Here is a 49,365-nt window from a genome sequence, read left to right as displayed (position 1 = left end):
TGGAACTCGATGAACAGGAAGTATTCGCCGGAGATGCGTGGGCGGGCGTTGCGGATGCTCGCGGAGACGCGGCCGTCGCACCCGACGATGATGAGCGCGGTCCGTCACGTGGCCGGTCTGCTCGGGATGAGCCCGGAGACGCTGCGGCTCTGGCAGCGTCGCTACGAGGTCGACGCGGGCGTGAAGCCCGGGTTGACGACGGATGCGGCGGCGGAGATCGAGCGGCTGCAGAAGGAGGTCTCGGAGTTGCGGAAGGCGAACGAGATCCTCAGGGCTGCGAGCATCTTTTTCGCGAAGGAGCCAGGCCACCCCTCGACGAGATGATCCGGTTCGTCAACGAACACCGGGATCGTTTCGGGGTCGAGCTCATCTGCCAGGTCCTGCGACCGGCAGTGAGAGGATTCTTCACCTCACGCGGCTATCGCGCCGCGGTGGGCCGCGCGCCGTCCGCGCGGCAGCTGCAGGATGATCTGCTCGTGCCCGAGATCGCCCGGCTGCATGCGGAGAACTACGGCGTCTACGGGCGACGGAAGATGCACGCCCTCATGCGACGGCAAGGCTGGGACATCGGCCGGGACCAGACCGAACGCCTCATGAGCCTTGCCGGGGTTCGCGGAGTCCGCAAGTCGAAGCGCGTGTTCACCACCCGCGCCGACACGACCACAGTGCTGCCGAGCGATCTCGTGAACCGCCGCTTCACCGCACCAGCGCCGCGACGGCTCTGGGTCTGCGACGTCACCTACGTCGCCACCTGGTCCGGGTTCGCCTACGTCGCGTTCGTCACCGATGTCTACTCGCGTCGCATCGTGGGCTGGAACGTCGCATCGACCCTGAAGGCCGACATCTTGCCGTTGCGGGCACTCGATATGGCCGCGTGGGCCGCGGGCGGTCGCCTCGACGGGTTGATCCATCATGCCGATCACGGGTCGAACTACCTCGCCGTGGTCTTCACGGATCGGATCGAGGAACTCGGAGCGAGCCCCTCTACCGGAACCGTCGGCGACTCGTTCGACTGTCAGTCTGTTTCTGCCCGATCTCGCGAGGATGGGGTAGTCCTGGCCGGAGCGCTCTGACCCTTGCGTTTGATTGGCCCGTAGGGTGCCTTGGCGTTGATCTGTCGAGCCTCCGGCCGGGCGCGCAGTAACCGCTGCCGCCGGATCGGGCGTGACCTGATAGGAGCCTGGAGCAGTCTCGACAACGCGTCCCCATGACAGTCCTGTCCACCCGCCGGCGACAGCGTGATGACCACGCTAACCGGTGAAGGAGACAGCACACATGACCGAACTCGAGACCGTCCGTTCCGGACACGTCGTGATCGGCGTCGATACGCACAAACACATCCACGTCGCCGCGGTGACGGACTCGGTCGGCGGGATCCTCGCGACCTTGACGATCACGACCGATACGGCCGGGTTCAAGCAATTGCTGGGATGGGCTGCGAGCTTCGGGAACGTCATCGCGTTCGGCATCGAGGGAACCGGCTCCTACGGGGCCGCGCTGACCTCGTTCGTCCGCCGCCACGGACACAAAGTCATCGAGGTCGCCCGCCCCGATCGGCGGCTGCGCCGACTCAACGGGAAGTCCGACACCCTTGACGCGGAAAACGCCGCCCGGGCCGTGCTCGCCGGATTCGCGACCGCGATCCCGAAGACCGCGGACGGGGTCGTGGAGATGATTCGACAGCTGAAAGTCGCGCATGACACCGCGGTGAAAGACCGCACCGGAGCGATGATCACCCTCAAAGCGATGCTCGTCCACGCCACCGAAGACCTCCGACGCGAGACCGCCAAGAAGACGCAGAAGATGGTCGCGCGGCACTGCGCCGCGCTCCGACCCCGCGGACTGGAGACCCCGGAGGACGCGAACCGTCACGCTCTCCGCTCGATCGCGAAACGATGGATCGCGCTCAACGATGAGATCAAGGATCTCGAAGAGCAGCTCGTGCTCCAACGCGCCCCGCACCTGCTCGACGAGTTCGGCATCGGCGTCGACACCGCCGCGGAGATCCTCATCGTCGCCGGCGACAACCCCGAACGCATACACAGCGAGGCCGCATTCGCAAAACTCGCCGGCATCAGCCCCATCCCGACCGGATCAGGGATGACCAGCGGCAAGCATCGCATCAACCACGGCGGACACCGTCAACTCAACGCCGCCATCTACCGGACTGTGATCGTCAGGATGAGATTCCACGAGCCCACGATCGCTTACGTTGCCCGACGCACCGCCGAGGGCAAGAGCAAGCGCGACATCATCCGATGCCTGAAACGCTACGTGATCCGCGAGGTCTACCACCTCGTCAAGACCGACCCGAGAACCGGCGAAATCAGGAGTTGACAACTATAGGAGCATCAACGCCCTCGCCGAGGCGGTCAACGGCCTCTACAAGACCGAACTGATCCGTCAGCGCGGGCCCTGGCGCACAGTCGAGCAAGTCGAACTGGCGACGCTCGAGTGGGTGTGGTGGTGGAACAACTCCCGCCTCCACGGCGAGCTCGACATGCGAACACCCGCCGAGGTCGAACAGGCGTATTACGCTGACCAGGAATCAGCCAATCCGGCACCTGTCGGACAAGGCTCCCGATAGGAACGAAAGTCAGGCCGATTCACCTTAGGGCACCACGATGATCTTTCCAGCAGCGTGTCCGGTCTCCACGGCGGCAATCGCCTGACCTGCCTGATCAAGGGCGAACTGGGCGTCCACGTGGGGATCGACCAGCCCGTATTGGATCACCTCGGTGATCTTGGCCATGGCCTCATCCGTGCGTGCCAGGGCCTGGCCGCCGAGCTCGGCGGCGGTGTCTGGGTCCGCTGCGGAGATGATCCGGGTTCGGTCGGGCACCAGGTCCGCAACAGCACGTAGCGCATCGCCACCGACGAGATCAACGATCAAGTCTGGGCCGTCCGCGCTCACCTGTCGCACCCGGTCGGCCGCCCCTGGACCGGATTCGATGAAGGTGGCGCCGGTTGACTCGACGAGTTCCCGCTTGGTTGCGCTGGCGACGCCGATGACCGTGAGCTCGTGCACGCGACCAATCTGTGCCGCGATCAGTCCCACTCCGCCGCCGGCGCCGAGCAGTAGCAGGGTCTGGCCCGGTTCGAGTTCGATCTGGTGGGTGGCGTCGTAGGCTGTGGCGGCGGCCACCGGGATGGTGGCCGCGTCGGCGAAGGAGATCTCCTCGGGCTTGGCCACAGTCGTGGCGGCGCGCAGTAGCGTGTGCTCGGCCATTCCACCCTGCCCGGGCGCCACAAGGCCGAGCACCTCGTCGCCCACGGCGAAGTCCTCGACCCCGTCACCGACCTCAGTGACCACGCCGGCGGCTTCACGGCCCATCGGCGCCGGCAGGCTCCAGTGACGGCCCAGCTGGCCTTCCCGGATCTTCCAGTCCGCCGGATTTACACCAGCGGCTCGGACTTCGATGGCCAGTTCCCCGGGCCCGGGCGTTGGAACAGGCCGCTCGATCAGTTGCTGGGCCTCGGGTCCGCCGTAGCCGGTGAAGACATAAACCTTGGACATGGATGGAATCTCCTTCTGATCTGGACTGGGTGGTGCGTCGTCGACGTCCCGGATGGGTCTGTCGTGGCGGTGGCGGTCAGGGCCGGGGTGGTTCGTCCTCACCGGCGGCTTCGGCGGCGTCAGCCTCTTCCCGGGTGGCGAATGCGGCGCCGGCGGCGTGCTCGGGTGGGCTGTAGATGGTGTACAGCACCAGTGGCTGGTCCCCGGTGTTGCGGAAGTTGTGCTGGGCACCGGCGGGTACTGCGCACTGGTCACCGGCATCGATGGGGTGTGTGTGGCCGTTGAGGTCGGCTTCGCCGGTTCCGGAGACGAAGGTCAGGATCTGATCGGTGTGTTCGTGGACCTCGTCTCCGATCTCGCCACCGGGCGGAATGGTCATCACCACGATCTGGGTGTGTTCTCCGGTCCACAGCACCTTCCGGAAGTCGGGATTGTCCCTGGCCACGTCCGCGATGGTGAAATGCTCGACGTTGTCGCCCAGGGTGAAGTTCTTTTCGCTCATGGTCGGTCTCCTCTGTTTCGTGTGTTGATTTCGGTGTTTGCGTCGTTGTTTTGAGTCTTCGAGGTGCTCGGTGCCGCGGGGCGGGTCCACTGCCCCGGGGGCGTCAGGCGGTCACATGCTCCGCCGAGGTCCCCGTAGCAGTGCGTTCGCTCTTTGGCGTCGTCGTGGAGTCTCGGGTGTTTTGCAGGAGCCGCATCGCGTTGGCGATGACCACGAGCACGGAGGCTTCGTGAACGAGCATGCCGATCGACATGGTCACTCCGCCGGCGAAGACTCCGGCCAGTAGTAGCACCACGGTGATCAGGGCGATTGCGATGTTCTGTTTCATCACGTTCACGGTTCGCTTGGCCAGGCCGATGGCCTCGGGCAGCTTGAGCAGGTTGTCGCCCATCAGGGCGATGTCCGCGGTCTCCACGGCCACGGCTGAGCCTGCCGCACCCATCGCCACGCCGATGTTCGCGGTGGCGAGAGCCGGGGCGTCGTTGACGCCGTCACCGACCATCGCGATCGTGTGGCCCTGGCGCTGTAGCTCGGTGACAGCGTCCAGCTTGTCCTCAGGGAGCAGGGAGGCGTGGATCTCGTCGATCCCGGTGGCTTTGCCGACGGCCTCGGCCACCAGTCGGGTGTCACCAGTGAGCATGACGACCTTCTCGACGCCGGCCCGGTGCAGTCGCGCGACCATCTCGGGTGCGTCCTGGCGGATCTGGTCGGCGACGGCGACGACGCCGACCACTGTCTCGTCAACAGCGACGATCATAGGAGTTTTTCCGGCGGCGGCCAGCTCCTGGGCGGCCTGCGCTGCCTCGGCGATGCCTGAGGCAACGCCGTACTGCTCCAGTAGCGGTGGGTTGCCGATCAGCACCTGGCGGCCATTGACGTTCGCCACGATGCCCTTGCCGGGGACCGGGGTGACGGCGCCGGGGATGCCCTGCGGGGCGACGCCCTCCTCGCGGGCGGTCTCCAGGATGGGGCGGGCCAGTGGGTGTTCGGAGCCGGCCTCGGCTGCCGCGGCCCAGCGCAGCACCTCCGCACGGTCGAGCGTGGAATCCAAAATGATGACGTCGGTCAGCTGGGGACGTCCCTCGGTGAGCGTGCCGGTCTTGTCCACGGCGACCGCGGAGATCTTCGCGGAAGTCTCCAGGAACTCGCCGCCCTTGATGAGGATGCCGTTGCGCGCAGCGCGGCCGATGCCCGCCACGATGGCGACCGGGATGGAGATCACCAGGGCACCGGGGCAACCGATGACCAGCAGGGTCAGGGCCAGCACCACGTCTCCGCTGATGAGTCCGGCCACCAGGGCCAGGACCATGACAGCGGGGGTGTACCACGTGGAGAACCGGTCGATGAAGGCCTGGGTCTTGGCCTTGGCGTCCTGAGCCTCTTCCACTCGGTGGATGATGCGGGCCAAGGTGGTGTCTGCGCCGATGCCAGTGGCCAGGACCTGTAGGAATCCGCCGCGGGAAACGGTGCCGGCGAAGACCTGCCCGCCCTTAGTTTTCTCCACTGGGATGGACTCGCCGGTGATGGAGGCCTCGTCGATGGCGCCGGTGCCGGAGACGACCTGGCCGTCCACGGGGACCTTCGCGCCGTTCTTGACCAGGACGATCTCGCCCATTCTCACCTGTCCGGCGGGGATTTCCTGTTGCTCGCCATCGCGCACGACGATCGCGGAATCGGGCGCGACGGCGACCAGTTCGGCCAGTGCCGAGCGGGTCTTGTTGAGGGTCGCAGCTTCCAGCGCGTGGCCGATCGCGAACAGGAACGTGACCGCCGCGGCCTCCCAGAAGTTGCCGATGATGACCGCGCCGATCGCCGCAACCGACACGAGTAGGTCGATGCCGATGACCTTGGCGATCAGCGCGCGCACCGCCTTCACCACGATCCCGTAGCCGGCCACCACGGCCGCGGCGATCATGAAGACATCTCCGAGGGTGAAAGCCTCGCTGGCGTGAGTGGCGTGGGCGCCGGCGTCTAGCCACCACTGGGGGCTGACGGTGAGGTTGGCGGCACCCCCGGCCAGCCACTGGATGGCGAAGGAGGTGATGATGAGCACGCCGGACACGACGGGAACTGACCAGTTCCCATAGACCCATTTTTGGAGCCTGTTCACTTTCGGGTACGACCTTTCTGGGTCTCGTGCCGGCGGAGCGGCAGAGTGGAATGTGGGGAGGATGTCCGCAGGTGGCGCGCGGGGGCCGTTGGTCTCAGAAGGCGGACGGTGCGGCCTTGTAGCCGGCTTTGGCGATAGCGGCGACGAGGTCATCCACGGAGATGCGCTCGTTGTCGTGGTCCACCTCGATGCGGGCGGAGGCGAAGTGGACCTTCACGTTCTCGACACCCTTGAGTCGCCCGACCTGCTTCTCGATCTTCGCCACGCACGAGGGGCAGGAGAATCCCTCCGCTCTAAGGACGGTGTGAGTGGTGGTGGGGGTGGAGGTGGCCATGGTGGACCCCTTTCGTGATGTGTTCCTTATTGGTACCTTCACGATAGGTTTGCGGCGTCCGGAACTCCTTGACATAGATCATGTTCGGCGCCCGCCTGCTACCGAGGCGTAGCTGACGCTGTCCGGTCCCGCGGCGCCGATGCCGACTCCGGTAGACTTGCCACATGCCCGTGGACGATCTGTGCGTCAGCCGCGTGCCGATCTTCCAAGGACTCACCCGCGAGGAGCAGTTGCGGGTCGCGGAGTTCGTCCGCCCGGTGCATGTTGCCAAGGGGGAGACGGTCTATTCGCCAGGACAGTCGGTCTCGCGTCTGTTGGTGATGCACAGCGGACAGCTCAAGGTCAGTCATGCGGCGGCCAACGGCCAGGAACAAATCCTGCGCACGGTGACCGACGGTGATGTCGTGGGCGAACGGGCCTTCCTGACCGGCCACCTGCCCAATGACCTCGTCGTCGCGCTGGAAGACAGCCGGATGTGCGTCTTCGACCACACAGACCTCTCGGCGCTGCTGCGCGACTACCCTGATGTCGGTCTGCGGATGCTGCGGACTCTGTCCGACAGGCTCGCCTCCGCCGAGCGGTTGCTGGCCGCCATCACCTCCAGCGATGTCAGCGCCCGCATCGCGGCCTACCTGCTGGATCTGCCCGGCGGCATCCGAGACGGCGTGCCCACAGTGTGGCTACCGTTGGCGAAGTACGAAATCGCCTCCTATCTGGGCACCACGCCAGAAACCCTGAGCCGACGCCTTGCCGCTCTCGCCGCCTCCGGTGTCATCGAACTCCACGGGCGTCGTGAAGTCACGATTCTCGACATTGATGGGCTCGAACGCGTAGCCACACCTCGATAGACAGGGTATCGCCATGGCTTGGCTAAAGGTGGCGTGCGGCCGGGCCCGAATGCGGCTTGCCTCGTCCTCGGGTGCGTAAGCGTGGTCACATCGCGGCGTCACCTACGATGGCGCCCACATCCCGCTGGTCGACCCGGACACCTGGCTGCAGGTCCAGACGCAGCTCGATGCGAAGAACGCTGTCGGTGAGCGGCCTCAGAAGTACGACCACTACCTCAAGGGGAGCTTGTGCTGCTCGTGTGGCGCCAAGCTCATGATCGAACGACCCCGTGACAAGCAAGGCGATCGCTACGAGTACTTCACCTGTTCAGGGCGGCGCAAAAAAGAAGAGGGGTGGCGATACCACCTGGCACGATTGAAGCGGACGAGCGAGGGTGAAGACGTCGACGTCGATGTTCAGTGAACGCTGCTGGTGAGCCAGTGGAGTGTCGCGGCGAGGCAGAGACCGGCGTGGTAGTTGCGTGCGGTCTTGTCTGAGCGCATCGCGATCCCGCGCCACTGCTTGAGCTTGTTGAAGCATCGCTCGACGACGTTGCGGCCACGGTAGCGGACCCGCTGCTCCTGACCGAAGTCGATCGGTCGCCCGCGGCGCTTGCGGCGGTGAGCGATCTGATCGTCACGTTCAGGGATCGTCGCGGCAATCCCGCGCTCGCGCAGCCAGGCGCGATTCGCCTTCGACGGGTAGCCCTTGTCCGCGAGCAGCCGATCCGGCCTCGACCGCGGCCTGCCTCTCGCGCCCGGGACGCGGATCTCGCTCAGCGTTGCGGTCAGCATGCTCGTGTCCGCCGCTTGTCCGGGCGTGAGGATGAACGCGAGAGCTCGTCCCTTGCCGTCGCAGACCAGGTGATTCTTCGTCGTCAACCCACCGCGGGAACGGCCGATCGCGTGATCGGGTGGCTCGTCACCGAATTTCTTGTAGTTCGCCAGAGCCCCCTGTGGCGCGGGGAAGGGTGGCGCCGTGCTGATGCACGCGCACGATCGTGGAGTCGATCGACGCGACCCAGTCCAGATCCCCGGACTGCTGCGCGAGAGCCTGCGTCTTCTCCAGCACCCGCGCCCACACGCCCAGCTCGGACCACCGGTTGAAGTTCTTATAGATCGTGTTCCAGTTCCCGAACCGCTCCGGCACGTCCCGCCACGGCGCACCAGTCCGGAACCGCCACGCCGTCGCCTCGACCACCGCGCGCCGATCCACCGGCGGCCGACCCGTCGACTTCGCAGTCGGGAACAGCGGACCGATCACAGCCCACGCTTCATCCGAGATCACGTCACGAAACACGCATCAAGACTCACCCACGAGGCAACCGCAGATGTTTAGCAACACGCCCTAGGCCGTGTTGATCAAGAGGGTTCACTCTCCGCTGGGCGAGTCTTGAACGGTGACGCGGCAGGAGATCTCGGACGAGGTGTGGGCCGTGCTGGAGCCGTTGATGCCGACGGTGACCGGGAGGTCGAGGCCGTGGACGGATCATCGCCTCGCGGTCGAGGGTATGACGTGGAAGTACCGCACCGGGGCGCCGTGGCGGGACGTGCCGGAGCGGTTCGGTAAGTGGAACTCGATCTACAAGCGGTTCAACCGGTGGGCCGAGGACGGCACCTGGGAGAAGCTGCTGGCCGAGGTGCAGAAGCAGGCCGACGCCGCCGGGAAGATCGACTGGGTCGTCTCGATCGACTCCACGATTGCACGTGTGCATCAGCACGGCGCGACACTGAAGCGTGACACAGGGGGCTCTGCCGAATCACAAGAATCCGTGGTTCGAGCCGTCTGATCACGGGATTGGACGTTCCCGGGGCGGACTGACGACCAAGCTGCACCTGGTCTGCGACGGCCGCGGAAGGCCGCTAGGCATGGTCATCACCGGTGGGAATGTCAACGACACCACGATGATGCCCGCCGTGCTTGAGGACATCCGCGTGCCCCGCGATGGGGAGGGCCGGCCGCGCACCCGCCCCGACCGGGTGCTCGCCGACAAAGGCTACCCGTCGAAGGCAAACCGTGCATGGCTGCGCGCGAGAGGGATCGCGGCCACGATCCCCGAGCGGGACGATCAGATCGCGCACCGCCGCAAGAGGCCAGGCCGACCGATCGACTTCGGCGATCAGCAGCAGGAACGCTACAAGGGCCGCAACGTCGTCGAACGCTGCTTCAACAAGCTCAAGCAGTGGCGCGGCATCGCGATGCGTTCGGACAAGCTCGCTCGCAACTATCGTGCCGCGATCAGCCTCGCTGCGACGCTGATCTGGATCAAGACGGACCTGTCCCGTCCCGGCCTGGCCATAGGCCGGCCGGCGCCGCGCCGATGCGGCAGGATGACGGGATGAGTTCCTACGTTCGCCCTCTGATCGAAGCGCCGGTGTTCCGCGACGCTGACGGCGCGGTGATCAACTACGGGAGCCGGTGGCACGAGTCACCTCCGGAAGACACCTACTCGGTCGACACGCATCCCGAGCGGTTCGCACCGCTGCACGTTGTCGCTGACGCCCTTATCGCCCACCTCCGAGAGACGTATGACGTCGAGGTCGATGAGGGCGTTGAGGTGACAGCGGATCTGCTGCGTCCCGCGTTTCATGATGTGGTGCGCGCGGTGCGGATACGTCCTAATGATCCGAAGTGCGCGTCCTTGACGTTGGTCTTCACCGCTTATCCGGGGATCTACATGCACGCGGGACTATTGCACGACTTCCACTACCCAGTCTGCGGTTGCGACGCTTGCGACTCGAACTGGGAGGCCGAAGCCGATGAACTCGAGCAGCAAGTATTCGCGACCGTCAGCGGCAACTACCGAGAGACGATCGAAAGCGGACTTCGCCCCTGGGTCGATTACGCCTTCACCTATCCCGACGGCGCGAGCTCCGGGAAATCCCGCTCCCAAGATCTTCCTGCCCAGCGCCTCAAAGACGCCAAGCCCGTCCTCCGCGACCTTCCCGACGGATGGAATCACTGGCCGCGCCCGGCCCCGCCTCTCGATCAACACGGCCTAGCTCGACGGTAGGCCGAGCCTGTCGAAGAACGCCCTGTTCTGCTCCGTGGCCGCGTTGACGAGGCCGTCGAAACTGATGACCTCGACATACGCCTTGTACGGCTCGACGTAGCCGAAGTACCCGAGCCCGTCATGCGTCTTGATCAAGTTCGACAGCTTGCACATGCGCTCCATCGTTGGCGTCAGGTCGGCGATGACGTAGCAGAAGGCCGGCGGCTCCTGCGCGCTCGACGGAATCAGCCGCCCGGTTGCCGTCGTTACTTTGCCCTCGCGAACCCGCGCGACGTAGTCAAGGCACTGCGCGATGGGGTTCTTGTCCTCCGTCGTCGCGTCGTTGCGCATGGGGCGCTTGAGCTCGACGACGATCGACTGCAGCGGCAACTTCTGCCCCGCGGTCGCGAGCACGGGCGAGTCCGCCTCGAGCACGCGTGTCGCCAGTATGTCCGGTCGGTTCGTCGAGGCGTCGTCCGTGACGGGCATGCTCTTGAGAGTCTTGTCGGACGCGAGGTAGTGTGGAAGACGAGCCGCTCGTCCAGATTCCACAGGTTCGACGCATCGACCCAGACATCGTTCGAGTCCTTGCGCATGGGGAAAAGCAGCTCGTGGACGCGGTCTTCGCGAGCATACTTGCCATCTCCGTCCGACTCGATGAGTTTTGCGAGGATGTCGAGGGTCGTGCGGCGCCGAGCAACGTGCCTTCGGGCGACCTTATCTCGGAGCGCGACAGCGCTTCATCGAACCATGAAGGAGTAGTCGGAATGTCCACTGCCAAGGTCGCTCTCGTCTCGGGCGCAGGTCAGGGAATCGGTCGCGGAATCGCGCTCCAGCTCGCGAAGGACGGCTTCGACGTCGCCGTCGCAGACCTCACGTTCCAGGAGGAGAAGGCGCGCGGCGTCGTCGCGGAGATCGAGGCGCTGGGCCGCCGTGCGATCTTCGTGGCTGCCGACGTGTCGAAGAAGGAAGACGTCGTCGCCGCTGTGGACGCAGCCGCCACGCAGCTCGGTGGGTTCGACGTCATCGTGAACAACGCGGGCATCGCGCAGGTCAAGCCGATCCTCGACGTGACGGCGGAAGAGCTCGACAAGATCTTCTCCATCAACGTGAACAGCGTGGTCTTCGGCATCCAGGCCGCTGCCGACAAGTTCATCGAGCTCGGTGTGAAGGGCAAGATCATCTCCGCCGCCTCGATCGCGTCGATCAAGGGCTTCCCGATCCTCGGCGCGTACTCGGCGTCGAAGTTCGCCGTGCGCGGCCTCACGCAGGTCGCGGCGCAGGAGCTCGCCCCGAAGGGCATCACCGTCAACGCGTACGCTCCCGGCATCGTCGGCACGGGCATGTGGGACCTCATCGACGAGAAGCTGTCGGAGATCAACGGCAAGCCGCGGGGCCAGAACCTCAAGGAGAACGTCGAGAGCATCGCCCTCGGCCGCATCGAGACGCCCGAAGACGTCGCGAACGTCGTGTCGTTCCTCGCAAGCGAGAAAGCCGACTACGTGACCGGCCAGGTGCTGCTCGTGGACGGCGGAATGCTCTACAACTGATGCATCCGAAGGGGGCGCGGGGAGGACATGTCCTTCCCGCGCCCCCTTTTTTGCGAAGTCTTCGCGAGGACGCCGCGCCCGGCCGGTTCCTCATCAGGCCGCCGGCAGGTGCCGGCGCCAGCTGAGCGCGACGATCCCGACGCTGACCGCCGCCAGGACCGCGCCGGCGAGGAACATCGTCGTGTACGGGATCCACGCGCCGAGCGCGGCGAGGATCGCCGGGATGAAGAACCCGAGATACGTCAGTGAGTAGTACACCGCGGTGAGTCCGGCAAGATCGCGCGGACCGGCGATCCGCTGAATCTCGCGCAGTCCCCCGACGAGCAGCATGCCGTAGGCCGCGCCGAGTGCCGCGGCGGCCACGAACGCCCAGGCTAGCGAGTTGAGGCTCACCGCGACGGCGGCCAGGATCATGGCGGGAACGGTGACCGTCAGCGCGATCCCGATGCCGCGGGCCGACAGCGGGGTGTCGACCTTCGCGGCGAACCGCTGCACCGCGACACCGCAGCCGAGCGCGACGACGCACAGCAGACCCGACACACCGATCTGCAGTCCCGGCGCCTGCGACATCATGAGGCCCGGCAGGATCGCGTACGCGCTTGCGGCGGTGCCGAAGACCCACGGCGCCATCGGGACGACGACGAGGAGGAACCGGCGGTGCATCGCGGTGGGGATGCGCAGGTCGGCGAGGAGCGGCCCAGAGGTGTCTGGGCGCGGCCGGCTCTCCGGCGCCGCCCACAGCAGCACGAGCGCGACGAGGGTGAGAGCGATGTGCAGGAGGTAGGGCGACGCGGTGGGGATCGGGCCGAACTGCCCGAGCGCCGCAGCGAATCCGGCGCCCAGCGCGAACCCGGACGTCAGTGCGAGTGCAGCGCGTGAGGCGCCACGGCCGTCGACGGCGCGGGTCGTGAACGGAGGCTCGGAGAGCTCTTTCACCCAGCTCGTGCCGACTGCCATCACGAGCCCCAGCGCGATACCCGACAGCACCCGCCCGGCGAACAGGAGCGGCATCGAGGAAGCCCCGACGGCGAGGAGCGTGCTGCCCGCAATCGCGATGATCGGGGCGGGGACGAACAGCGGTCGGCGGCCGTACCGGTCGGACAGCGGGCCGCCGAGAAGGAGCGCGGGCACGATGCCCAGGACATATGCCCCGAGCAGTACATTCACGCTGAAGGCGCTCATCTGGTCGATCTGGCGGTACATCACGAGCAGCGGTGTGAACTCGTTTCCACCCCACGCGACAGCGAACAGGGCAGCGCTCACGCGCATCCAGGGGACGATCGCGATCCGCTCTCCGGCGGCGGCTCCCTCGGAGGACATCTCACTCATGACAGCAGCTCCCGGTGGGTCTTCTTGATGTGACGGCCGAGTGCCACCTCGAACGCCGCGGTCTCGCCATCGCCGATGAGGCGGACGAGCAATCCGTGATCGTCGAGCACCTGCTCGGCTCGGTCGTCGCGTCGCCAGAGCGACCACGCGAGCATCCGCCTCTGCCGATCGCGCAGCGTCGCGAAGAACTCTGCGAGCAGGGCGTTCCCGCCGGCCGCGACGATCCGGGCGTGGAAGGCCGTGTCTGCCTCGGCGAGCCGCGCGAGGTCGGATGCCTCGTACGCGCGGCGTTGCTCGTCGAGGATGTCGGAGAGCTCGTCGACGACGTCCTGCACCCGTTCGGAGTCACGGACGAGCCGCCGCACGGCATCGGTCTCGATGAGGATGCGCGCCTCGACGACGTCGTCGAGCTCTCCCGGCGTCACATCGCGGATCAGCGCACCGCGCTTGGGGTACAGCCGCATCCACCCCTCGACCTGCAAGCGCAGGAACGCCTCGCGGACGGGGGTGCGGCTCATCCCGAGTTCGTCGGCGATCGTTCCCTCGCTGACCATCGTCCCGCCGGCGAGATCGCCGTCGAGGATCCGCTCCTTGACCTTCGCGTACGCGGCATCCGCGGCGGATGCCTCCGTCTCCTGATGCTCCATGACCCCGTCCCCGTGCTGATGAACAAGATAGATACTAGTTGCATCTCAGCCCGGTGCAAAGTGGCTCTTCGGACATTCGGTGGGGGTCATGGAGTGAGGCCGCCGGCGGCGAGGAGCATGCGGAGGCGGTAGTTGTGCCGGTTGCGATAGCCGCGGGCGAGGCGCCGGTGCAGCTCGATGATTCCGTTGATCGCCTCGGTGCCGCCGTTGTTCGCGCGCCCGGTCGCGAAATACGCGAGGAACGCTGACCGCCACCGGCGCAGGGTGCGACCGAGGCGGGCGATCTCCGGGATCGGGCAGGTGTGGAATGTCTCGGCGACTCGCTCCGCGATTCGGCGGCCCTCGGCGAGATCCTTCGCGTGGTAGGCGGATCGCAGTTGCTGCGCGGCATGACGCCATCCTCTCAACTCGAAAAGATGCGGCACCAAACCTGGGACGGTTCAAGCGGCGCTAGGCGAGTCTGATTGCTGCGTCGATCTATGGGGTGAGGGCAGTGGCCGACATCGCGGTCCGAACTATCGCGGTCCGAACTATCGCGGTCCGAACCTACCGGAGTCCGAAAGTACCGCGGTCCGAAACTATCTGATGCGCATCTTCTACAATGAGGATGCGCGTATGCACATGCATACGCACACGCGCACTCCTTGGACGCCGTAGCGAGCTTCCGGGCAGACGGTCGCAGACGTTGTCCCCCTGGCTCGTTTCCCCGCCCATCAAAAAATGAACGACCGCGGACTAGCTCGGATCAAGGCGACATCCCCTCAGCATCATGACGCGCTTGTGATGCACCTGAATATAGGAAGCTTAGAGATGACGCAACCGGGACAGACCACCACGACTTCGCACGAAGCGATCGATGCGTTCAAGAGAATCGTCGGCGACGAACATGTACTGACCTCTGAGCGTGCCACGATGCCATTCAGCAAAGGCTATCGATTCGGCGGAGGACCAGTCTTCGCCGTGGTGCGCCCCGGCACGCTGGTCGAGATGTGGCGGGCGCTGCAGGTATCCGTCGACAACAACCTCATCGTCATCCCGCAGGCATCGAACACGGGCCTGACTGGTGGATCCGGCCCCGGCTTCCAAGACTACGATCGCCCCATTGTGATCATCTCGACTCACCGCATCGATGAGGTGCACCTCATCAACGACGCGCGCGAGGCGATCTCGCTCGCGGGCACCCCGCTGACACACCTGACCGACGCGCTCGCCAAGCACCAGCGCGAGCCGCACTCGGTGATCGGGTCGACATCAATCGGCGCCTCGGTCATCGGCGGCATCGCGAACAACTCGGGCGGCAGCCAGATTCGCAAGGGTCCGGCATTCACGCGCGAAGCGATCTTCGCCCGCGTCAACGACGACGGCAAGGTCGAGCTGGTCAATCACCTGGGCATCTCGCTCGGAGACGACCCTGAGGTCGCACTCGACCGTCTACAGCGCGGCGAGTGGTCTCCCGAGGATGTCACCCCAGCTCCCGAAGACTCGAACGAGACCGAGTACGCCGAGCACTTGCGCAAGATCGTGCCTTCGCCTGCTCGCTACAATGCGAACCCCGAGTACCTGTTCGAGGCATCCGGCTCGGCCGGCAAGCTGATGGTGTTCGCGGTGCGCACCCGCACCTTCCCTCGCGAAGTGCACCCGACCGTGTTTTACATCGGCACGAACAACACGCACGAGCTCGAAGAGATCCGTCGGTTGTTCCTCGAAGCCGACATGCCGCTGCCTATCTCTGGTGAGTACATGGGCCGCAGTGCCTTCGACTTGGCCGAGAAGTACGGCAAAGACACCTTCGTCTTCCTGAAGTTCATGAGTCCAGCGCTGCAGACGCGCATGTTCTCGTTCAAGACGTGGGCCAACGGCTTGTTCTCGAAGATTCCCGGCATTGGTCCGACCTTCGCCGACACGGTATCGCAAGCCATGTTCAGCGTGCTGCCCAATCAGCTGCCCAAGCGCATGATGGAGTACCGCAACCGTTTCGAGCATCACCTGCTGCTCACCGTCAGCGAGTCGCAGAAGGCCGCGAGCGAGAAGATGCTCAAGGAGTTCTTCGCAGAGCCCGAGCACACTGGTGAGTTCTTCATCTGCACGTCTGATGAAGAAAAGAGCGCGTCGCTCAACCGGTTCGGCGCGGCCAGTGCCGCCACTCGCTACGCCGCGTTGAAGCGCCGGCACATCGCAGGGCTCATCCCCATCGATGTGGCCCTGCGTCGCGACGATTGGAACTGGCTCGAGGTGCTGCCGGAGGAGATCGACGACCAGCTTGAGGTCAAGGCGTATTACGGGCACTTCTTCTGCCATGTGATGCACCAGGACTATGTCGCCAAGCAGGGCGTGGATCCCGAGGCGCTGCACGACCGCATCCAGCACCTGCTGGAGGAGCGCGGCGCGAAGCTGCCCGCCGAGCACAACTACGGTCGCATCTACAAGCTGCCGGAGTCCATGGAAGAGCACTTCAAGGAGCTCGATCCGACGAATACGTTCAACGCCGGTATCGGCGGCACGTCGCCGCACAAGGACTGGGCCTAAGTCCCCAAGGTAGCGCGACGCCGTGAGAGCCTGAGCGATGTCTTATCCATCTCGGGTGGACCTAGGCCGTGTTGATCAAGAGGTTTCGCTCCCGGCTGGGTGAGTCTTAAGCGGTCTGCGACGGTCGCGGCCGGCCGCTGGGGATGATGATCACCGGCGGGAACATCAACGACACCACGATGATGACCGCAGTACTCGAGGACATCCGCGTCCCCCGCGACGGGAAGGGCAGGCCACGGACCCGCCCGGACCGGGTGCTCGCCGACAAGGGGTACCCGTCGAAGGCGAACCGTGCTTGGCTCCGCGGCCGCGGTATCGCGGCGACCATCCCGGAGCGTGATGACCAGGTCGCGCACCGCCGCAAGAAGCCGGGCCGGCCGATCGACTTCGGCGAACAGCAGAAGGAACGCTACAAGGGCCGCAACGTCGTCGAGCGCTGCTTCAACCGGCTCAAGCAGTGGCGCGGCATCGCGATGCGCTCCGACAAGCTCCTCCGCAGCTACCGAGCCGCCGTCAGCCTCGCCGCGACGCTCATCTGGATCAAATCAGACTTGATCAACACGGCCTAGTACGGAGTAGTGCATCGGCGCGCTTGCCATCCCCTGCGACGCTGTGCCCCGCGACGATCTGTTCCAGCTTCGACTGAGACCACGAAGTCAAGAGCTGAGCACCAAGGCCGATCCCGAGTACCCACGGGTTCGCCTCGAAGAACCGTTGCCAGACAGCTTCTGGACCCTTGTTCGGCTCCACCAGCGAATCGAAGAACACGTCGTCGGAGAGCATCCGACGAAACGTATCAAGGCTCGAGCGTCGACCAGCCAAGGCGACGACATCTCGGGCAGAGTCATCGTCTGCAATCAGCGCCCGCAGCACCGGCGCCTGCTGTTCGTAGAACCGAGCAGCCGATCCCGGGTTGTTCAGCAACTCAGCGAGCGCCTCGTCATCGAGACGGATACCGGTGTCTGCTCCATCCGGCTCCACAAGCATCACCGTTCGAAAGAAATCCGCCAGCCGGATAGCGTCCTGCCGCCTTACGCGCAGCACCTCTTTGACGGTGCCCGCAGCACCGGTCACCGGAACGCGCTGTATCCATAGATCAACTATGGAACCGGACTCGCGCGAAACCAGAACCTTGATCTGCGATCGTGTTCCTTCGACGGAAGTGACAGCCCACTCTTCGCCTTCACGCACAAGGGATGACGCCGTACCGTTGTCATCGAACACGGTGTACACGAAGCGGCTGGGCTGACCATAGTCAGCGGAGTTGGGGTTGCCGTTGGCGAACGTCTTCGACGTGTAGATGCGTCCCGCAACCCGGGCCTGCGCATACTCGGTCTCCGTCGCCGGCGAGTAGGACGAAGGCTGGTGCTCCCACTCTGCTCTCGGCACGGGCGGCATCCTTCCTGGCGCTGAGAGATGCGCGCTAGTCGTCACAACTGGCGCTCGGGGCGTGATCGTGGCCGATCGCATCGGACAGAATCGCGCCTCGACGAGCGCATACCCTATAGTGCCAGCGGCGCGCCGCCTCGCGGTCTGAAATCTACCTGTACGCCAGCCGTGAGACCCACAGCATGGCGACGCAATCGACCAGCGGCGGCGACCACACCCAGGTATCGGCTCACGTTTCCGGCAGGCCGGCCTTCAGCCGATCGGACTCGCACTCCGTCGATAGGTTTCCCCCTGCGGCGCGGTTAGCTAGACCTGAACTAGAGTGCGCCCGTGACCGACTTCGAAGCCGCTGCTGATGTCGCCTGGCAGGTGTACCGGCTCGTGCGGTCTGTACCGGGGAGGTTGAGCGATCCCCGGCTGATCTTCCTTCGTGATTTCCCCATCGGATCCTGCGACGCGTTGGCGTACGCCACTGCCGCGATGCTGCTGGGTCGCGGGCTTGGTGACTGGTGGGTCATCGTCCAGGGCGATGGAACGAGGTGGCACGTCTGGCTTGAGTGGCGGGCCAGCGACGGGTCCACTCTGTTCTCCGTTGATGCAACAGCGCATCAGTTCTCCGAAACGCCGGAACCTTTCGTCGGCTTAGGGCAGACACCCACAGCGCGCCGTTTCAAAGAACCCGTCAGCGCAACCCGTTTCTCTCAGCTCGCCAAGTCCTGGCCACGAGACGCTGAGCTGGCCCTGCTGCACCATGTGCGCGAGCACCTGACCTGAGCGTCCAAACCGGAGCAAACCGCAATGAGGGAGAACCGTGGCACCATCGAGCTCACGAGCACGTCGCGCGTCGCATGCAGCCAAGATTGCTGCGCGGAGCGCGCAGAGCACGGGGGTGGTCAGAGCCTACGTCGAGTCGTTCGAACGTCCCGACGGGAAACCTGACCTTCGCTTGAGGGAGAAGGTCACCCGTCGAATCATCCGAGTTCTTTCGGGCGACCCGCTCATGCATCAGATCACTCCGCTCGCGACGCTGATGGCAGAGTGCTACTCCCATGGTCATGGGCTCACAAAGGCAACCGGCCGCGATGAGCACATCGCCATCGCCGCTCCGGTCGTTGGTCAGACCTCTGAGGAGGTGTGCTTCTGGCTCGATCAAAACTTTGTTGTGACGGTGCGCATCCAAACCGCGGCCGTCGTCTCCCCGCCAACCTCCGTGTGGTGCTTCATAGAGAAGTACTCCAGTGAGGACGGCCAGCCAGGTCTCCGTCTCCGCGAGAAGGGAACGGGCCGCAAGGTCGAGATGTACGGCGAAACCAAGGACCAACTGATCGCCTTCCTCGCCAGCCCACAGGCCACAGGATATGACGAACTCCTCGCGAACCTCTACGAGAAGGATGGTTACCGTGACTATGTGCTGGTGTCCGGTGGCACGACTGTCGACACGTACGACGTGATCCGGTACGAATACGACAGCAAACTCACCTACATCATCGGTCCGACAACAGACACCGCCTACCGCGACGCGTTCAGAGTCATGGAAGAAGAGACAGCAGCCACCGCACACGCACGAACTGCAGCAACGCACCTCCGCGATGGGCGCTACCGCGAGGCTGTGCTCTACGCCCGACTCGCGATCGAGGCCGCCTGCGGTGGTCGAGGTCTCACCGTTGCCAATCGCCTCGCAGACGCTCCTGAAGTATCGAAGGCAGCGATGGCGCTCAACGAGCTACGCCATACCGCCGTCCACGGACTCGACACGCGGATCGAACAACACGACGCCGAAGAGGCCGTTCGCCTCATGAACCAGGTACTTGAGCACGTGCTCGGCTCACGATGATCACGCAGCGAGGATCGTCACGTCGGCTTCCGCGCGCGTCGGCCCCGTCACCGGCACTCCTCCACCCCACAGTTGGCGATCACCTGTCGGACGCCCGGGCGTCGCCGGCCGACTCTACGATGACGACGTGACATCCGAAACGCCACGGTGCGAGTTCCGAGCTGACATGATCGTTTCCACACCTGCTGGCGGTCATCGCCGGTTGCTCAACGTTCAATGCATCCAAGACGAGCACCATGCAGACCTCGGATACGGCGACGCCGCCGAGCACGAGTTCTTTGCCGCCGACACACACACGTTCGGCGCCAGCCGCGAAGGGCATCGGTGGGTCACCCGTCGGTGACTGCGATGCGTGCGTGACCACCCGCAGGTCAGCCGGTCGGCCTGAAAAGCAGAAACCGTCAAGCTGTCAAGGGCGTTCTTACGGGTCGGACTCAGCGGAGGATCCAGCTCGCTAGCGACATGAGGTCGGCGGTCACCCGGTCACGGTGGGCGGTGTACCGAACTGCGCGCGATCCCGCCCGGTCCCCTTTCGGCCGGTTGGCGGTGATGTACCCGCGTTCTTCAAGCTCGGTCAGCGCCTCCACGACGGTGGTGGTTTGAAGCCCTGTCGCTTCCTGTAGCTCTGGGCGAGACGCAGACGACACCCCGAGGAGCACACGCAGACATGACAGGCGGGATTCGTTCTGCACGATCCGGTGGATGTTGAGTTCCGGCCCGGTGAGGTCCGGTATCTCGGTGCGTACGGGCATAAGGCTATTGTGACAACCCCTAAGCGCGCGTGTCGCTGGCGCCCGTAGGGAGTAGCGATGCCGATCGGGTTCTCCCGCCACCGCTATTCAAGTGTCGTTGGCGGTAGTCAAACCACACTAACTCCATATTCGAATGCATGTTCGAACGCGGTTACCCTGGTTCCGAGAGGGGCAGGTGTGACCGTGGGGACGAACAAGCGCTATGCGGCCTCGGTCGACCGGCGGATGGATCAGAAGATCCTGGAACGCATCGCGCGCGACGCCGGCCCGCTGCAGTCTCTCTCGCGAGAAGAGATCGGCCTCGACACCGAGCCGGTGACGATCGACCCGAAACCAAAGCCCGTCCGGGCGTGGGTGCGATTCGGCGCAACACCGGTATGGGTCGACGGGCAGGCGTGCCGATGGACGGCGGACGCCGTAGCGATCAGGTTCCTCGTCGGTGAGGTCGAGCACCGGGCCTGGGTGTGGGCCTCCGCGGTGACGCCTCTCAGCTCGCGGTGACCGGCTCAACAACGTCAGTGTTGGTCGGCGAGCCGGCGTCGTGCGGACTCGATCTCGTGTTCCCGGTGTTCATTCGCACACGGACCACAGGCCCGCCCCTGCAGCCGCAGCGTCATCCTGGGCGGCTTTGTGAGCCTCCTGGCCCCCGTAGGGCGCGTCGTGGGTGTATTCGTAGCCCATGCCAGCGACAAGGGCATCAACGGCGATACTGCGGCCTTCGACGAGCACATGCCGCAGCAACCGCCCGTACCGGTCGACATTATCTTGGGTGGGGTCGGGGTAGATCGTCACGGTGTGGCCGTACAGGGCCGCGTTGACGTAATTGCGGGCCTCCTGGGCGTAGCACTCGTCAGCGGCGCCGTCGCGGCCGATCTCGGGGGTGTCTATCCCGATGATCCGCACCCGCTCGGTGCCGCTGGCTGTCCGGACGTCGATGGTGTCGCCGTCGACGACGGCGGTGACCTCGGCTGTGATCCCCAGCACGACGGGAGCATCTGAGGGAACGGGGGTGCCGATGTGCGCGGGGGTGCATCCGGCGAGAGCGATCGCAAGGACGGGAGCGGCGATGAGGCGTTTCCGAGGGGTCTTCGGCATCTGTGCGCTCCTTTCGATTCGGTGAGGGATTGCATCGGCGCCCGGGCTGGGGAGAGAGGTCAGCCGGGGCACCGATGAGTCATGTGAGCGGGTGGCTTCATCGGCTGTTTGCGATGCGGTCGATGTTGTCGGGACGGAATCCGCTCCAGTGGTCCTGGTCGTCGACGACAACCACGGGAGCTTGCAGGTAGCCGAGGTCTTGGACGTACTCGAGCGCTGCAGGGTTCTCGCTCAGATCGACCACCCGGTAGCGGATGCCCTTCGAGTCCAGCGCACGGTATGTCGCGTTGCACTGCACGCACGAGGGCTTGCTGTAGACCGTGATCTCGTTCATTGCTCTGCCCTTCCCGAATCAACCGTTTTTCTTTGCCTGGCGGCAATCGAGGGATTAACGACGAGCGGAGCGGGAGGGAGCAACGGTCGTGGAATACCGGACTGAGCGGAGCGAGGGAGGATATGCCGCGAAAGCCGTTGTCCCGATGCGTAGCCGTCGTATCCTCGACAGCCGGACAGGTCAAAGAAGGCGTGAGAGATCTCTGGCCGCGTAGCGGCGCCGTCTGAACGCCGGCCTCTGTGGCGGCGTGAACCGCTCGCCAGAGCGGGTGCTTTCATTGTGATATCACAGTGAAAGCGCATTGAGATCACCTTCAGGCGTCGTGTTCTGCTCGGATGGCTTCGAGACCGCGCCGCAGTGCCCGCAGCGCGGTCTTCTGCATGGTGCGGTCCTCGAGCGCGGCGACCTCAGCGAGCAGCGGGGGCAAGTCAGGGTCACTCCCCCAGCGCACCAGGAACGTCTTGGGCGTCCCCTCGGGCCACTCCCCTGAGGCCGGCTTGTCCGGCCGCGGCGCGGCGGTCTTGGGGGTCTTGGCGGCGGGCTCGGCCGCTGCGGGCGCCGACTGGGCCGGTGCGTCTGCGGCGTTGCCGAATGCTTCGATTCGCGCCTGATCGATGGGGGCGCGCTTCTTGATCGCCATTACGCCACCAGCTCCGCCGCGAGTGCCTGAATTTCGGCCTTGGCCTTGACGTTGGACCACTCGACGACGCCGAGTCCTTCACCGATCACGTCGCGGTACGCCTTCCGCTCGAAGATGACGGTTTCGAGAGGGCGGATGCGCGGATAGTCGGCCAGGTACTCCCCCGCGTCATGCCGCTCAGTGATGCTCGGGTTCGAGGGCGCCTGTGTGATGAGCCCACGCACGTCGAGCTCGGGGTTGAAGTCGAGCGCCTGATCGATGACTTCGGTCATGTGCCCGAGGGTGTCGAGATCCAGCTGGCTGGGGCGCACGACGACGACGAGCTTGTCGGCGGCGGTCATGCCGGTGCGCATTTCCTTGCTGTCCTTGCCCGCCACGTCGACCACGACGACGTCGTACCGGGTCGCGAGGTCCTGCAGGGTCTGATGGATGCTGCCCAGCTTCGCCACGCACGCGACAGCGGGCGTGCGGCCCTGTTCCTCGCGGTCGGCGTGCCAGCGCGAGGCAGATCGCTGCGGGTCGGCGTCGACGAGGCACACGTCCTTGCCTTCGTGGGCGTACTGGACGGCGAGATTGACGGCGACGGTCGTCTTACCCGGCCCGCCCTTCTGGCTGCCGATGAGGATGATCATGCTTTCACTCTGCTTCCATAACGATATTGGACTGATTTCGGGACGCTATCGCTATTACTTCGATAGCGAAGTGATATCACTTTACCGGGTTGAGGACTAGATATCAAGACGGTTTCAAAGTGATATCAGGGGAGCGCGAGGGGTGCCCCCTCGCGACGCCTCGGCATGCGGCCCGCGCTGGTTACTTTTGTACTCGCATACTGGCGGGTTTTCGAGTACAATAGTCGTATGCCGATCGAGTGGAACCGTAGTGCGGAGAAGCACTATCCGATCGCCGACGCGCAGTATGCGTTGCGTAACAAGACCCTCTTCCTGCCTGGCTTCGACACCGCCGAAGACGGTGAGGTCGTCGATCTGGTGATCGGTCCCGCACGCGACGGGCAGATGCTCGAGCTTTTTCTGCACCGCCGCCAGCCGAAAATCGTCTACCTGTTCCACGTCCTGCACTTGCGTCAGAAGACCATCGATCGAGCGCAGGACATCATCGACCAGCGCAAGGGAGGAACCCGGTGAGCAAGAACATCACACCCAAGGATGAAGAGCGCTACAACGAGCTTTCCGAACGGATGGAAGCGGGGGAGTATCGGCTGACGGCGACGGCTGCAGCCGTCGCGCCGCACGTTGACTACAGCGACGAGCTGGACGCTCTGATCGACGAGCTCGACGTGATCGAGAGCGACGAGCCCACGCCCGCCGCCCCGGAGGGTGCCGTCACTGCTGAGCAGGCGCGCCGCGCCCTCGGCCGTCCGAGCCTCAGCGGCTCGGCGGGTACGGGTGCGTCTCACCGTCGACAGACCCGGCTTCCCGACGATCTGAACAACCTTCTCAATGCGGAGATCGCGGCAACGCACCGCACAGAGAGCGAGATCCTGCGGGATGCGCTGGCGATCTACCTCGGTAAGCAGCAGGCAAGCAGCGGGCGCAAGAGGCGCCGACCGCTCACACCGGCCTGAGCCGCGGAGCCGGAGGGGCGGCCCGAAGGCCGCCCCTCCGGCGTTTCAGGCGACGCGGGCGGTTGGGGTGGAAATGTACGAGTTGGGGTTCTTGCTGTTGTCCTGGTTGTCGAACCGGTCGACATAGGGCACGCCGAGGCGTCCGGCGCCGTTGACGGGTGCGCCCGTGCCGTGGCCGATCACGGTTCGGAGGGTGTAGCGGGCGCCGCGAGAGAAGTGGTCACGGATCCACACGCGCTCACCGACCGTCAGAGAGTCGGTGGGGCGCTCGGTGGCGTCGAGGTAGCCGCCGAGCCGGTCGGCTTCGGGCTGGGCCTGGTCGAGCGCGTGCAGCATCTTGTCGAGGTCGTGGGCGTCCTGCTCGATTCGGGGCGCAGCGATCCGGCCGACGATCTCGTGGCCGCGCACGAGATACACGCCGTTATCGCTGTCGAAGTCTTCGGCGCGGCGGCGGGAATCGAAGGTGGCCAGAGCGACGGTGAGCCCGTCGTTTCCAACGAAGTTCACGAGAACGGTGAGCAGCTGCGCGTATCCGCCGCCGTCCGCGGTGAGCGGGGGGAGTCCTGCAAGCTCGGCGTACCGGAGGAACGCGGCCACGGAGTCGCGCCCGCCGTTCCAGTGCAGGTAGATGCCGATGTTCGCGCCGGGGGTGGTGATGACTGCTCGGTTGCCCATGTTTGTGTCCTCTCTCCCCTCACGTTTTTTGCCGTGAAGGCGGTTTTCCGCCTTAGCAACCGGAGGGCGCAGTGCAACCCGAAGGGCGGCGGGGGAGAGAGTTTCGGCGCGAAGTAAGGGAGCGCAGCGACCGCGTGCCGAAAGTCTCGGGGGAGCCGGTGGCGTAGCCACTTGAACGGAGCCCGGAGGTAGCTACGACCGGAGCGCAGCGGAGGGAGCCGCCGAAGGCTTCACGGCAAAATAACGGGCCGGTAGGCCCTTCACTGTCGGCCGGTTCCGTCCGGCCGTCCTCTAGCCGGCGCCGCCCGGTGTCGGCCGCCATTGATCCGCTGCTGCGTCCGCTTCGCCGCTGATAGCGCGGTGCTGTCGGAGTGAACTCGAAGTGATATCACGAAGATATCGGGCGGAGGAGTGCGAGGGGACCACCCCTCGCCCCTGACGGGCTGTGTTTGTCAGGGCAGCGCGACGATGCTGTAGCCGGAATGCCCGCCGTCCTCCACGGCGTGCACGTTCTCGATGTACTCCCACATCGTCGTGTGAACGTCGAAGGGCGATGAGTCCTCGTCCCATCCGGGGCCGAGCTCCTTGTCAGCCCACGCGGACGCGAGTTGCACGTGCGTCTCTGCCGCGAGGGTGAGTCCTTCGGGGGTGGTGAGGGTCAGCATGATCGCTCCGAGGGTGGGGGTATTTGGTCGCGCGCGGTGGGGGAGGGGGCCGCTTACGCGGCCCCCTCGGTCGGTCAGTCCTGGTCGCCTTCTGCGGCGGCGGTGACGATCTGCTCGACGTCGCTGAGGCCGTAGCCCCATGCGGCGAGCTGGGTGAAGTACGCCGCGTCAGCGGCGCCGGGATAGCGCCACGTCTGCTTGCTGGTGTGGCTCTCGATCCCGCCGAGAACGATGGCGAGGGCGATGTGCCCTGCCTTCGCGGGGGTCTGCTCGATGATCGCGGCGAGCTTGTCGGGGTTGCCGTATCCGCCCTGCTCGATCCCGAGGAGTTCGTGCGCGAGCGCGTTTCCGTCGCGGGTCGCCTCCCCGACGTTGCGGCGGTGGATCGTGAGGCCCTTTGCCACGAACGCCGCGGCGTCCTTGGGGAGCGTCTTGCGCGAGAGGAACGACGCGAGCCATTCGCGGCGCACGGTCTCTGCGGATGCCCACGCCTTGTTGTTGGCGATCAGCGTCCGCCGTTCGGCCTTCTGCTCGTCGGTCATCGGGCCCGATGCGGAGCCGCCTTCCTTGACGAAGCCCGCGGCGCGCGGGTCGCTGAGGTAGTAGCTGATGCGGGCGGTGTCGGTGCCCCACGGCGCTGACACGTAGACGGCGCGGCCGTCGGCGTTCTCGATGTGCTCGGGAGTGACCCGCTCGCCGTCGGCGGTCCGCAGCTCACGGACGTTCGTGTACGCGCTGTCGCCGTAGTAGTACTCGCGGTCGAGGATCTCGAACCCGCGCGCGGCGAGGTCAGTCTCCGCGTCGGCCTTGATCTTCGCCCGTGCGCGTTCATCGCGGGCGCGCTGGGCGGCGTGCTCGAACTGCGTCGGTTCGGAGGTCGCGACCTCGATCAGCTCAGCGCGCAGCTGCTCGTCGTCCTCGAACTCGATGAGCACGGCGGCCTGGTCGAGGGTAAGGGCGTGGTGATCGTTGATCGCGGATGCCGCGACCGGGCTCTCAGCGACGGTCAGGGCGGTCTTGACCTCCTTGGCCTTGGTGCCGGTGCGCTTGGCGATCGCGGTCACGCTCAGCCCCTCGAACGCGAGCTGCTGGAACGCGGCGGCACGGTCGCCCTGGGTGAGCGCTTCGCGCTGGTCGTTCTCGACCATCTGCTGAATGATGCGCTCGGCGGTGGCCTCGGATGCCTCGACGACGTAGACGGGGATCGTGGCCATGCCTGCCTCGCGGGCGGCGAGGGTGCGGCGCTGACCGGCGCGCACCAGGACGTTGCCCTGCTCATCGCGGCGCGCCAGGACGGGCGTCAGAACGCCGTTCTCCCGGATGCTCCCCACGAAGGCGGGAGTGATGGGGGCGCTGGGACGCACGTTCGCCTCAATGACGAGGCTCTGCGGGTCGATGTGCTCGACGGTGCCAGTGTGGGTGGCGGTGGTGTTCATGGGTTCTCTCTCCCTCGTTGTTTTGCCGTGAAGGCACGAATGTGCCGCGGAGAGAGAGCGGGTGGAGTGCAACCCGTCAGGGCGGTGGGGGAGAGAGTTTCGGCGCGATGTGAGGGAGCACAGCGACCGCGTGCCGAAAGTCTCGGGGGAGCCGGCCCCCGCGTCCGCGGGGGCTTGCGCGGAGCCCGATCGACCGGATGCTGCCGAAGGCTTCACGGTAAAACGACGCGCGTAGCGCGGTGGTGCTGCGGCCGCCTGTGGCGGTCGACGTCTTCTCGACGGCGCGCCGTCGACGAGAGGGCACGGCCCCGGCGAAGACGGGGATCAGCGTCGCGGGCCGCGCCCGTGGCCGGCCGCGGAACGTCGGGGCTTGTTCCCGCGCATCTTGGCGAGAATCGCGTCGATCTCGGGTTGCTCAGCGGCGATGCGCTCGCGCAGCGCGGCTTCCTCGGCCGCGCGTGCGGCAGCGCGGGCGAGTTGCTGCTCACGCTCGAGCTGGGAGCGCGCAGCGGGCGCGAGTTCGTCGGCGGGAACCGCCTGGGAGACGAGCCAGAACAGCCACGCGAGGGGGTCGCGTTGTTCGGCGGGCTCGAGGTCGTGCCGCATGCCGGCACGGTGGCGGTCGACGCGCTCGAGCAGCTGCTCGACGGTCCACCCCCGCTCGAGCAACCGGTGGCGCGCGATCGCGTCGCACACCTGACCGATGTGCCGTCCGCCGACCCACACCGCCTCGGCGCCGGCAGCGGCAGCGGGGCGCACATAGGCACGCGTCGGCCGCGACCTGCGGGTGCGCAGAAGCCGGGGGAGCCGGTCGACGAGCTGAGCGGCGAACCGTTGGACCTCCAACGGCCACCGAGGCTGGCGCGTAGCCGCCTTGTTGTCTTCGTATTCAGCTGGTCGGCGCGTAGCGCCGGCCCGTCGCGCGCCTCTGGCGCGCTTTGGTGAGTTCTTTTGAAGGTGAGAGGTCTTAGAAACTGTTCTGGAGAGGGGTAGGGGGGTGCCGTCCACAGATCGAGGGATCGTGAGCGCCCGCGTCGACGCGGCCGCGCGCTGCTGCACGGCGCCGAGCGAGCGCGCTGCAGCGAGCTCGTCGAGGGTGAGACGGTTGCGGCCGCGGGCGCACTCAACGACGAACCCGAGACGCGACAGGAACCGCATGATCCGCTTGACGGTCGCCTCGGCATAGCCGATGCGCTCGGCAACGGTCGCGTGGGAAACGGCGACGTCGCGCCCCGTGGCGCGATCTGCCGACGCCGCCCACTCGGCCGCGGCAGCGAGCACCGTCGCGGGGCCGGCGACGCGCAGACGGCGCCTCAGGGCCTCCACAGAGGGGAGCGCGAGAGCGTGCTCGAGCGCCTGCAGCCAGTCCGAGGGCCGGCAGACCGGGATGGCGGCGTACACGCCGGCTTCCGGGGTCAGCATCAGGCCACGGCGGCGCGGCCGACGTGGGCCGTGCGCTGAGCGCGGTCGACTCACGGCGGACGACACGCCCGCAGCGTGTGAGCGCGAGCTATGGGCAGCCCGAACACTTTCGGGTACGATGAGGAAACCTCCTAGGACTAACCGCCGAGGGGTACATGCAGGAGAGCCGGTTCAGCACCGGCACCCGTTTGAAATCGCGTCATCTGTTCCTGTCGCCAAACTTCGACAGATGAGGCTCAGAGCTTTGAGGCCCGCCCTAGGCGGGCCTCTTCTCGTTAGGCGGAGTCGATAGGCAACTCCCCGTCATGTAGTTCCTGCTCCGGCCAGGTCACAGGCAGACCCCGACTGGTCAACTCGAGGTGCTCGAGGATGTGCTCGAACATCACGGCAGACGAAACGGATGCCAGATCAGCGATCCGGTCGAGCCGTTCCTTAGCGGCACGCTCGACGACGTAGCCGATCGGCACTGGATCGACCAGTGAGCCGCGGGGACGTCGACGGGGAGCCATGCCAGCGAGCGTAGTTCTATGCCAATGGCTAGCGCGAGAGTGACACGCCGCAGATAAACCTCGGGTTGAAGGTTGGTGCTGAACGAGACGGTTCCGCGTGACGACGTTCGCCGCTGGGGCCGCGGAGAGTCGTCGTCCGAATGGATGAAATGTGCTCTCGGCGTCGGTTGAGAGCGATCCACAAGGACGCCGACGGAGCGGCGCGGTGCCTCCTAAGGCGTTGCGCGCCCTTCCGGGAGCGTAAAGGGCGCTACGCGGTTCCTGCGGAACCCAGCCTGCGGCGTGGCCCTTGACCCACCCTCCACGGCGCGCAAGGCGGCAGATATCAGTCGATGGCGAGCCATCGACTGACGTCGAAAGCAGAGGAAGGGTGGTCCGAGGTGGGGGAGAGATCAATCACCGAGGTTGGCGAAGTGGGCCATGAGGGCGGCGACGTCATCGTGCAGCCGCTTGCGATCGATCGTGTACATGATGGGCGCGCCGCGGCGCCCGCCTTCATCACTGGCCACGAGGTAGCCGAAGCGCTGCAGATCGTTGGTGATCACGCTCGTGCTGCCGAACGGGATCGAGGTGCCGGCCGCGAGTTGCTGGCGGCTCGCGGTGCGGTGGGCCGAGAAGAACAGCAGCGCCTCTACGCGGTTGTTCGATCCGAGCGCGTCGAGCACGTTGCGGACGCGCTCAGGCATCTCGGAGGAGAACTCGTGACGGGAGGGCACCGCCCCATTGTGCCAACTCATGCCCGCTGCCTCTCGGTTGCGATGCCCCGAAAGCGGGACTACATTCGTGGTAAGTGCTAATCAAGCTAGCAGATACGGAGATTCCATTCAGGTTTTGTCCCCCAGTTGGGGGACAGAAGAGGGGTCGGAGGGTCCATGTCAGACACATATCGTCTACTTGTTGCGAAGAATCTGGGCGAGCACGAGACGGACAAACGCAGACGACGCGGGGGAGCGCAGCAGCATGGTGAAGTCGGCATGATGCGATCAGGCGAAGGACGATCGCGGTCCGCGGACGAGAGCATGGTCATCGCAGCGATGCACGCGCAGGCGTGGCGATTCACTGGCGCCGACTACACGCAAGGGTCAGTGCCGCAGCTGCTCGCCTACGCGATGGAGTACGTGCGGACCCCGGCGCCGTGGGAGATCTCGCTCGAGCACACGACCTCGGGCCGCACCCTGTTCCGCGTGAACGCTGACGGGTCGGTGATCGCGTATCTGCGAACCGGCGCGCGAGAGGTCTGGCCCGCCGGGACCATCGCGGCTCGCCCGCTGCCGATGATCGGCGCCCATCAGGGAGCCGGCGTGAGCGTGTGGGCGCAGCTGCTTGGGGGAGTGGAGGTGCCCGCCGTCGACGACGACCACGGCCCCGCACTGATCGTGGTTCGCTCCACCCTCGCCGGAGTCGAGGCCGCTAAGCGGTACTCGGCCAAGGCCGGTGCGATCCTGCTCGTCGCCGACGCGGCGGGCAAGCTCCCGCCCGAGGTGCGGCGCGCAGTCCGAGTTCTACAGGGGGCGGCACCCGTCGTCCCCGTGCCCTGGCTCCCCGCGCTGCGGGGCATGATCTCCGTCCCGGAGAACGCAGCCATCAAGAAGGCCGCGGCAAAAGTTGCTGCGGCTGTCCGCGAACAATGGAGGGAAACCCCGTGAACCTGGTCCTCGACGTTGCCACGACCGCGACGCACATCGTCCCGATGGCGCCCTACTGCCTGCCCACGGAAGCGCAGAACGCGCTGGACACCGCGCGATTCTGGGTGCAGATCGCCGCCGTGGCTCTCGCGGTCATCGCGCTCATCCTTGTGGGTATCGGAATGTTCTTCCAGCACAGCCGCGGTGACGGTGGGCAGATGCTCTCGCGCCTCGGCTGGTGGATCGCCGGCGTGGTGCTCGTCGCCGCGGCGTCGGGCATCGTCTCGATCTTCCTGCAGGTTCCTACCGACTGCATCCAGCGATAGGGAGCTCGACGGTGAAGAAGAACGCATGGATCGGGCTGGTGGTTGCCATCGTGGCAGTCGCCAGCCTCATCGTGGCCGTCCTCCTCCTCACCGCGCCCCGCGGTGGCGACGACGCGGGCGGAACGCCGTCCGCGTCACCCACGAGTGCCGAAGGCGTCGACGGCGGGTACTGCCAAGTCGGCGAATCGGACGAGGTAAGTCCGCCGGCTGATCTCGCGTGGGAGGCCGCGCGAGGGTTCACCTGGCCGGTGTCATCATCGGTCGGCCCAACGAAGGAGCGTGACGGATATCCGGCGTGCTTCGAGCGGTCGCCTGCGGGTGCGGGACTGTTCGCGGCCACGTTCTACGCAGAGGCGATGGTCGGCTCGGGCGCTCCCGTGGACGCGCTGGACTTCTACACGGTGGAATCGCCGGGTAAGAGCGAGGTTCTGCGCACGGCGCCGGCCTCGAATGAGGGTGCGACCGAAAGCTGGGCGTCCGCAGGAATGACGTTCGCCGGCTACCGCATCGACGAGTACACCGAGGACCGCGTTTCTCTGTACGTCGTGGTCACGACGTCGCGCAACGCGACTGGTTACGCCGGCTTCCCGATGACGGTCGTGTGGGAGGACGACGACTGGAAGATGCGGCCGAAGGATGACGGCAGCTCGGGCAGCCCGATCGACGTCACGTCTGACGACTTCGTTAGGTGGGTCGGGTAATGGCTGAGTGCTCCGGTGCGGGAGATTTCATCTTCAACGGTGGGGAGTGTGTGCCGCAGGCCATCGGCGGGCTTATCGGCTCGCAGATGGAGAAGTTCACTCAGGAGCTTTACCGGGGCGCGAACGATCTGTGGAACGGGTTCTTCACGTCCTGGATCCAGTCACCCCCGGAGGCTGTGATCGGTGGCGCGACGTCGGAGTGGTTCGCGGCGGTGGCGGGGCCGATTCAGGCGGTGCTGCTCGCGATCGGTCTGATGGTCGCGGGTATCCGGACGATGCTGCTTGCACGCGGCGAGCCCGCGGCTGACGCGGCCAAGAAGCTGCTGCGCGCAATCCTCGTGACGGTCGTGGGAACGGCGTTCTTCCAGATCATGCTGCTGGGATCGAACTCGCTGGCCCGGTGGATCCTCGACACCGCGAGCGGCGGCACCACCCCCAACTTGGTGGGCGACGTTGCGACGTTCGGCGGCAACATCGCCATGGCGATGATTTTCGGCGTTTTCGGGCTGATCGTGGTCGGCATCCAATGGCTGATCATGATCCTGCGGGCCGTGGCACTGACGGTGCTCGTGCCGTTCTGGCCGGTCGCGGCCTCGGGCGCGATGTTTGAGCGTCACGAGAAGATGTTCACCCAGACGACTGGGTGGCTGATCGCGTTCCTGCTGTACTCGCCGCTGGCTGCGGCGTTGTACGGCATGTCGATCCGTCTGCGCCAAGGGGCCGATGGCCTCGCGGGCGTGATGATCGGCATGGCGATCTTCCTGCTGGCGTTGTTCGCGCTCCCGGCACTGGTGAAGCTCGTGATGCCGGCAGCCGCGGCGCTGGGAAGCGCGAGCGCCGGGTCGATGATGATGCGCGCTGGCGGCGCGATGATGACCGCGGGTGTCGCCGCGGGGGCTGTCGTAGCCACGGGCGGCGCCGCTGCGCCCGTCGTAGCCGGCGGCGGTGCCGCGGCCGCAGCGGGCGGGGGAGCAGCTGCAGGCGGCGGCACCGTGGCCGCGGGTGGTGGTGCGGCTGCCGCTGGCGGCGCAGCGGGAAGCGCGAGCGCGGCCGGCGGTGGCGGCGCGGCGGGTGCGGGCACGGCTGGAAGCGGCGCTGCAGCGCCGACCGGCGCGAGCGGGACGAGCACTGCCAGCGGATCAGCTGCAGGCGGCTGGGATGCCGCATCGGGCGGTGCCGGCGGGTCCGGTTCTGGCCGCGGCTGGGACGCGGCGCGTGACGTAGCAAGGTCGCTGCCTCAGGGCAGTACGACGACTGTGGAGGACACTTTCAATGAGCACTGAGCAGATCACCCCGACCGAACGGACGCGGTTCGGGAACTGGATACCGGTTCGTAAAGCGACCCTCGGCGGGCTGACGGTGGTGGGCTGGGGCATCCTCCTGACGGCGCTGATTCTGATGGTGCTGTTCTTCACGCGCGGAGCCTTCGGCGCCGGCCTCATCGTCATCAGCGCCGCGTTGGTGTTCGAACTGGTGTTCGTCCTGCGGTTCGGGGGAGACGCGACGGGGGAGACGATCGCGTCCCGCTTGTCGACCGCGCTCTCGGGAGTTCGACGGGTGGACCGCGGCGAGGCCCGGTTCAACTCGGGCCTGTTCTCGAACCTGCCGGCGGATAACCTCACCGGCCTGCCGGGGCTGCTGGGGAACCTGCGGGAGATCGACGGCACGGACGGCCGCGGCGACCCCTTCACGCTCTTGTTCGACCCGAACGTGCAGACGGTGACGGCGGTGTTTGCCTGCAACCCCGAGGGCACGGACCTGCAGCAGCGGGCGAAGATCGACCAGGACATTGCCTGGTACGGCAACGTCATCGCGTCGCTGTCGCGGGACTCCGCGATTGCCGGAGCGGTGACGATTGTTGATTCGGCGCTGCGGTCCTCGGAACCGCTGGTGCAGAAGATCGCCTCCGACATCGACCCGCAAGCGCCCGCGGTGGCGCGGCAGGCGATGATGGAGGCCGCTCAGCGGCTCCCGGAACGCTACGCCGAACTGTCGACCTGGGTGACTATCTCCTGGTCGGTCCCGGCCCTCGCCGGGGGCGTTGAGGATGCGGTGGCCGAGGTGGCGTCCAAACTGCCGTACCACGTCGACGCGCTGCGGGACGCGGGCGGCGGTGCGGTCGTGACGGCCACGAGCGGGATGATCGCCGACGCGGTGCGAGTGGCGTACAGCCCTGAGCGGTCGACGGAGATCGCGAGCGATGAGCTACGCGGCCACCACAACGCTCTGCGGGTGACTGAGGCCGGCCCCGATTACTTCGACGACTCCAACCGGCGGGTTTGCCTGCACGACGAGGTGGCGTCGATGACGGCTCTGGTGCTGGCGCCGCCGCGCCTGCACATCACGGAAGAGACGTTGGCGCCGCTGTTCCGCCCGTCGGAGCGGTTCCTCCGCAAGCGCGTCGTGACCTTCTACCGCCCCGTGTCGGCCGCGAAGAGCACCGCTCTCGTCGAGCAGATGGGGGCGACGGCATCGACGGTTGCCAGCGCGAAAGCGCGGCGCACAGAGCGCGACGACCGCGTGGTGCAGCACGCCGCGAAGCTCGAACAGGAAGTGACCTCCGGGGCCGCGATCACGCGGTTCGGAATGGCGGTCACGGTGACGTTCGAGCCCGACACCCGGTCGTACCGGGAGGCGACGTTGAAGCTGAAATCGCTTCTCGAGGCGTCGTCGCTGACGTACCGGTTCTGCGAGCACGACGCGGGCCCGGCGTTCCACACGACGTTGCCGCTGGGAATCCTCCCGTGGCTCTACGAGACGCAGATCGAGAAAGTGATGGGGAAGGTCGCATGAGCCGTCAAGCAGCCTGGATGCGCGCGCGGCCGCGCACCCTGACCCGGATGGGGTTCCTCGGTGCCGGCGGGGGACGGTGGAACCGGGTACCAAAAGCCCCGCTGTGGTACTCGTCGTCGGTGCAGGCGTGCGGGATCTACCCGTTCGTGACCGGCACCGCCCGCCCCGTCTCGGGGGTTCCGCTCGGTCGCGACCTGCTGACGGGAACGGCCGTGGCGATGGATCACCACTCGCTGTACATGGAGGGTGTGATCTCGTCGCCGTCGATGTTCATGTTCGGGATCAACGGCGTGGGCAAGAGCTCCACGGCGCAGACGATCCAGCTGGGGATGATGGCCCGCGGCATGGTGCCGGCGGTGTTCAACCCCTTGAAGAAGGGCGAGCACACCCCGCTTGTTGAACAGGCCGGCGGAAAGGTGTTCGAGTTCGGCCCCACCGCGCGGCACCAGCTGAACCTGCTGTCGCGCGGCCCGTTGGGGCGAGCGGCAGACATCATCGGAGGCCAGGCCGGCGAGGAAGTGAACCGCCTGGCGACGTGGAAGGTCGTCCAGCAGGCACAGGCGGCGCTACGGGTCAGCCGCGGCGTGCCGCTCGATGACATCGACGACGCGGTGATCGAGGCAATGGTGACGGATATTCTCGCCCGCAACCCCCGGCCGGTCACCAGCGACCTGTCGGCGCTGTTCTATGCCCCCTCTGCGCGGGTTCTCGCCGTGTCCGGGCAGGAGGACGCGACGTCCTTCCGCCGCCGGTTCGAGCGGCTGGGGGAGTCGCTGCGCGCGATGCTCGGCGGTGAGCTGGGTCGACTGCTCGGCGGCACGGAGTCGATCGAGATCGACCCGGGCAACCGCGGCGGGTTCTGCTTCGACACGTCCTCGATCCCGGCCACAGCGACCAAGCTGCTGTCGACGGCCATGCTGATGTCGTGGTCGATGGGCATGGATACGATCGATGCCCACTGGGAGCTCGCGCAGTACGAGCAGCGGATCGCGGCGGAGGCAGCGGACGCGGGGGAGATCTACACCCCGAAGGTGACTTGGACCGGCTTCACGACGCTGATGGATGAGTTCTGGTACCCGATGCGGTCGACGCCCGGAATCGTTGACCGGGTGGACGCGCTGTCGCGGTCCAACCGGTCGGTGGGAACGGCAGAGATGAAGATCACGCATTCGCCGAAGGACATGCTCTCTCTCCGCGATGAAGATGACCGCATGAAGGCTCGCGGACTCGCCGAGCGCTCGGGCGTGCTCGCGCTGCTGGCACTGACCGGCGAGGATCTCCAAGCCCTCGGCGAGGTGAAGCCGCTGACGGTCGAAGAGATCCGCCTGGTGTCCGGTTTCAACGCTGCGAAGACGTGGCGCAGCCGGCCGATGGCCGATGGCCGGCAGGCGGCGCCTCCGGGGGCGGGAAAGGTGCTGTTCAAGGTTGAGGGCCGGCCCGGTGTGCCGGTTCAGATGGTGCAGACGCCCACGCAGAAGGGTCTGCACATCACCGATGAGCGGTTCCGCAAGCAGAGCGAAACGACCATGACGAGGCGGGCCAGCTGATGTCCGCTGTCACCCGCAACACCGGCCCCGGCACGGGCACCGCCGTTGCCGTCCTGATCGCCCTGTTCGCGGCAATTGGGGCTGCGTCGGTGTGGACAATCGCGCGGTGGATGAGCACCGGGCGGGTTGAGTTCGTCAACCCTGTCGCCGGGGTGATGGGCCGCGAGCCGTGGACGGCCACTCACACGGCCGCGGCGATCGCGGTCGCCGTGGTGGTCCTGGCGGTCATCGTCCTCGCCGTGGTGCTCGCCGTGCGGGCCTCGCGCGACCGGTCGCCGGCCGACCGTGCAGCCCCGTACATGGGCAAAGGGCGCTCGATCGCGCCGCTGCTGCCCGGGGCTCTGGACAAGAAGCACAAGCGGATGGGCCTGGACGCGCGCCGGTTCCGTGGCGTCCTGGTCGGATACGCGGTGGTAGGCCTCACGGCGCTGCGCGCGTCGTATGAGGACACCATCACCGTCATTGCCGGTCCGCGCCGCAACAAGTCGGTGTCGATCGTCATCCCCGCCATCGTCGAGGCCCCCGGGTCGCTCCTGGTGACGGGGAACAAGCCCGATCTGATGATCACCGCGGGGCACCGGGCCACAATGGGCCGGGTGTCGCTGTTCGACCCTCAGGGGCTTGCTGCAGCGCACACGGACAACCGGTGCTGGTGGAACCCCCTCGCGACCGTCCGCACGATCGAAGACGCCGCTGTGCTCGCCGACGTGTTCGCTGCAGCGTCGTATGACGCCGAGAAGAAGGACGACTTTTTCGCCAAGAGCGGGCGCGACCTGGTGGCCAACTATCTGTTCGCGGCCGCGGTGAACGGCAACCACCTGCCGGTGGTGTTCGACTGGCTGAGCCGGCCCGACAACCCAATGCCCGCACGGGTGCTGCAGGAGCGGTACCCGTCGCTCGCCGATGACATCGAGTCGACGCAGGCGCTCGTGGAAGAGACCCGCTCAGGCGTTTACGGGTTCGCGCAGGGTGTGATGCGGTTCCTGGCCTCGGAGGCGCTGCGCGCCTGTGTGACGCCAACAGCCGGCCTCCCTGAGTTCAAGCCCGAGGAGTTCTCCGCGGCGCCGGCAGACACGCTCTACCTGCTCAGCGAGGAAGGGCCGGCATCCGCCGGCCCTCTCGTGGCCGCACTCACCCGCGCGGTGCTCACCGCGGCCGAGAACGACGCCAAGCGCGAGCCGTCCGGCCGTCGACCGGTGCCGTTCATGGCCGTGCTCGATGAGGCCGGCAACATCTGCCGTATCCCCGATCTGCCGGCCAAGTACACCCACTACGGCTCGCGGGGCATCGTCGTGACGACGATCCTGCAGAGCCAGGAGCAGGGCGAACAGGTGTGGAGCCCGCGCGGGTTCGCGCAGCTGTGGGGCGCGTCGACGATCCAGGTCTTCGGTGGCGGTAACGCCTCCAACGGCTTCCTGCGCGACCTCTCCGAGCGGATCGGTGACTACGAGTACACCGAGACGACCACGAACCATCAGAACGGTCAGCGGAACGTGAACCGGACCCGATCCTCGGATCGGATCATGTCGATTGCCGACCTCGCGTCGCTGTCCCTGGGCCGCATGGTGGTGCTCGCTTCGGGATGCCGGCCGGTGCTGGTGAAGTCGGTTCCGTGGTTCAAGGACAAGCAGATGCGACGTCTGATCAACGGGGGCAACCAAGCCCCCGTGCAGGTGCACCGCACCGCGAGCACGAGCACAGGAGTCGAAGTTGAACGCTGACGATCTGCCTCTGACCGAACCGAGCGCCGAACTCGTCGCGTTCGTCGACGGCACGTTGCTGGACTTCCTCGCACCCGCGGGGGGCGCGGACACTCGTTGGTGTCCGCAGTGGGTCGAGCACCCCGACGCCGTGCACCGCCTGGCCGCGATCCGCGAGGAGTGGAACCTCATGCTGGCGTCGGCGGAGGGCGGCGCTGTGCCGGCGCTGCACGCGTTCCTCCGCGACGTCCTGGACTACCACCTGCCGCTGCTGATCGACCAGCATCGGGGCTCTTTCCGAGAGTGCGGGTACGGACACAAGCCGCGTGGACGCCTCGACGTGAGCAGAGAGACGCGAGGGGGCTCCGCATAAGAACCCCGCAACAGCCCCGGTGCGAAAGCGCCGGGGCTGTTCTCGTGCGAGGGGCCGGCGCCCGCCGCGTCACACGCGATCGGGCCACAACCCGGCACGAGTCAGGGCCAGCGCCCTACGGTGTGTGCATGGAACCCGGACCTCTGCAGATCGTTGCCGACGTCGCCCTGCCTAGCGCAGCGATCATCATCTCGACTGTGGTCGCAGTCGGCCTTGCGAGGTCGGAACGCAAAGCTGCCGCGGCCGCGCGCGCAGATGAGCGCATAGATGCGGCGTTTGTGCGCACGCTCGTCGCCCTCGCGACCTTGAACACCATCAACCTCCGCGCTGAGCTTGCCTCGGGACCGTTCCGGGAGCTTCGAGTGGGGCTCACGCTTCTGGCGTCGGTCACGCCCGAGCGAACCGACGACCTTCTCGGTGAGTGGTTCGAGGCCGAACGTGTCGCCGGCAACGGGGAGGCGCAAGAGTCGATGCGCCGCCTCTATCTCGTTCCTGACCCTCCTCGTAGTGAGGCTGACGTGAACGCCATGGTCGAAGCGGGTGCCCCGTTGAACACCTGGGCACGGGATTTCGCGAATAATCTGCGGGTGTGGAGGCGGAAGGGCCTGACGGACGCTGAACTCAGATCCCTGATCGTGAGCGCGAAGAACCGCTCGAGCGGAACTGCGGCGGCTTAGAGCCGCGGGCCGCGCTGGCGGTTCCGCACGGCCGCGGTCGCGGTCTGCGTGCGCTGCTGCCGCTGCGTGCTCTCCTGGCGTCGACGGTACGCGGCGTCCTTCGCGGCCTCCTGCTCCGGCGTGCCCCGTGTGGGCCGCGTGGGCGCGTTGGTCGGCGCCGGGTCGGCCTTCAACGCGGCCGCGCGATCGCGCGTCTCTTCCTCGCGTCGACGAGCACGGTCCACGCTCTCGTTTGCCCCGGGCCGGGTCGCGGAGCGCGCCCAGCCATCGACGAGCTCACGCGGCGGTGTGGGGGCCGGAGCGGCCTGGTGGCGGTCGGTGAAGGAACGCACAGCGGCATCGTGGTCCTGCTGCGCGCCGCGGCGTCGGAACGGACCCGCTTCCTCGGCCGCGGTCGCGGCCTGCTGCACCTGGTCGTAGTCGCGACGCCAGGTCGACTCGCCAGCTTCGACAGCTGCTCTCTCGGCCGCCCGTTCGGCGTCCTCGCGCGCCGACGTCGCGGCAGCTGCAGCCCTCTCGGCCGCACGCACGGCCTGACGGTACTCGTCGGGGTTCTCTCCGGGGTGCCGGCGTTCCCACGCGGCACGGGTCGCCTGGTACTCGCGCAGCTGCACGGCGAACAACCGTTCCTCGGCTGCGATGCGTTCTTCGGTGATGGAACGCCCCTGCGGCTCGTCGATCGTGGCCACCTTCGCCTCCTCTGCCGGCAGCTGCACATTCTCGTCCTCGCCGCCCTGCGGCAGCACGATCCCGTCGAGGTCGCGGCGGATCGCCTCACGCGCCGCCTCCACGCCGCGGTCGCCGGATTGCCGGCCCATCGCGTCGACGAACACGCCGCGCGCCTCGTCCAGGTCGGCGGCAACGATGTGGAGCGAGTTGTTCTCGCGGCCGCGGGTCGCGGCCACGTACAGCGCCTGCGCGGACGACGACTCGGTGACAACCCCGTGGGCGTAGTCGACCGTCGCGCCCTGCACTCCGTACTCGGTCGTCGCGTACGCAAGGTGCGTGTGCTCCTGGACGTACTCGGCCGGCAGGCGCACGCTGTTCGCGCCGTTCTTCACGGTGACCGAAGCGTCGGGGTGCACGCGGGCGACGTCCCACACGTCGCGGTTAGCGACCCCAAGGTCACGGTCGTTGCGGCGGGTCATCAGCCTGTCGCCGGGGCGGATGCTGAGCCCGTCCATGCCGGCGACCTCGGTGCGCGGGGTCCGGGTGTGTCCCGCCCGTGCACGGGCGTCCTGAACGATCGCGTTGATCTCCGTCGCGGCCTCGTTGGAGGGCACCGCGACCGCGATCGTCGCGCCCGCCTCGGCTTTGGCCACGACGTCGGCGCCGATCGCTGCGACCACTTCTTGGTCACTGCCGTGCAGGACGATGTGGCCTGCGGCGGCCAGCTGGTCGAAGGTGTCGCCTGGGTCGACGCGATCGCGCATGCGGAGACTGATGGCGGCGTACTCGGGCTGCCGGAACCGGTGCACCTCCGACATGTCGAGGGGGCGGGGGTGCGCGGCCACGGCCATATCGAGAACGCCGCCTCGACCGACTGCCGGCAGCTGGGCACGGTCGCCGATGAGGCCGATACCGGCGCCGGTTTCGTCCGCGATCGTCGTCACCGCGTACGCGAGATCCTGGTCGATCATCCCGGCCTCGTCGATGACGATACGGGTGTCCTGGTCGACCGCGAACTCGGCGCTGGGGCCTTCGTAAATGGCGCCCGTCGCCGGGTCTGCTTCACCCACTGCGAGCCGCGACCAGGCGCCGGCGTCGCTCCAGCGGAAGCCGTATTCGTGCGCGAGCTTGTGGGCGCTGGACGCTGCGGCGCCCGTTGAGGACGCCGCCTCGGCTGCGGCCCGGAGGGTCGGCGCGACGATCAACAGACGGTAGTCGTCGGTGGCGGCAAGCTCGCACGCGGCGCCGAGCATTGTCGTCTTTCCCGACCCCGCCGCGCCCTCGATGACGACAAGCGGTGCACGGCTGGCGATCGCTCGTGCGGCGTCGCTCTGCTGCTCGTTGAGGGTGCCGATTGTCTCGCCCGGGAACACCAGGCCCGACTGCAGGCCGCGCGTCGTGAACCGGTCGCGTAGCGTCCGCTCGACGTGCAGCACACGGTCACTGGTGATGTTGCGGACCCACTGCGGAATCTCCCCGGAGATCTCCACTTCCAGCGTCGGCAGCTGGCGGGCGATCTGCTGTGCAGCGTCTCGTACGAACGTGTTGATCGACTCCGCGTCGGACTCGATGTTGCGCGCGGCAACGGCCAACCCGACGTGCCCTTCAAGGTCCGCGATCGACCACGCCGAACTGCGCGCCTCAGCGGCGGACAGCACCTCGGCAGTCAACTCGTCCGCCGTCAGCGTGCCCACCGTGACGCGCTGTGCGGGCGCGGTCGGTGCGAACCCGTCGACCTGCAGGCCGGCGTCCTTCATCTCCTGCAGCCACACCGCCTCGGACGCCATGTTGGCGTTCGCCTTCTGCGGCCGGTCGAGCGCCCACGCCTGCTGATCCCAGCGCAGGCGCAGCGCCCGATCAGGCTCCTGGCCGGGGTGCGCAGCACGCCACTCGGCCTCGAACCGGGCGGCGTGACGGTTGATCTGATCGGCCCGCTTGGAGAGCACACGCGCGTGCTCTTCGAGGTTCGTCACCTTGCCGGTCGCGGCGTCGAACGTGAGGCCCACACGCGCGAGTGCATCCCGCAACTCAGCGTTCGAGTTGATCGCAGCCTCACCGACGCCGCGCAGCGCCGCCTGCTGGCGCAGCGTCGCCGCAGTGTGCAGCCCGCGCCACTGACCCTCGGCGTAAACGCGAGTGTTCCACTGGACATGAACGTGCCGGTGCGGGTCGCCCGCGCGGGAGGTGCGGTGCACTACCGCCACCTGCTCCAGCCGCTCGACGGGCACGAACCGTTGCGCGCCTCGCGCGCCTACACGGGTGACGGAGTTCTGCGCCATGTACCCGCCCATTGCCTCGACAGCCTGCGCCTGCGCGGCGTCGAGTGCGGCGGAGACCTCCGGGAACATCGCGGCGGCAACCGACAGCGACTTGTCGCAGTTGACCGTCATTTCAACGAACCGAGGTGAGGACGGTCGGACGACTACCTCGCCGTCCTTGGACAGCCGCACCTCGTCACGCGGGTTCCCGCGCTTGGCGAGGGTGAGCGGGTCTTGCCAGTCGACCCACGCCTGATAGGCGTCGCCGTCGAGGCTGGACCGGTCGAACACCTGACCGTTGCTGTCTAGCGCGGTCCACTCGGCAACGGCCGCGCCGTGTTCCAGGTAGTAGTCGTCAGCGTGCGAGTGGTCCGATTCGAGGTACGCACGCGCAGCGCTCCCGATCCCTCGGTAGAAGATCAGCCCGCCGCGCATAGCACCAGCGTACTATGGGCAAAGCCCGTAGCATACGTGCATCTGATGAAAGCTCTTCGAGCACTAGCGAGTACAGAGCTGCAATCAGATCTCGTGAGCTGCTGTCACGGAGTCTTGATCTGACGGACTTGGCACACCATCTGTGTTCGCAAGCTGCTGTTGTGAGGTTGGTTCCTCGATCGCTTGGCAGCCCTTTGTCTTGGTGCTCGATCTGTCGCCGGGTCTGCTTCCCGAGGTGTGTGGATCGTCCCGCGAAAATGGCACGTGCTACTTCAATGAGAAGAACGTAGGCTGGTGGTATGACGATGAATATTCGCGACTCTGTACTGGCTCAGGTGGAAGAGAAGATCGCCGCGGGCGAAGCGCTCTCGGGAGCGATTCAGGCCGAGGCTGACGCTCAGGCCGCGCTGCAGGAAGCGACCGCAGCCGTCGCCCGCGCGCGCACCCACGCGCTGCGCACGGGATGGACCGAAACCGAGTTGAAGAAGCTCGGCCTGGTGCCCAACACGACCACCGCCCGGGCTCGCAAGGCGCGCGGCCCGAAGCCCGCAGCTACTCCCGCGGTGCAGAACGATGACTACTCGTAAGACGTACGCCGCGGCCCTCGTCGGCGCCGGCCTCTTGGTTGCCGGAATGCTGTCGGGGTGTGCCCCCGACGCAGCGCCTAGTGAGTCGCCCACACGATCGACACCCGCGCCGTCTGCGTCGTCGACCGTGAGCCCGAGCCCGACCGAGGCGCTGGGAGATCACGAGCACGAGCCGGACCCCGCAGCGCCCGACGCCGCGGTGGTGATCGCGATCGAGGCCGTGACCGCGTATTGCCGGCCGGGTGTCGCGAAAGCGCAGTGGATGGACGAACTGTCTCCGCTGCTCACGCCCGCAGCCGTCACCGCTTACGACACGGTGGACCCGGCGACGGTCCCGTGCACGACGTACACCGGGGGCGCCGCGATCGCGTCCGGTGATGGCGTCTTCACGTTCCTCGTCAGCGTGCCCACCGACGCCGGGACGTACACCGCGTACGTCACCCGGCCCGACCAATCTGACCCCTGGCAGGTCGACAGAATGGCGCCCCCGGAATGAAGCGAAGCGGCCTCCTAGCCGGCACGATCATCCTGCCCGTCGCGCTGATCCTCGGACTCGTCATCGCGCTTACCTCGGACGGGAACGAGCCGGCCAACGCCTGCACCCCCTCGGCAGGACCGGTCAATGCGGCCGCGATCCCCGCCGACGCCTCGGTGTCGGGTTATGGCCGCGACCAACTCGCGAACGCCGCCGCGATTATCAACGCGGCCGCGCAGCTGAACCTGCCCCCGGCGGCGCAGTCGCTCGGGGTGCAAGCAGCGCTCGGTGAGTCCTCGCTGGTGAACATCAACTACGGCGACAACGCCGTGAACCCTGACGGCTCGATCGCCGACTCCATCGGTCTGTTCCAGCAGCAAAGCTCTTGGGGGACCGTCGCTGAGCGGATGGACCCGACGACCTCGGCGACGCGCTTCTTCGAGCGCCTGGCCGCTGTCCAGGGGTGGGAAGCGCTGGAACCGTCCATCGCCATCAACCGCGTGCAGATCAACTCTGACCCCTTCCACTATGTGAAGTGGCGCCCCGCCGCGGTCGCGATCACCGCCTACCTCGGGTCGCTCTCTGGCGGTGGCTCTGTGCCCGCCGGCTGCAGCGTGTCCGGCGACGCCGCGGAGCTCGCCCAGGGGCTCGCCGCCGCGCTCGATGACGGCACCCTGACGATCCAGGAACAGCGATACGAGAAGCAGATCCGCGACATGGCCGCCGGCACGGCCGCCGAGGACTGCCGGATCGATCTTCCCGTTCTGCAGCTGATCACTCTCGCGCTCCAACGCTTCGAGTCAGTGGGCCTCTCAGACATCAACCGGCGATGTGCCGGGAGCAACCTCGGTACCAACGCGCACTGGATCAACGGCGGCGGCAACGCCGTGGACTTCGTCAGTCTCGGAGGTCAGCCCGTCACCGGGAACACACCCGAGACGTTCGCCCTGCTCGACCTGCTCGCGGGTGTCGCCCCCAAGGGCACGCGCGTGGGGCAGAACAACTGCCGCAGCGCCTCGGCCGCGCTGGCGTGGCCCACGCTCGTGCAGTTCTGGGACACCTGCCACCACCAGCACGTCGACTTCCTGTACACCAGCGGCACGCTCAACGTCGCCCCCTAGCCCCTCCCCCTGCAACCTGCGCGCACCCTCGGGTGCCGACCGGTCGCATACATCTCGCGTGGGGCTCTCGCTCTCGCTCTCGCTGCGGATCGGCGCCCGGTTCGACTAGCTGCGATCGCTAGCGTCGGCCTGTTCGTTCTGGCGCACGCTCCGAACGAGGGCCCGCGCGCGGACGATCGCGAATCCCGTCACGGCGACCAACAACACGAGCCCGAGGATCTGCAGAGCGCCCCACGACGACCGACCGACCAATGAAGAAAAGAGGAACAAGAAGGACGCAAGGAGCACACAGCCCACACCGATGAGGAAACGAGTCGCCTGCGCACGGGTCTGCGCAGCGGCGCCCCGCAGAGACATGATCAGCACGGCGCCCGCCCCAAGCAGTGCGGTGCCGATGGCCGCGATGATGAGCGAGAGTGTGTCGTTAACCATGGCTATTGTTCCTCATGTCAGCAGCGTCAGCCTCGGCCTTCGCTAGCGCGCGGGCGACGGTCGACTTACCAACGCTGAGCACCGCGGCGATGTGGTCCAGGCTATGGCTCTCCGCGCGCATGCGTCGTGCCTGAGCGATTTTCTCCGGAGTCATCTTCGGCGGCCGTCCACCGACCCGTCCCTGAGCCTTCGCGTGCGCCAGGCCGCGCATCGTGTTCTCTCGGATCGTGTCGACGCGCAGCTGCGCGAACACGGCGACCATGCCGAACAAGGCGCGACCCATCGGCGTCGTGGTGTCGATCATGGGCTCCGTCAGGCTCCTGATGTTCACCCCGCGACGGTCGAGGTCGTGCAGCGTCTCGATGATGATCCGCTCCGTCCCCCCAAGACGGTCCAGGCGGCGCACCAGGAGGGTGTCGCCCTCGCGGAGATAGTCGAGGCACGCGCGCCACTGGGGGCGGTCTGCGATGCGGCTGGACTCGCCCTGGTCGACGAATACTCGAGAAGCGCCGGCCGCGCGCAGCTCGGCCTCCTGGGCGGCGGGGTTCTGGTCCCGCTTGGACACACGGGCGTAGCCGACGACGTTCGTCATCCCTCGGCCTCCTGTTGCTCTCGTGCTCGTCGCTCCTGCTCGGCGCGGTCTGCCATCAGCCTGGAAAGCTCTGCACTGCCGTCGACATGTACGCGACGACGACGAAAGCGCCGATCACGGCAGCGAAGCCCGCGGCGATCGCCAACACAGTCTTCTGAGCCCTGCCCTCTTTCATGCATTTATTCTATAGCTTGTCCCGAAAACGGTCTATAGGAGGTTTCGGGACAAGAGGGTTTCGGCACAGGGTTTCGGCACGGCGTGTCGACATCCCCGCGGTGCGCTCGGCGCTCGTGCCGGAATCGATCGTTATCGGCAGACCGGGGAAGCTACTGTCATGTGAGTGGAGTGGTTTATCACTGGCGTGCTCGTCCCCGTCGTTATCGCCGCTGTGACAGCGTTCGGCGCGACCTGGTACGCGACCGGCCATGCAGATCGCAGAGAGCGCCGACAGAGTGACCGCGCAGCTACCGACGCCATCCGTCGATACATCCGAGCGCTCAGCAACCGCGCCGACTATCTCGAAGAGGTTGCGATCGCCGCCGGCCACTGGGACCCAGACGCCAGCATTATCGATCCCGGGAGTGATGAAGAGGTTCGCGCGGCTTACCAAGGCGCGGCGTCGTTCTTCTACAGGCTCAACGTGGGCGAGGGCGAGAGGGCCGGGATCTCAAACACCATGCCGGATCTGGGTCATCACGCCATGGAAGGCGCCGGCAACTTCGCAGAGCGCGCCGAGCTCCTGCAGCAGGCACTCGACCGCGGGCTGTTGCCGACTCAGTAAAAGGGGTACTGCACAGAACTCAACCTTGGTTCCGTCTCGGCTCAGCGCATGAGAGATGCGGCTAGGCGCGAGCGCTGGGATCGGCACACCGGGCCGGACGGCGTCGACTGTTGCGCACAGTCGATACCCTCGGATGGTGCACCTCCAAGTTGTCCCGAGCGGCATGCCCGCCGTGCCCTCTGATCCCGCCGCTGCACTGCAGCAGCTCCTCGCGGAAGGCGTCACCTGGGGCGACTCGTCTGCGTGGCTACCGGCATTGCCGACGAAGAGCGTAGACCTGTTCTTCACCTCGCCGCCCTACGCGGATCAGCGCGCCTACAGTCGCATCCATCCGGACCGCTATGTTGAGTGGTTCTTGCCTTTCGCGCGGGCTATGTATGACGCAAGCGCGGATACCGGTTCGTTGGTCATTAATATCAAGAACCGCGTGGCTAAAGACGGTCCTCTGCGCGGGCAGCGGCACCCCTACGTGTTTCAGCTCGTGATCGCGTTGCAGAACATGGGCTGGCGCTGGGTTGAGGAGTACATCTGGCAGAAGCCCAACGCGATTCCCGGCAAGTTCGGCCCTCGCACCAAGGACGCCTTCGAGCACGTGTTCCACTTCGCTCGTGGCGCGAAGCCGTACTTCGACCTCGATGCGATTCGGGTCCCATACAAGACGACCGACCACGAAATCGCCCGCCGTCGGCTGGACACGAACGGTCGGCGCACCACCGAAGCCGGCTTCGGCCGCGATCGCGTGGGCACCTATCGTCACGGTGGCGCCGACCCCGGCAACGTTGTCTCCGTCAGCCAGACCTACAACCAGCACCGGGGCGTGAAGCACACGGCGGCTATGCCCGAGGGGCTCGCAGAGTTTTTCGTCAAGGCCATGTCGCCGGACGGCGGAACCGTCATCGACCCGTTCGCAGGCGGGGGCACAACTGCAGTCGTCGCGCGCCGGCATGGACGCCTCGCCGGTGGCATCGAGCTGCACGAACAGTTCGCCATAGAAGCACGTCGGCGCATCGCGGCCGACGTCGACAACGACGTACCCGGCCAGATGCTCGGGCTGGCCTGATGCCCAGTATTGAAGAAACCGTTGCTCGGATCGTAGACACCGAGACGTGGAATCAGCGCGTCGCTCAGATCCGTCTCATCAGTCAGAACCACGGCAGCGCGCAGTACCAGGAGATCTATGCGGCCGTCGCGCGCGAGCTGTATGTTCCTCACCTGGCGCCGGACTTCGCGTACGTGCACTCAATGGAGTTCTACGATCTGCCCACTTTTCAAAGCGCCTACGCTGCGGCACGCGCGGCGACCGCGGCATTCGCCGACGTGTCAGAACAGACGCTCGCGGACGCGATTCTCGCAACCCCCCGGACCCTTCTGGCGTTCAGAACGATCCTCGGGCTCACTGGCAAGGAGTTCGCACAGTCGACCAGCCTCGTCGCAGAGCCGCTTGAGATTCCGGCTGTATCACAGGGCAAGATTGACAGCATTGAGCGCAGCGGAACGGCTGTCACTCCGCAACAGGCGAGACTCATCGCAAAGACGATCCTCGCTGTGATGGACGGCAGTCTCTTCGGAGACCCGCCCGGAGACCTGCACCGGAAGCAGGAGAAGTACGACACCGAACGCGGCTGGGAAGGCGTGCACGAGCTCGCTCGAGATGGGGTGCCCTACGAGGCCTTGCTCCACCAGCGTCACTACGGCGGCGCCTTCCGGCAACTCCTTGACGCCACGTCTACGCTGCGCGGGAACCTTCTCGAGGATGCCGTTGAGGAGCTATTTATTGAGAACGGTATCCCCCACATCCGAACCGGAAGCCACAACCAAGGCGACATCGTGGAGCGATTCGAGCTTCACGTCACCCCGGCACCCGATTTCGTCGTGTACGACAGCTCGGGGAGCCTGCGTGCCATCCTCGAGTGCAAACTCGTCAACGACGGCGGCACCGCCCGAGACAAAGCGCTGCGCTTTGAACGGCTCCGAGCGGAATCGCTACGGCTCGGCGGCGTTCCCCTACTCGCTGTTCTCGCGGGCCTCGGCTGGACCCGCGTGAACGATACTCTCGGACCCGTTGTACGCGACACCGATGGCCGAGTGTTCACCCTCGCCACTCTCCCCGACATGCTCGACGTGAGCCCCTTTCCCACTCTCATCGGCACGGGAGAGCGAGGCCAATAGAGCCGGGCAGGTCGTCACATCTTGTCGATCCACGTCTCTTCGGTACGATCGGCCCAGGCGTTGCCCGTCACCCGCGCGCCGGAAGCATCGACGCGTCGCGACAGTCTCAGCAACAGCGTTTGTGCATGCCGCTGTGTGAGCTCCCCCACCGAAGTGATCCGCTGACCGGTGAGTTCAGCCACTACGGTGAACTGCTCGCGCGCGGTCACGATGCCTAGATTCGCGAATGCCTCTCGGAGCTGTCCGCGAGTTGCCTCGCTCATCATCGGGTCGACGGTCGCGGTAGTTGCTGGTTGGCTTGTGTCGTCGTCATCTTGAAAGAGAGAGAGTGGCTGTTGGTCGTTAGTCATTGCTATCCCGAGTTCTCGACAATCCACTCAGCGCGTGCGAGGAGCTCGTCGAAGGTGATCACCTCGGGCTCCTGAAGGTGGCGGCGGGCGAGCTCGAAGGACCTGATCTTCGAGGGATGGTGGGTTCCCGAGTCGTTGACGAACTCCGACAGCCTTCCGATAACGAGAAACGAGCGAGGTCGCAGCAGGTAAGTTGCGTCTGCAGTTTCGAACCCATCGCGGTCAAGACTAGTGATCCGTTCTCCGATCTCGGCGACCGCTTGGTGCACCGTCGCCTGCGCTTGGCTGATACCTCCTGCTAGGTCTTTCGACATCGGCCACACACCCGGGCGGTACTCCGTTCTTTTCAGGAGATCCGTTCGGTGATGCTTGATTTCCGCGAACACCATTGATTGGATGACGCCGCTAGGGCGTGTTGCTAAAGGCTTCGGCCGGAGCGATAGCTTGGTCGTGTGACTCGTAGTTCGGTGACGGTGGTTGCGGACATTGATGCGTCCGTCGAGGTCGTCTGGCGATTCCTGACGACTGAACGAGGCGCATGGTGGCCCGAGATGCGCTTCGAGGCGGAGGTCGGCTCGCCGCTCGTCGAAACCTGGGTCGAGGAAGGCCAACAGGTAAGCGCGACGGGGAGCGTCACGCGATGCGACGAGCCGCATGTTCTCGGATTCGATTGGACCGAGCAGAGCTGGGACCATCCTCTCGACGTCGTGATAGAGCTCGTAGCGCACGGGCAGGGGACCTTAGTCACGCTCACCGAGTCAGGATTCTCCCGTGCTCGTGTTCCGCACTCTTTGCCTGCGGAACACGAAGAGGGGTGGCGATACCACCTGGCACGATTGAAGCGGACGAGCGAGGGTGAAGACGTCGACGTCGATGTTCAGTGAACGCTGCTGGTGAGCCAGTGGAGTGTCGCGGCGAGGCAGAGACCGGCGCGGTAGTTGCGTGCGGTCTTGTCTGAGCGCATCGCGATCCCGCGCCACTGCTTGAGCTTGTTGAAGCATCGCTCGACGACGTTGCGGCCACGGTAGCGGACCCGCTGCTCCTTGAATCGGCCTGGCTTTCGTTCCGTTCTTCAAGCAAGGA

The 49,365-nt window shown here is 66.4% G+C and carries 54 protein-coding genes and 5 pseudogenes; 32 read left to right on the top strand and 27 right to left on the bottom strand.

Translation table 11 applies throughout. The features are described from left to right. Positions 1-9 precede the first annotated feature (9 nt). From P6897_RS16190 to P6897_RS16175, 4 genes and pseudogenes are all read left to right on the top strand, one after another. On the top strand, positions 10-324 hold the full coding sequence (locus P6897_RS16190; RefSeq protein WP_269268755.1) for a transposase: 315 nt from the start codon (positions 10-12) through the stop codon (positions 322-324). Then, entirely contained in the window at positions 321-1,073 is a 753-nt protein-coding gene (locus P6897_RS16185) for an IS3 family transposase (RefSeq protein ID WP_269268754.1), read from the top strand. Before P6897_RS16190 ends, P6897_RS16185 begins: the two co-directional genes overlap by 4 nt. A 202-nt stretch (positions 1,074-1,275) precedes the next feature. After that, complete coding sequence (locus tag P6897_RS16180; protein ID WP_269268753.1) at positions 1,276-2,337, top strand: IS110 family transposase; 1,062 nt, start codon at positions 1,276-1,278, stop codon at positions 2,335-2,337. Further along, positions 2,336-2,587: pseudogene (locus P6897_RS16175) on the top strand (integrase core domain-containing protein); the annotation flags it as partial. The gene P6897_RS16180 and the pseudogene P6897_RS16175, both read left to right, overlap by 2 nt. 24 nt (positions 2,588-2,611) lie before the next feature. Here the strand turns inward: P6897_RS16175 and P6897_RS16170 are convergent. The 4 genes from P6897_RS16170 to P6897_RS16155 form a co-directional block, all read right to left on the bottom strand. Then, the gene (locus P6897_RS16170) at positions 2,612-3,517 is read right to left on the bottom strand and encodes an NADP-dependent oxidoreductase (RefSeq protein WP_204947949.1); all 906 of its coding nucleotides are present in this window, start codon (positions 3,515-3,517) and stop codon (positions 2,612-2,614) included. Positions 3,518-3,593: 76 nt separating this feature from the next. Further along, positions 3,594-4,019 carry a cupin domain-containing protein gene (locus P6897_RS16165; RefSeq protein ID WP_204947950.1) on the bottom strand — a complete coding sequence of 142 codons (426 nt, stop codon included), beginning with the start codon at positions 4,017-4,019 and terminating at the stop codon, positions 3,594-3,596. Positions 4,020-4,122: 103 nt separating this feature from the next. Then, complete coding sequence (locus P6897_RS16160; RefSeq protein ID WP_269268752.1) at positions 4,123-6,129, bottom strand: cation-translocating P-type ATPase; 2,007 nt, start codon at positions 6,127-6,129, stop codon at positions 4,123-4,125. A 94-nt stretch (positions 6,130-6,223) separates the two neighbouring features. After that, positions 6,224-6,463 carry a heavy-metal-associated domain-containing protein gene (locus P6897_RS16155; protein ID WP_204947951.1) on the bottom strand — a complete coding sequence of 80 codons (240 nt, stop codon included), beginning with the start codon at positions 6,461-6,463 and terminating at the stop codon, positions 6,224-6,226. Between the two features lie 164 nt (positions 6,464-6,627). Between P6897_RS16155 and P6897_RS16150 the strand changes: the two genes are divergently transcribed. Continuing rightward, positions 6,628-7,311 (top strand): Crp/Fnr family transcriptional regulator, encoded by a 684-nt coding sequence (locus tag P6897_RS16150; RefSeq protein ID WP_204947952.1) that lies wholly within the window; start codon positions 6,628-6,630, stop codon positions 7,309-7,311. A gap of 396 nt (positions 7,312-7,707) precedes the next feature. Here P6897_RS16150 and P6897_RS16145 read toward each other — a convergent pair. Beyond that, positions 7,708-8,590 (bottom strand): IS5 family transposase gene (locus tag P6897_RS16145; protein ID WP_108719156.1). Its coding sequence is split into 2 segments (ribosomal slippage): positions 7,708-8,235 and positions 8,237-8,590, totalling 882 coding nucleotides; the frame shifts between segments, so codons are not numbered across the junction. Between the two features lie 100 nt (positions 8,591-8,690). On the opposite strand from P6897_RS16145, the gene P6897_RS16140 reads away from it, so the two are divergent. Together P6897_RS16140 and P6897_RS16135 are read left to right on the top strand one after the other, a co-directional pair. After that, a protein-coding gene (locus P6897_RS16140) for an IS5 family transposase (protein WP_282502650.1) occupies positions 8,691-9,633 on the top strand; the annotation gives its coding sequence in 2 pieces (ribosomal slippage) (positions 8,691-9,076 and positions 9,075-9,633; 945 coding nt in all). Then, a complete protein-coding gene (locus P6897_RS16135; RefSeq protein ID WP_282502649.1) occupies positions 9,630-10,304 on the top strand; it encodes a DUF6226 family protein in 675 nt (224 codons plus the stop codon). Before P6897_RS16140 ends, P6897_RS16135 begins: the two co-directional genes overlap by 4 nt. On the opposite strand, the pseudogene P6897_RS16130 reads toward P6897_RS16135, so the two are convergent. After that, positions 10,290-10,987: pseudogene (locus P6897_RS16130) on the bottom strand (ATP-binding protein); the annotation flags it as partial. The gene P6897_RS16135 and the pseudogene P6897_RS16130 sit on opposite strands and share 15 nt — an antisense overlap. A gap of 63 nt (positions 10,988-11,050) precedes the next feature. Between P6897_RS16130 and P6897_RS16125 the strand changes: the two are divergent. Beyond that, positions 11,051-11,833 (top strand): acetoin reductase, encoded by a 783-nt coding sequence (locus P6897_RS16125; RefSeq protein ID WP_155049184.1) that lies wholly within the window; start codon positions 11,051-11,053, stop codon positions 11,831-11,833. Positions 11,834-11,926: 93 nt separating this feature from the next. Here P6897_RS16125 and P6897_RS16120 read toward each other — a convergent pair whose 3' ends face one another. The 3 genes and pseudogenes from P6897_RS16120 to P6897_RS16110 all read right to left on the bottom strand — a co-directional run. After that, positions 11,927-13,162, bottom strand: a complete 1,236-nt coding sequence (locus P6897_RS16120; protein WP_282502648.1) for an MFS transporter — start codon at positions 13,160-13,162, stop codon at positions 11,927-11,929. Then, positions 13,159-13,809, bottom strand: a complete 651-nt coding sequence (locus P6897_RS16115; RefSeq protein WP_114306374.1) for a GntR family transcriptional regulator — start codon at positions 13,807-13,809, stop codon at positions 13,159-13,161. The genes P6897_RS16120 and P6897_RS16115 overlap by 4 nt, the downstream gene beginning before the upstream one ends. Positions 13,810-13,895: 86 nt before the next feature. After that, a pseudogene (locus tag P6897_RS16110) lies at positions 13,896-14,201 on the bottom strand (transposase); the annotation flags it as partial. A 418-nt stretch (positions 14,202-14,619) separates the two neighbouring features. Between P6897_RS16110 and dld the strand changes: the two are divergent. Together dld and P6897_RS16100 are read left to right on the top strand one after the other, a co-directional pair. Beyond that, positions 14,620-16,335: a D-lactate dehydrogenase gene (gene dld / locus P6897_RS16105; protein WP_013161533.1), complete on the top strand. Its 1,716-nt coding sequence runs from the start codon at positions 14,620-14,622 to the stop codon at positions 16,333-16,335. 122 nt (positions 16,336-16,457) lie between these two features. Then, positions 16,458-16,904: pseudogene (locus P6897_RS16100) on the top strand (IS5 family transposase); the annotation flags it as partial. Here the strand turns inward: P6897_RS16100 and P6897_RS16095 are convergent. Continuing rightward, positions 16,891-17,724: a hypothetical protein gene (locus tag P6897_RS16095; protein ID WP_282502646.1), complete on the bottom strand. Its 834-nt coding sequence runs from the start codon at positions 17,722-17,724 to the stop codon at positions 16,891-16,893. The pseudogene P6897_RS16100 and the gene P6897_RS16095 overlap by 14 nt on opposite strands. A gap of 330 nt (positions 17,725-18,054) precedes the next feature. Here P6897_RS16095 and P6897_RS16090 point away from each other — a divergent pair, with 330 nt between their 5' ends. The 3 genes from P6897_RS16090 (at position 18,055) to P6897_RS16080 (ending at position 19,901) form a co-directional block, all read left to right on the top strand. Continuing rightward, positions 18,055-18,498 (top strand): hypothetical protein, encoded by a 444-nt coding sequence (locus P6897_RS16090; protein WP_282502645.1) that lies wholly within the window; start codon positions 18,055-18,057, stop codon positions 18,496-18,498. Between the two features lie 115 nt (positions 18,499-18,613). Continuing rightward, complete coding sequence (locus P6897_RS16085; RefSeq protein ID WP_282502644.1) at positions 18,614-19,558, top strand: hypothetical protein; 945 nt, start codon at positions 18,614-18,616, stop codon at positions 19,556-19,558. Between the two features lie 127 nt (positions 19,559-19,685). Next, positions 19,686-19,901: a hypothetical protein gene (locus P6897_RS16080; protein WP_282502643.1), complete on the top strand. Its 216-nt coding sequence runs from the start codon at positions 19,686-19,688 to the stop codon at positions 19,899-19,901. A 91-nt stretch (positions 19,902-19,992) separates the two neighbouring features. Here P6897_RS16080 and P6897_RS16075 read toward each other — a convergent pair whose 3' ends face one another. After that, positions 19,993-20,310 (bottom strand): hypothetical protein, encoded by a 318-nt coding sequence (locus P6897_RS16075; RefSeq protein ID WP_282502642.1) that lies wholly within the window; start codon positions 20,308-20,310, stop codon positions 19,993-19,995. Positions 20,311-20,487: 177 nt separating this feature from the next. Between P6897_RS16075 and P6897_RS16070 the strand changes: the two genes are divergently transcribed. Then, on the top strand, positions 20,488-20,811 hold the full coding sequence (locus P6897_RS16070; protein ID WP_348997239.1) for a hypothetical protein: 324 nt from the start codon (positions 20,488-20,490) through the stop codon (positions 20,809-20,811). A gap of 69 nt (positions 20,812-20,880) precedes the next feature. On the opposite strand, the gene P6897_RS16065 is transcribed toward P6897_RS16070, so the two are convergent. The 4 genes from P6897_RS16065 to P6897_RS16050 all read right to left on the bottom strand — a co-directional run bounded on the left by P6897_RS16065 (position 20,881) and on the right by P6897_RS16050 (position 23,011). Beyond that, positions 20,881-21,405, bottom strand: a complete 525-nt coding sequence (locus tag P6897_RS16065) for a thermonuclease family protein (protein ID WP_282502641.1) — start codon at positions 21,403-21,405, stop codon at positions 20,881-20,883. Positions 21,406-21,502: 97 nt separating this feature from the next. Continuing rightward, positions 21,503-21,739: a glutaredoxin-like protein NrdH gene (gene nrdH / locus P6897_RS16060; RefSeq protein ID WP_282502640.1), complete on the bottom strand. Its 237-nt coding sequence runs from the start codon at positions 21,737-21,739 to the stop codon at positions 21,503-21,505. 313 nt (positions 21,740-22,052) lie between these two features. Then, complete coding sequence (locus P6897_RS16055) at positions 22,053-22,379, bottom strand: hypothetical protein (RefSeq protein ID WP_282502639.1); 327 nt, start codon at positions 22,377-22,379, stop codon at positions 22,053-22,055. Continuing rightward, the gene (locus tag P6897_RS16050) at positions 22,379-23,011 is read right to left on the bottom strand and encodes an AAA family ATPase (protein ID WP_282502638.1); all 633 of its coding nucleotides are present in this window, start codon (positions 23,009-23,011) and stop codon (positions 22,379-22,381) included. The genes P6897_RS16055 and P6897_RS16050 overlap by 1 nt, the downstream gene beginning before the upstream one ends. A gap of 228 nt (positions 23,012-23,239) precedes the next feature. Here P6897_RS16050 and P6897_RS16045 point away from each other — a divergent pair, with 228 nt between their 5' ends. Next, positions 23,240-23,524, top strand: coding sequence for a hypothetical protein (locus P6897_RS16045; RefSeq protein ID WP_282502637.1), 285 nt, complete (start codon positions 23,240-23,242; stop codon positions 23,522-23,524). Next, entirely contained in the window at positions 23,521-23,964 is a 444-nt protein-coding gene (locus P6897_RS16040) for a hypothetical protein (protein WP_282502636.1), read from the top strand. The genes P6897_RS16045 and P6897_RS16040 overlap by 4 nt, the downstream gene beginning before the upstream one ends. 45 nt (positions 23,965-24,009) lie before the next feature. Here the strand turns inward: P6897_RS16040 and P6897_RS16035 are convergent, their stop codons facing one another. The 6 genes from P6897_RS16035 to P6897_RS16010 all read right to left on the bottom strand — a co-directional run bounded on the left by P6897_RS16035 (position 24,010) and on the right by P6897_RS16010 (position 29,408). Continuing rightward, positions 24,010-24,639, bottom strand: a complete 630-nt coding sequence (locus tag P6897_RS16035; protein ID WP_282502635.1) for a hypothetical protein — start codon at positions 24,637-24,639, stop codon at positions 24,010-24,012. Between the two features lie 452 nt (positions 24,640-25,091). Beyond that, the gene (locus tag P6897_RS16030; RefSeq protein WP_282502675.1) at positions 25,092-25,304 is read right to left on the bottom strand and encodes a hypothetical protein; all 213 of its coding nucleotides are present in this window, start codon (positions 25,302-25,304) and stop codon (positions 25,092-25,094) included. A gap of 74 nt (positions 25,305-25,378) precedes the next feature. After that, positions 25,379-26,740 carry a ParB/RepB/Spo0J family partition protein gene (locus tag P6897_RS16025; RefSeq protein WP_282502674.1) on the bottom strand — a complete coding sequence of 454 codons (1,362 nt, stop codon included), beginning with the start codon at positions 26,738-26,740 and terminating at the stop codon, positions 25,379-25,381. Positions 26,741-27,064: 324 nt separating this feature from the next. Continuing rightward, positions 27,065-28,162 carry a hypothetical protein gene (locus P6897_RS16020; protein WP_282502673.1) on the bottom strand — a complete coding sequence of 366 codons (1,098 nt, stop codon included), beginning with the start codon at positions 28,160-28,162 and terminating at the stop codon, positions 27,065-27,067. A gap of 275 nt (positions 28,163-28,437) precedes the next feature. After that, on the bottom strand, positions 28,438-28,671 hold the full coding sequence (locus P6897_RS16015) for a hypothetical protein (protein WP_282502672.1): 234 nt from the start codon (positions 28,669-28,671) through the stop codon (positions 28,438-28,440). Positions 28,672-29,063: 392 nt separating this feature from the next. After that, complete coding sequence (locus P6897_RS16010; RefSeq protein WP_210007878.1) at positions 29,064-29,408, bottom strand: hypothetical protein; 345 nt, start codon at positions 29,406-29,408, stop codon at positions 29,064-29,066. A gap of 282 nt (positions 29,409-29,690) precedes the next feature. Here P6897_RS16010 and P6897_RS16005 point away from each other — a divergent pair, with 282 nt between their 5' ends. The 9 genes from P6897_RS16005 (at position 29,691) to P6897_RS15965 (ending at position 38,413) form a co-directional block, all read left to right on the top strand. Further along, positions 29,691-30,317 carry a hypothetical protein gene (locus tag P6897_RS16005; protein WP_282502671.1) on the top strand — a complete coding sequence of 209 codons (627 nt, stop codon included), beginning with the start codon at positions 29,691-29,693 and terminating at the stop codon, positions 30,315-30,317. Then, on the top strand, positions 30,314-30,622 hold the full coding sequence (locus P6897_RS16000; RefSeq protein ID WP_282502670.1) for a TrbC/VirB2 family protein: 309 nt from the start codon (positions 30,314-30,316) through the stop codon (positions 30,620-30,622). Before P6897_RS16005 ends, P6897_RS16000 begins: the two co-directional genes overlap by 4 nt. Before the next feature lie 11 nt (positions 30,623-30,633). Next, entirely contained in the window at positions 30,634-31,323 is a 690-nt protein-coding gene (locus P6897_RS15995; RefSeq protein WP_282502669.1) for a hypothetical protein, read from the top strand. Further along, positions 31,323-32,606 (top strand): hypothetical protein, encoded by a 1,284-nt coding sequence (locus P6897_RS15990; RefSeq protein WP_282502668.1) that lies wholly within the window; start codon positions 31,323-31,325, stop codon positions 32,604-32,606. The genes P6897_RS15995 and P6897_RS15990 overlap by 1 nt, the downstream gene beginning before the upstream one ends. After that, complete coding sequence (locus tag P6897_RS15985; protein ID WP_348997240.1) at positions 32,596-34,116, top strand: SCO6880 family protein; 1,521 nt, start codon at positions 32,596-32,598, stop codon at positions 34,114-34,116. The genes P6897_RS15990 and P6897_RS15985 overlap by 11 nt, the downstream gene beginning before the upstream one ends. Beyond that, positions 34,113-35,663: an ATP-binding protein gene (locus tag P6897_RS15980; RefSeq protein ID WP_282502666.1), complete on the top strand. Its 1,551-nt coding sequence runs from the start codon at positions 34,113-34,115 to the stop codon at positions 35,661-35,663. Before P6897_RS15985 ends, P6897_RS15980 begins: the two co-directional genes overlap by 4 nt. Beyond that, positions 35,663-37,384 (top strand): type IV secretory system conjugative DNA transfer family protein, encoded by a 1,722-nt coding sequence (locus P6897_RS15975; protein ID WP_282502665.1) that lies wholly within the window; start codon positions 35,663-35,665, stop codon positions 37,382-37,384. Before P6897_RS15980 ends, P6897_RS15975 begins: the two co-directional genes overlap by 1 nt. Further along, the gene (locus tag P6897_RS15970) at positions 37,374-37,736 is read left to right on the top strand and encodes a DUF4913 domain-containing protein (protein ID WP_282502664.1); all 363 of its coding nucleotides are present in this window, start codon (positions 37,374-37,376) and stop codon (positions 37,734-37,736) included. The genes P6897_RS15975 and P6897_RS15970 overlap by 11 nt, the downstream gene beginning before the upstream one ends. A gap of 128 nt (positions 37,737-37,864) precedes the next feature. Beyond that, entirely contained in the window at positions 37,865-38,413 is a 549-nt protein-coding gene (locus P6897_RS15965; RefSeq protein WP_282502663.1) for a hypothetical protein, read from the top strand. Here the strand turns inward: P6897_RS15965 and mobF are convergent. After that, entirely contained in the window at positions 38,410-41,775 is a 3,366-nt protein-coding gene (mobF, locus tag P6897_RS15960; protein ID WP_282502662.1) for a MobF family relaxase, read from the bottom strand. The genes P6897_RS15965 and mobF overlap by 4 nt on opposite strands. A 299-nt stretch (positions 41,776-42,074) precedes the next feature. Between mobF and P6897_RS15955 the strand changes: the two genes are divergently transcribed. The 3 genes from P6897_RS15955 (at position 42,075) to P6897_RS15945 (ending at position 43,958) form a co-directional block, all read left to right on the top strand. Then, positions 42,075-42,362 carry a hypothetical protein gene (locus P6897_RS15955; RefSeq protein WP_282502661.1) on the top strand — a complete coding sequence of 96 codons (288 nt, stop codon included), beginning with the start codon at positions 42,075-42,077 and terminating at the stop codon, positions 42,360-42,362. A gap of 127 nt (positions 42,363-42,489) precedes the next feature. Continuing rightward, positions 42,490-42,858: a hypothetical protein gene (locus P6897_RS15950; protein ID WP_282502660.1), complete on the top strand. Its 369-nt coding sequence runs from the start codon at positions 42,490-42,492 to the stop codon at positions 42,856-42,858. Beyond that, entirely contained in the window at positions 42,855-43,958 is a 1,104-nt protein-coding gene (locus tag P6897_RS15945; protein WP_282502659.1) for a hypothetical protein, read from the top strand. Before P6897_RS15950 ends, P6897_RS15945 begins: the two co-directional genes overlap by 4 nt. Positions 43,959-44,063: 105 nt before the next feature. Here the strand turns inward: P6897_RS15945 and P6897_RS15940 are convergent, their stop codons facing one another. Both P6897_RS15940 and P6897_RS15935 read right to left on the bottom strand, forming a co-directional pair. Next, positions 44,064-44,390 carry a hypothetical protein gene (locus P6897_RS15940; RefSeq protein WP_282502658.1) on the bottom strand — a complete coding sequence of 109 codons (327 nt, stop codon included), beginning with the start codon at positions 44,388-44,390 and terminating at the stop codon, positions 44,064-44,066. After that, complete coding sequence (locus tag P6897_RS15935) at positions 44,383-44,982, bottom strand: recombinase family protein (RefSeq protein WP_282502657.1); 600 nt, start codon at positions 44,980-44,982, stop codon at positions 44,383-44,385. The genes P6897_RS15940 and P6897_RS15935 overlap by 8 nt, the downstream gene beginning before the upstream one ends. Positions 44,983-45,322: 340 nt before the next feature. Between P6897_RS15935 and P6897_RS15930 the strand changes: the two genes are divergently transcribed. The 3 genes from P6897_RS15930 to P6897_RS15920 all read left to right on the top strand — a co-directional run bounded on the left by P6897_RS15930 (position 45,323) and on the right by P6897_RS15920 (position 47,932). After that, on the top strand, positions 45,323-45,763 hold the full coding sequence (locus P6897_RS15930; RefSeq protein WP_282502656.1) for a hypothetical protein: 441 nt from the start codon (positions 45,323-45,325) through the stop codon (positions 45,761-45,763). A 133-nt stretch (positions 45,764-45,896) separates the two neighbouring features. After that, positions 45,897-46,823 (top strand): site-specific DNA-methyltransferase, encoded by a 927-nt coding sequence (locus tag P6897_RS15925; protein WP_282502655.1) that lies wholly within the window; start codon positions 45,897-45,899, stop codon positions 46,821-46,823. Next, complete coding sequence (locus P6897_RS15920; protein WP_282502654.1) at positions 46,823-47,932, top strand: hypothetical protein; 1,110 nt, start codon at positions 46,823-46,825, stop codon at positions 47,930-47,932. The genes P6897_RS15925 and P6897_RS15920 overlap by 1 nt, the downstream gene beginning before the upstream one ends. A 14-nt stretch (positions 47,933-47,946) precedes the next feature. On the opposite strand, the gene P6897_RS15915 is transcribed toward P6897_RS15920, so the two are convergent. Together P6897_RS15915 and P6897_RS15910 are read right to left on the bottom strand one after the other, a co-directional pair. Further along, positions 47,947-48,282, bottom strand: a complete 336-nt coding sequence (locus P6897_RS15915; protein ID WP_282502653.1) for a hypothetical protein — start codon at positions 48,280-48,282, stop codon at positions 47,947-47,949. A gap of 2 nt (positions 48,283-48,284) precedes the next feature. Beyond that, positions 48,285-48,680, bottom strand: a complete 396-nt coding sequence (locus tag P6897_RS15910) for a Shedu immune nuclease family protein (RefSeq protein WP_282502677.1) — start codon at positions 48,678-48,680, stop codon at positions 48,285-48,287. Between the two features lie 54 nt (positions 48,681-48,734). On the opposite strand from P6897_RS15910, the gene P6897_RS15905 reads away from it, so the two are divergent. Continuing rightward, positions 48,735-49,166 (top strand): SRPBCC family protein, encoded by a 432-nt coding sequence (locus tag P6897_RS15905; RefSeq protein ID WP_269268756.1) that lies wholly within the window; start codon positions 48,735-48,737, stop codon positions 49,164-49,166. Here the strand turns inward: P6897_RS15905 and P6897_RS15900 are convergent. Then, positions 49,160-49,330 (bottom strand): annotated as a pseudogene (locus P6897_RS15900) (hypothetical protein); the annotation flags it as partial. The gene P6897_RS15905 and the pseudogene P6897_RS15900 overlap by 7 nt on opposite strands. Positions 49,331-49,365: the final 35 nt, after the last annotated feature.

It is taken from the genome of Microbacterium sp. BDGP8, assembly GCF_029991045.1.
Lineage (GTDB): Bacteria > Actinomycetota > Actinomycetes > Actinomycetales > Microbacteriaceae > Microbacterium > Microbacterium plantarum.
The sequence above is the reverse complement of the archived record's forward strand: the minus strand, read 5'-3'. Positions and strand labels throughout refer to the sequence as shown.

Coding starts and splice junctions, on each gene's coding strand:
- P6897_RS15985 (WP_348997240.1), top strand. CDS start 32,596: ATGAGCACTGAGCAGATCACCCCGACCGAACGGACGCGGTTCGGGAAC.
- P6897_RS16115 (WP_114306374.1), bottom strand. CDS start 13,809: ATGGAGCATCAGGAGACGGAGGCATCCGCCGCGGATGCCGCGTACGCG.
- P6897_RS15965 (WP_282502663.1), top strand. CDS start 37,865: ATGGAACCCGGACCTCTGCAGATCGTTGCCGACGTCGCCCTGCCTAGC.
- P6897_RS15935 (WP_282502657.1), bottom strand. CDS start 44,982: ATGACGAACGTCGTCGGCTACGCCCGTGTGTCCAAGCGGGACCAGAAC.
- P6897_RS16150 (WP_204947952.1), top strand. CDS start 6,628: ATGCCCGTGGACGATCTGTGCGTCAGCCGCGTGCCGATCTTCCAAGGA.
- P6897_RS15925 (WP_282502655.1), top strand. CDS start 45,897: ATGGTGCACCTCCAAGTTGTCCCGAGCGGCATGCCCGCCGTGCCCTCT.
- nrdH (WP_282502640.1), bottom strand. CDS start 21,739: ATGAACGAGATCACGGTCTACAGCAAGCCCTCGTGCGTGCAGTGCAAC.
- P6897_RS16025 (WP_282502674.1), bottom strand. CDS start 26,740: ATGAACACCACCGCCACCCACACTGGCACCGTCGAGCACATCGACCCG.
- mobF (WP_282502662.1), bottom strand. CDS start 41,775: ATGCGCGGCGGGCTGATCTTCTACCGAGGGATCGGGAGCGCTGCGCGT.
- P6897_RS15980 (WP_282502666.1), top strand. CDS start 34,113: ATGAGCCGTCAAGCAGCCTGGATGCGCGCGCGGCCGCGCACCCTGACC.
- P6897_RS16125 (WP_155049184.1), top strand. CDS start 11,051: ATGTCCACTGCCAAGGTCGCTCTCGTCTCGGGCGCAGGTCAGGGAATC.
- P6897_RS16155 (WP_204947951.1), bottom strand. CDS start 6,463: ATGGCCACCTCCACCCCCACCACCACTCACACCGTCCTTAGAGCGGAG.
- P6897_RS16075 (WP_282502642.1), bottom strand. CDS start 20,310: ATGCCCGTACGCACCGAGATACCGGACCTCACCGGGCCGGAACTCAAC.
- P6897_RS16050 (WP_282502638.1), bottom strand. CDS start 23,011: ATGATCATCCTCATCGGCAGCCAGAAGGGCGGGCCGGGTAAGACGACC.
- P6897_RS15975 (WP_282502665.1), top strand. CDS start 35,663: ATGTCCGCTGTCACCCGCAACACCGGCCCCGGCACGGGCACCGCCGTT.
- P6897_RS16010 (WP_210007878.1), bottom strand. CDS start 29,408: ATGAGTTGGCACAATGGGGCGGTGCCCTCCCGTCACGAGTTCTCCTCC.
- P6897_RS16035 (WP_282502635.1), bottom strand. CDS start 24,639: ATGGGCAACCGAGCAGTCATCACCACCCCCGGCGCGAACATCGGCATC.
- P6897_RS16120 (WP_282502648.1), bottom strand. CDS start 13,162: ATGAGTGAGATGTCCTCCGAGGGAGCCGCCGCCGGAGAGCGGATCGCG.
- P6897_RS16180 (WP_269268753.1), top strand. CDS start 1,276: ATGACCGAACTCGAGACCGTCCGTTCCGGACACGTCGTGATCGGCGTC.
- P6897_RS16065 (WP_282502641.1), bottom strand. CDS start 21,405: ATGCCGAAGACCCCTCGGAAACGCCTCATCGCCGCTCCCGTCCTTGCG.
- P6897_RS15920 (WP_282502654.1), top strand. CDS start 46,823: ATGCCCAGTATTGAAGAAACCGTTGCTCGGATCGTAGACACCGAGACG.
- P6897_RS16020 (WP_282502673.1), bottom strand. CDS start 28,162: ATGCTGACCCCGGAAGCCGGCGTGTACGCCGCCATCCCGGTCTGCCGG.
- P6897_RS16005 (WP_282502671.1), top strand. CDS start 29,691: ATGGTCATCGCAGCGATGCACGCGCAGGCGTGGCGATTCACTGGCGCC.
- P6897_RS16055 (WP_282502639.1), bottom strand. CDS start 22,379: ATGGCGATCAAGAAGCGCGCCCCCATCGATCAGGCGCGAATCGAAGCA.
- P6897_RS16045 (WP_282502637.1), top strand. CDS start 23,240: ATGCCGATCGAGTGGAACCGTAGTGCGGAGAAGCACTATCCGATCGCC.
- P6897_RS16030 (WP_282502675.1), bottom strand. CDS start 25,304: ATGCTGACCCTCACCACCCCCGAAGGACTCACCCTCGCGGCAGAGACG.
- P6897_RS15940 (WP_282502658.1), bottom strand. CDS start 44,390: ATGGTTAACGACACACTCTCGCTCATCATCGCGGCCATCGGCACCGCA.
- P6897_RS15915 (WP_282502653.1), bottom strand. CDS start 48,282: ATGACTAACGACCAACAGCCACTCTCTCTCTTTCAAGATGACGACGAC.
- P6897_RS16170 (WP_204947949.1), bottom strand. CDS start 3,517: ATGTCCAAGGTTTATGTCTTCACCGGCTACGGCGGACCCGAGGCCCAG.
- P6897_RS15955 (WP_282502661.1), top strand. CDS start 42,075: ATGACGATGAATATTCGCGACTCTGTACTGGCTCAGGTGGAAGAGAAG.
- P6897_RS16185 (WP_269268754.1), top strand. CDS start 321: ATGATCCGGTTCGTCAACGAACACCGGGATCGTTTCGGGGTCGAGCTC.
- P6897_RS16015 (WP_282502672.1), bottom strand. CDS start 28,671: ATGGCTCCCCGTCGACGTCCCCGCGGCTCACTGGTCGATCCAGTGCCG.
- P6897_RS15990 (WP_282502668.1), top strand. CDS start 31,323: ATGGCTGAGTGCTCCGGTGCGGGAGATTTCATCTTCAACGGTGGGGAG.
- P6897_RS16190 (WP_269268755.1), top strand. CDS start 10: ATGAACAGGAAGTATTCGCCGGAGATGCGTGGGCGGGCGTTGCGGATG.
- P6897_RS16135 (WP_282502649.1), top strand. CDS start 9,630: ATGAGTTCCTACGTTCGCCCTCTGATCGAAGCGCCGGTGTTCCGCGAC.
- P6897_RS15945 (WP_282502659.1), top strand. CDS start 42,855: ATGAAGCGAAGCGGCCTCCTAGCCGGCACGATCATCCTGCCCGTCGCG.
- dld (WP_013161533.1), top strand. CDS start 14,620: ATGACGCAACCGGGACAGACCACCACGACTTCGCACGAAGCGATCGAT.
- P6897_RS16165 (WP_204947950.1), bottom strand. CDS start 4,019: ATGAGCGAAAAGAACTTCACCCTGGGCGACAACGTCGAGCATTTCACC.